We start from the raw sequence: 54,871 nt of genomic DNA, 5'->3' as shown, positions 1-54,871 counted from the left end.
CCTCGGGCCGCGTCGACATGGTGATCTCGTCGCTGACGATCACCGACGAGCGTCTTCAGAGCCAGTCCTTCACGCAGCCCTACTTCGAGGGCGCTCTCGGCATCGGCGTCAAGGAAGGCTCCGACATCACCTCCGTCGAGGGCCTGAAGGGCAAGGTTGTCGGCTCGGTCGCAACATCCTTTCCGGAAGCCTGGTTGAAGGAACGGGCCGCCGAGATCGGCTACGCCGAATACAAGAGCTACGACACGACCTCGAACATGCTGACTGACCTGCAGAACGGCCGCATCGACGCAGCGGTCAACGATGTCGTCGGCCTGCGGTACGCCTTCAGCCAGATGAAGGGGCTGGACGTCGCCGCCGAGATCGTCACCGGCGAGAAGTTCGCGATGATGATGCCTAAGGGTTCGGACAAGCTCGAGAAGGTCAACCAGATAATCTCGGATATGAAGACAGACGGAACGCTGGCCAAAATCTATGAAAAGTGGATGGGCGTACCGCCTGCGGCGGGCAGCTTCGCGGTCACGCCGATGCCGGTGCCGACCTCGGCCAACTGAGCCAAATCAAGCCTGACGGCTCGGACACGTCCATGACCTACGCCCACCTCGCTTCAGCGCGCGTCGATGTTCCCGCCAGCTATGCCTTCGGGCATCTGGCGGATGGGCGCCGGCTGGGGCGGTGGGCGCTCGGCTCCATGCATCTGGAGCCAACCGGCGAACCCGGCGTTTGGCGCGGCGTTTCGCTCTTCGACGGCTCGTCCACGGACGTCGAGATTCGCACCCATGCCGATCTCGGCCTGATTGACTTTCACCTCGGGCCGTCCGGCGCCCGCGTCCCGCGCGTGTCCATCCGGGTCTCGCCCGGAACCGACTGGGGTCTTCCCGAGGAAAGCTGCCTAGTCGCGATGACGACTTGGCGCGCCAATTGGATGGACGACGCCCGCTGGCAGCAGACACAGAAAACGCACGAACTCGAGGCGCTGCTGTTCAAGGCCCAGATCGAAGCGGACTGGAAAAGGGGATGACCCCGGCCGAATGGCGCGCACGGTTCCGCGACGGCGATGTCAGACAGACCGCTGCCCTGTGCCCCGGCTACACTCAGGCCAACATGGCCTTCATACCGGATGCCTTCGCTGATGATTTCGAAGCCTTCCTGCGTGCCAACTCGGGCGCATGCCCGCTGTTGGCGAGAGGAGAAGCCGGTATTCCCGAACTTCCGGAACTGGGTGATTTCGATCTCAGAAGCGATCTGCCGCTCTACAGGCTTTTTGCGAACGGCGCGGCCGGCGAACGGGTCCCAGATATTCTTGACCATTGGCGCAACGATCTGGTCGCCTTCGCGATCGGCTGCTCGTTGACCTTCGAGGCCGATCTGGTGAGCGCCGGCGTGGCGCTGCGATGCTACGGGCCAGGCGTCAGCTGTTCGGCCTTCGATACAAACATCGCCAATGTGTCCTCAGGCCCTTTCGGTGGCTCCCTAGTCGTCTCCATGCGTGCTATCCAAGCCGATCAGGTCGAGCAGACCTTTGCCGTGACGCGGGCCCATCCCGATTCGCATGGCGCTCCCGTTCATGCCGGCGATCCCTGCGAGATCGGTGTCGATCTCAACAAGCCGATCGACGGACTTGGACTCCGCGACATCCGCGAAGGCGAAGTCCCCGTCTTCTGGGCCTGCGGCGTCACCATGGAGCGCGCCATCACGTCGGCCCGGCTGCCCTTCGCCATCACCCATGCGCCCGGGCATATGCTGATCACCGACCGTTTTGGAGGACTGGCCCGATGAATGCCGTCGACGTCTTCTTCAACATGGACATCATGGCGCGCGCATTCCCGATCCTTCTTCGGGGTCTGGGTATGACGCTCATGCTCGGCGCGACAGCCATCGTTTTCGGCAGCCTCCTTGGTGTCGGGATCGCTTTGATGCGGCTTTTCGCAGCAAAACCGCTCCGCTTGCTGGCCATCGCCTACACGGACCTGATGCGCTCGTTGCCGGTTCTGGTGGTGCTGATCCTGATCTACTATGCGCTGCCCTTCGCCGGTATCGTGCTGTCGTCCTTCGCCGCGGCGGCGATAGCCTTGTCGATGGTCTTGGGCGCCTACACCGCCGAAGTTGTCCGCGCGGGGATTCAGGCCGTGCCGAAGGGTCAGTTCGAGGCATCGGCCGCGCTCGGCCTCGGGTTCTGGCGCACGATGCAGAAGGTGATCCTGCCTCAGGCCGTACGTATCGTCATACCGCCCCACGCGTCGAACTGCGTGTCGATTGTCAAGGATACGTCGCTGGCCTCCGTGGTCGCGATGACCGACCTGCTGAAGCAGGCTACCGACGCGCAGGCGCTGTTCGCCAATCCCACACCCCTGATCGGCGCAGCGCTGATCTACGTGGCTATACTCTGGCCGCTCGTGCGGCTGACCGGCTGGCTGGAGCACCATTTCCAGCGTGCATACAAGCGTTGAGAGATCATGCAGGACGCATACTTCCTCTATCACTCCGTAGGCCAGTATCAGGGCAAGTCGGAGGACCTCGCCCGGAAAATGAGCGAGTTTGCCCAGGTCTGGGGCGCCTTCGACGACAGCCAATGGTCCTACCTTCTGTCGCAAAGGGCGAGCTTCATCGATCGTTGGCGCGCCATCCTCAACGCGCCCGAGGGCAGCGTGACGACGTCCGAGAACGTAACGCAGGCGGTCAACATGCTGATGACGGCGCTGCCCCCCGGTATGCTTGCCGGCAAGCGCGTGCTCGTCTCGGCGGATTGTTTCCCGTCCAACCATTTCCTTCTGGCGAAATTGCAGGAAAGGCTGGGATTCCGGCTACACACCGTGCCGATGCGGCAAGGCGCGTCTTGGACCGAGGACGAGGATTTCATCGCCGCATGGGATGAAGACGTTGCGGTCGCCCTGCTCACCTGGGTCTCCTCCACCACCTCCAACCGCATCGATCTTGCCGCTCTTGTTGAGCATGGTCGGCGCATGGGCAGCCTGGTCGGCGTCGACATCACCCAGGCGGCCGGCCTCATCCCCTTCGACGTGACGAATCCGGCGGTCGACTTCACCGTCTCCACAAGCCTGAAATGGATGTGCGGCACGCCCGGCGCCGGCATCCTGCACGTGACGCCAGACCTCATCATGAAATGCCAGCCGGAACTGCGCGGCTGGTTCAGCCAGCCGGATCCGTTCAGTTGGGCTCTCGACCGCTTTTCCTATGCGCCCGACGCGCGCCGTTTCGACAACGGAACTCCGGCCTGCATGGCCGCGATCGCCTCCCTGCCCGCCATGGAATGGCATGCGCGGCAGGACCATGTGGCGATCCTTGCCCAGAACAGGCGGCACACAGCCCGCATCATAGAGGCCGCGCTGGAACACGGATTGAACCTGGTGACGCCGGTTGCGGAAAGCCGCCGCGGCGGCTCGGTCATGATGAGACTTCCCGAAGGCCTTGAAGCAGCCACCGTCGTCGCTGCACTTCGGGAACAAGGTATCGCGACCGACGGCCGCGGCCGCATCCTGCGCGCATCACCGGGCGTGGTTACATCCGATGCAGGTGTCGAAGCCCTGGTGGAGGGTATGGTCCGTCACGCCAAGCATATTGGGCGAATCTCGCTCCGCCCGCAGCCCTAGGCCTCGACGAGCTTCAGCTTACTGTCAAAGACGGCAAGCACGCGCGACAGATCGTGGCCGCGCCGGAGGATGAGGCCCGTCGCCGAGGTTACGGACCAAATGCCCTGCTTTCGGGCGAGGGAGGGGTTCTTGGTGATGCTGTAGAGCGGCGTTTCGCTGGTGCGCCGGAAGACCGAGAAGACGGCTCTTTCAGGAAGGTGGTCGATGGCGTAGTCCCGCCATTCGTTTGCTGCGACCATACGCCCATAAAGCCGGAGAATCTGGTCGAGCTCTTTGCGATGGAAGGTGACCGGCATCCCAAGCCGCTCGCGTCGCGCCTCGTTCAGAGGGATCAATATTGAGGAATCGTCCCCACCCTCCGTCCCTATCGAGCGCTCCATCCCGTGACACCCTCATTGCAAATTCATGACAAATCGGAGCGTGACGTTTTCGGTGCGCAATTGCAAGCCCGGCGCGGCCCATCCGGGCAAGACCGCAACTTTAATCACACATCGGTAACAGCTTGAAACATTCTGTATCGATTGGTGATGTTGCGACACAATGCTGCCGTTTTTTATCCGCGCTGAAGCCACGATGTCCGACGACCTTGCGTGTGTTGCCTGAGACGGTTCGGTCCGGCACCGGCTCGTAAACCCCAAGCCCCCCGCCCACGGGTCTGCGTCGGATCGAACCAACCTCGGCCTTGGCAAAAGGTCGGGTGCGACGATCCCAAAATCCTGAATGACCGGTGCCAGAAGCAAGCTGGCGCCGGTCTTTCTTTTTTTACCACCACACTACGGAGAACCAGCCTCGGCCGAAATCACCGCAGCCCCCAGTATCGGGCCGGGCAGCCCTTCCTTATTGACTTTCTGCAGTAGAACGGCGCAACCACCCTGCTTGTTGACCTCGCTGCGGGGCAGTTCGAAACGCGCCGGCTTACCGTGCCACATCCCAGCAGTCTGCACGTCGGTGACCGGATTGACGTAAGTGATGATCTGCCCCTTGTTCTCGCCACGCTCGATCGTCACGGGCTGTCTTGGCGCAAAATGTACGAGGATCAGATGCGCGTCATCCTTGCCGTTGGGCGCTCCGGCGGTTTCGATGATGACACTCTCTCCGTTGCGAACGACATTGATAGGAATAGTCAGGCCTTGTCCCGTCCTTTCAAGCTCCGACAGCGCCGCCCCAACGGCTCCGCGCTTGCCGCCCTTGACGTGTACGCGGCCGTTGATGATGGCTTGCGGTGTATAGACCTCTCTTTTGCCGAAAGCCTTCCCGTAGAGTTTCTGCCGTTCCGTGCTGTCGGGCGTGGCGAGAGTGTCTTTCCAGCCAAGATAGTCCCAGTAGTCGACATGATAGCCGAGGGCCACGACGTCCCCAGTCTTGACGAGGCCGTTGAGAACGGCATCGGCCGGAGGACAGGAATTGCAGCCTTGGCTGGTGAAGAGTTCCACCACGCCGCGCGGCTTCAGGATATCGCTCGCGAAGGAAACGCCAGCGCTTAGCAGCGCCGCACATGCCGCGAGGCATAAAAACAGTCTTTTCTTCATGGCCGTCTGTACATGACGTTCCATCCCCACCGGTTCAACCGGCCTGTTTGCTTTGCGGGAATGCTTGCCAGACAGCCGGCACAAGAGGAAGTCACGTTGAGTTGAGATTTCAAGGAGAACGGCCTCCTGTCGGACAGGAGGCCGTTCTTTCAATCACTACGTTCTCAGCCTTGCTCAGGCAGCGAGGTCGCGCAGCACATATTGCAGGATGCCGCCGTTCTTGAAGTATTCGAGCTCGTCGACCGTATCGATCCGGCAGAGGATCGGGACGTTCTTCACCGTCCCGTCGGCATAGGTCACCTTCGCCGTCATCTTTTGGCGCGGCCGGATTTCTTCGAGGCCCTCGATAGTGACCGTCTCATCGCCCTTGAGGCCAAGCGTCGCCCAGGACGTCCCTTCCTCAAAGACGAACGGGACAATGCCCATGCCGACGAGGTTCGAACGATGGATGCGCTCGAAGGACTGCGCGATCACAGCACGGACCCCGAGGAGGTTGGTGCCTTTGGCCGCCCAGTCGCGCGACGAACCGTTGCCGTACTCGACACCCGCGAAGATGACCAGCGGAACGCCTTCCTTCCGGTACTCCATCGCCGCATCGTAGATCGACATCTCTTCCTTCGAAGGGTAGTGGATCGTGAAGCCACCCTCCTTGCCGTTTTCACCCAGCATGTGGTTGCGGATGCGAATGTTGGCGAAGGTGCCGCGCATCATTACCTCGTGATTGCCTCGCCGCGTGCCGTACTGGTTGAAGTCGGCAACGCCGACGCCATGATCGGTCAGGTACTTGCCCGCAGGCGACGCAGCCTTGATCGAGCCCGCCGGCGAGATGTGGTCGGTCGTGATCTTGTCGCCGAACAGTCCGAGGATACGGGCATTCTCGATGCGGCCGATCTCGCCGGGCTTTTGGCCCATCCCGACGAAATAGGGCGGGTTCTGCACGTAGGTCGAGTTGTCGTCCCATGTGTAGGTCTGGCCTTCCGGCGCCTGCACGGCCCGCCAGTTTTCATCACCCTTGAAGACGTCGGCATATTTGCGGGAGAAAAGTTCGCGGGTGACGTTCTCGGCGATGAATTCCTCGATCTCCTGGCTGGTCGGCCAGATATCCCGGAGGAACACCGGCTTGCCATCCTGGTCCTCGCCGATGGGCTCCGTGGTCAGATCCTTGGTCACCGTCCCGGCAAGCGCATGCGCCACCACTAGCGGCGGCGAGGCGAGATAGTTCGCCTGTACGTCGGGCGACACGCGACCCTCGAAGTTGCGGTTCCCGGACAGAACGGCGGCAGCGATCAGCCCCTTGTCATTGATGGTCTTGGAAATCGGCGCGGGCAGCGGGCCCGAATTGCCGATGCAGGTGGTGCAGCCGAAACCGACGAGATTGAAGCCGATCTGGTCGAGTTCCTTCTGCAGGCCCGACTTTTCGAGATATTCGGCGACGACCTGCGATCCCGGCGCAAGCGACGTCTTGACCCACGGCTTCTGCTTCAGGCCCCGACGGTTGGCATTGCGGGCCAGCAGGCCGGCGCCGATCAGCACCGACGGGTTGGATGTGTTGGTGCATGACGTGATCGCGGCGATCGCGACGTCTCCATGGCCGATGTCGAAGTTTTCGCCTTCGACCGCATAGCGCTTGGCCACATCGACGGTCTTCTTGTACTCGCCTTCCAGCGCCTTGGCGAAGCCAGAGGCGATATCCTCCAGCGCCACGCGGCCTTCGGGACGCTTGGGTCCAGCCATCGACGGCACGACAGTGGAAAGGTCGAGGTCGAGCGTGTCCGTAAAGACCGGGTCTGCGGAATCCTTGTCGCGCCACATGCCTTGCGCCTTGGAATAGGCCTCGACGAGTGCGATGCGGTTTTCGGCCCTGCCCGACATGGTCAGGTAACGGATCGTTTCCGAATCGACCGGGAAGAAGCCGCAGGTCGCGCCGTACTCCGGCGCCATGTTGCCGATGGTAGCGCGGTCGGCCAGCGTCATGTTGGAGAGACCGGGTCCGTAGAACTCGACGAACTTGCCGACAACACCCTTTTTGCGCAGCATCTGGGTCACGGTCAGCACGAGGTCGGTCGCGGTCACGCCTTCCTTGAGCTTGCCGGTCAGCCGGAAACCGATCACCTCGGGCAATAGCATCGAAACCGGCTGGCCGAGCATCGCGGCCTCGGCCTCGATACCACCGACGCCCCAGCCAAGCACGCCGAGGCCGTTGACCATCGTCGTATGCGAATCGGTGCCGACGCAGGTGTCGGGATAGGCGATGACGTCACCATCCTCGCCCGTCGCCGTCCACACCGTCTGCGCGAGATATTCGAGGTTGACCTGATGGCAGATGCCGGTGCCGGGCGGAACGACGCGGAAATTGCGGAACGCCTGCTGGCCCCACTTCAGGAAGTTGTAGCGTTCCTGGTTGCGCTGGTATTCAAGCTCCACGTTGCGAGCAAAAGCCAGCGGCGAGCCGAATTCGTCGACGATGACCGAGTGGTCGATGACGAGATCGACCGGAACCAGAGGGTTGATCTTCTGCGGGTCACCCCCGAGCGAGGCCATCGCGTCGCGCATGGCGGCAAGATCGACCACGGCGGGAACGCCGGTGAAGTCCTGCATCAGCACGCGTGCGGGGCGATAGGCGATCTCAACGCCGGCCTTGCCCTTGTCGGTCAGCCAGCCCGCAACCGCCTGGATCGATTCCTTGGTGACGGAACGGCCGTCCTCATTGCGCAGAAGGTTCTCGAGGAGGACCTTCATCGAGTAAGGCAACTGGCTGATGCCGGTCAGCCCGTTCTTCGCGGCTTCAATAAGGTCGTAATAAACATATTCCGCGCTTCCCACATTGAGCGTGCGGCGGCAATTGAAACTGTCTAGCGATTTGGACACGTGCGATCCCATCCTGGTCTGTTCGGCCTGAGGGGAACGGACTCCGATGGCATGCAATCACGCGCAAAGGTGCGGGTACGGCCATTTCCGCTGTCCGCTCCCGGCGCCCGAGCCGTTGGGAACGGCGCAAACGCTGGTCCGGCGCAATAGAGGTTGCCTTCCCCGACCGCTGGGGTTGGTATTCCCGATATAGAGAAATTCCTGGAATAGTTCTAGAGACGGAAACACCAATTTTGTTGCGCTGCAACCGGCGTAGCGCAAGGACCGCAAACACGGGGGAACGATGCGGCTGATCGCCGAAAATCTAGGCGGGGAACGCGGCGGCCGGATGGTTTTTTCCGGCATCGACCTGTCACTATCCGACGGAGGTGCCCTTCTGGTCACCGGCTCGAACGGCTCGGGCAAATCGACGCTGCTAAAGGTGATCGCCGGCCTCCTGCCTTCCGCCTCGGGAACGCTTCGGCTGGAGGACGGTGGCGAACAGTACCCGACAGTCGGTTCGGCCGCTCACTACCTCGGCCACCTGAACGCCATCAAGACTAGCCTGTCGGTGATCGAGAATCTGAATTTCTGGCGCGATTTCAACGGCGACGACGGCCTCGATCCGCTGGCCGCGCTGGAGTCGGTCGGCCTCGGTGCGATCGGGCGCCTGCAGTTCGGATATCTTTCGACGGGACAGCGCCGGCGCGCCTCCATCGCCAGGCTGCTGATCAGTCGCCGCCCGATCTGGCTGCTCGACGAGCCGACCGCTGGACTGGATGCAGCCTCTGAAAGGCAGTTCTCGACACTCATGCAGAGCCATCTGGCACGAGGCGGGCTCATTCTGGCGGCGACCCACCTGCCGCTCGGACTTGCCGGCTCGAAAGAGCTGCGGCTCGGGGAAGCTGTGGATGCCTGACCTTCACCACTCCTCGGCAAGCCGCAGGGCCATGCAATGCTAGCTCTGTACCTCCGCGAGCTTCGGGTCTCGACCCGCGCCGGTGGAGGCGCACTGACCGGCGTCCTGTTCTTTCTTGCGGTGGTCGCCACGATGCCCTTCGCGCTTGGCCCGGACCTCAACCTGCTGGCGCGTATCGGACCCGCCGTGCTCTGGATCGGCGCTCTGCTGGCATCGCTGCTCGGGCTCGATAGGCTGTTTCAGGCCGACCGCGAAGACGGTTCGCTCGACCTACTCGTCATGGCGGGCGAACGTCACATGCTGGCGCTGACCGTGCTGGTGAAGTGCCTGGCCCACTGGACGGCATGCATGCTGCCGCTGGTTGTCGCCTCACCAATACTCGGGCTGATCCTGAACATGCAGCCTGTGGCGATAGGCGCGACGACGCTCACGCTCCTTGTCGGCACGCCGGCGATCGCCTTCATAGGTGCTACGGGCGCGGCCGTCGCGGTCGGGCTGCCGCGCGGCGGCGTGCTGGTCTCGGTGCTGGTCCTGCCGCTTGCGATCCCGGTCATGATCTTCGGCGTCTCTGCAAGCTACGCAGCGATCAACGAACCGGACCCTTTCCTCCCGCCCTTTCTGATTTTAGCCGCTTTGACCCTGTTTCTTGCGGTCATCGGGCCGGCGGCCGCCGCGCTTGCACTGCGTCACGCGTCAGATTGACGCCGACAGCTCTGCTGCCCCGGACCCGGATTTGCTATATCCAGCAGGCGGAGGAAAGTGGAACGGATGACGACGCACGGACTCTACGTGATGGCCGCTTACGGCATTTCGACGCTGGCGCTCGCGGCGCTTGTCGTATGGGTGCTGCTCGACCACCGCGCCCGTCGTCGCGATCTGGCCGAACTCGAAGCTGCCGGCATGCGCCGCCGCTCCGACAGCAGGAGCATCGGCCCGTGAGCGTGGACACGGCTCCACCGAAGCCTCGGCGGCTCCTGCTGCTCGTGCCGCTTGTTCTTTTCCTGGGACTTGCTGCGCTCTTCCTGCTGCAACTCCTGTCGGGCCGTAACGCCGCAGAAATACCGTCCGCGCTGATCGGCCAGCCGGCGCCAGAAACCAACCTGCCTCCGCTGGAGGGGCTGAATCTGCCCGGGCTCGACAGCAAGACATTCGTCGGACGGGTGACGCTGGTCAACGTCTGGGCGTCCTGGTGCGCGCCCTGTCGGGAGGAACATCCGCTGCTCCTTGCGCTGGCGAATGACGGGCGTTTTTCTATTGCCGGGCTCAACTACAAGGACTCCGTGGAGAACGCGCGTCGCTTTCTCGGCGGACTCGGCAATCCCTATTCCGCAATCGGCGTCGATAAATCAGGCCGGACCGCAATCGACTGGGGCGTCTACGGCGTGCCCGAAACCTTCCTCGTCGGGAAAGACGGGCGGATACTCTACAAACACATCGGGCCGTTGAGCGAACAGGCGGTTACCGAAAGGCTGATGCCGGAAATAGAAAAGGCGCTTGCGGCCAACTAACCGCGAGCGCCCTTTGACAACGCGAAGCTACGCGTACCGAAAACCGATCAGCCGTAGATTTTCTTGTAGGCGTGGCGCAGCATTTCGCCGCGGTCGGCGCGGAGGTCGGCAAGATCGCGCGAGGTCAGGCTGGCAATCTCATTGGCGAGGCGGTTGAATTCGCGACGCTTTTCGATGCGGTTCTGAGCATAGGTGATGAGGTTGTTGATCATGGCGAGGCTCCTTTGCCGCACCCCAGTGGCGGCTGAATTGGTTAGTCCTCCCTTGTGCGATTAAAATAGGCACTGCCCTGTGCGATGCAACATTTGATGTTGCATCGCAGCAATGCAGGCCGTGCATGGCAAGTAAATGATTGCTTAAGCCATGGATCGACGCCGCTGCTGCCGGTGTTCCACCAGACGGCGAGCGGCGAGGACGGCTACCGTCACCATGATCAGGATCACCGAGATCGCGGCGATGGAAGGGTCGATGTTGTCGCGCAAGCCCATCCACATAAGGCGGGGGAGCGTGATGGCATTGACGCTGGTGATGAAGAGCGTCACGCCGATCTCTTCCCAGGACAGCACGAAGGACAGGAGTGCGGCCGCCACGATTCCGAACTTGATGTTTGGAATGATGATCTGCGTGGCCCGCTCCCACATACTGGCGCCAAGACCGCGCGCGGCAAGGTCGATGCGCCTGTCCACTTGGCTGAGTGCAACGAGGATGAGAACGGTGGCGAAGGGTACGGTCATGACCGAGTGCGCCATGGCGACGCCGAGCCAGGTGTCGTAGCCGAACCAAGGCACGACGCCTGAAATTGACGTGAGCAGGAAGTAGATCGTGATCGCCGACACCACCGGCGGCACAACCATCGGCAACAGCACGAAGCCTACGAGCAGAGCCGTGAAGCGGGGCTGGAACATCCAGACGCCGAGGCTGAAGCAGAGTGCAAGCAATGTCGAAAACACACTGCTTACGATGCCGATGCGGATGGACAGTAGTATGCCGTCGATCCAGCGAGGATCCTCCACCAGCGCCCGATAGTGCCTGAGCGAAAGCTCTCCCGATGGCATGGCAAGCATGCGCGACGGCGTGAACGAAACCGGGATGACGGCCAGAAGCGGCATTAGCAGGAAAAGCGCGACAAGCGTGGCGCAGATCAGTGTGACGGGGCCAGGACGGTAGGTCGGCATCGCTACACCATCTGCCTTGGCCGCACGTAGCGGAACAGCAGCGCCATGAGAGCGCCGACAAACAGGACCAGCACCACGCTGATGGCCGAGCCGAGGCCCCAGTCGGGGCTCTGGAAGATGCGCAGGTAGACCAGTTCGGCCACCATCACGCTGCGACCGCCGCCAAGGATCGCTGGAGTCACGAAGAAGCCCAGAGCGAATACGAAGACAATGAGCGCCGAACCAATGATGCCGGACATGGTCATAGGCACGAAGACCGACCAGAAGGTTCGCGTCCTGCTGGCGCCCATGCCGCGCGCAGCCAGAAGCACACGGTCATCGAGATTGCGCATGGCAGACGCCAGCGGGAACACTGCGAATGGAATAAGAAAATGTGTCATACCGATGATGACACCGAGTTCATTGCGCACAAGCGCCAGCGGCTCCGAGATGAAACCGATCGACTGCAGCCATGTGTTGATCAGGCCGCGGTTGGAGAGCAGGGCAACCCAGCCGAAGGCGCGCGTGAGTACCGAAATCCAGAAGGGCACGAGGATGCAGAACTCGGCCAGCATACGCTGTGTAGGCGTCCCCCGCACCCAGACGACCGTGATGGCATAGGCCGCCACGACCGACACGATGGTAACGATCAGGCAGAGCCGCAGAGTGCGGATGAACACCGACTGCACCAGCGGGTCGGTGAGCAATGCGCCATACTGCCCGAGCCCTGGCTCGGGCAGAGTGAAGCTCCATTTGACGACACCCAGGAAGGGCCACAGATAGGCCACCGCCAGGAACAGGAGTAGCGGCGCCATCGTCAGCGCCGCGCCTCTCCAGTTCGACAGGTGTCGCATCATCTCCGCTACGGATCAGGCAGAGATGATCTTGGTGTATTCGTCGAGCGCCGCACCGTAGTTTTGGGCGTACCACGGCATGTCGAGCGCGATCTGCTTGACCATGTTCGCCGGGTCGACCGGATTGATGCGCTTCCTGTCGTCAGGGATGAGCGCGTCGGCCGCCGGGTTTGCAGGCCCCTGGCCAAGCTTGTCGAACATAACGATCTGCTTGGCTGGATCCTGCGCGCTGGCAATGAACTGCATCGCCGCGTCCTTGCCGCCGGGATTGCCCTTCAGCACCGCGAGCGCGCCGGGCGAGATCAGGCCCTGATCCCAGATGAACTTGATCTTGCCGCCGGAATCCTGCTCGATCAGCGAAGCGCGGGTCGACCAGACGATTGCCATCGAGGCCTCACCGTCGAGCAGCACGCTCTGGCTTTCGGCGCCGCCGCCCCAATAGGTGACGACATTCTCCTTGAAGGCCGCGATCTTGTCATGCGCACGCTTGAGGTCGAGCGGATAGAGCTCGGCCGGCGCGACGCCGTCGGCAAGCAGTGCTGCCTCCCAGCTCGAGACGCCCCATTTGTAGAGCGAGCGCTTGCCGGGAAATTTCGCCACGTCGAAGAAGTCAGCCATGCCGGTCGGCGCGGTATCTCCGAACTTCTCGGAATCATAGGCGATCACATAGGAGAAGAAGTAGGTCGACGCGGCATAGTCCCATCCAAAGCCTGGGCGGAATTTCGACTTGTCGACGATGCTGTAGTCGATTGGCTCCAGCATGCCCTTCTCGCCAAGCGTGATCGCCGAGAACGGATCGACGTCGACCAGATCCCATGTCGGGCTGCCGCTCTTGAACTGGGCCTCGATAGCGCCTTCCGTCGGCCCGGAGCCGTCCATCTTGACGACGATGCCGGTCGCCTCCGTGAACGGCTTACCGTAGGCCGCATCGTAGGCGGTGATGGCATCGCCGCCCCAGTTGACCAAGACCAGTTCCTTGGCCTGCGCAAAGGCATCCGAGGCTCGCAGCAGCATCGGACCGCCGGCCAGCACCAGCGCCGACAACTGCACGAATTGCCTGCGCGAAATCTCGCCGCGCGCTGCGCGATGAACGAGGGAGTCCATCGCCTGTTTTCTTGTGTCGTTCGTCATGTCAGTTCCCCTTGTTGTTTGATGTGGATCGTTTGTGCGTCTTATCGTGCGAGAAGGATGCCCCTTTCCGCCGGCCATGTCAGCCAGATCGGGTCGCTGCTGCGAAGCGTGTTCGCGGCGATGTCATTGGGTACGGAAACACTGAGCTTCGTGCCCTGTTTTGTCAAAAGATCGAGTTTCGTCGCGGAGCCGAGATAGGTGGTGCCGACCGTCGTCGCAGTGATCCCGTTTTCGCCCGGGGAGGCCTCGTTCCTGATCGTCATGTATTCCGGCCGCACCGCCAGCAGCGCGTCACCGTGGATGTCCTGTGAACCGCGCAAGGTCACCGGCCCGTCCTCGCACAGCCCCGTCATGGAGCCATTGTCCTTCCGCACGCCGGTCAGTGGCAGCATGTTGATCTCGCCGAGGAACTCTGCGACGAAACGGCTCGCAGGGCGCTCGTAGACATCCTCCGGCGTGCCGACCTGCAGAAGTTCGCCGTGATTGAAGATGGCGATGCGAGAGGCCAAGGCGAGTGCCTCGCTTTGATCGTGCGTCACGAAGACGAAGGTCGTTCCCGTCTCCTCGTGGAGGCGCTTCATCTCCGCCTGCATCTGCCCGCGCAGACTCTTGTCCAGCGCAGAGAATGGTTCGTCCAGCAGCAGCACGCCCGGCTGGAACACGAGAGCACGCGCCAGCGCCACACGCTGTTGCTGTCCGCCCGAAAGCTGCGACGGCAACTTGTTTTCGTGCCCCTTCAGTCCAACGCGCTCCACCATTTCCGCAACCCGCGCCTTGATATCGGCCGCCGGAATCTTCCGCACCTTTAGCGGGAAGGCGATGTTGGCGGCGACAGTCATATGCGGGAACAGCGCATAGCCCTGGAACACCATTCCGGCGGAGCGCAATTCGGCCGGCCGGTTTGTTATGTCTTCGCCATCGCTGAACAATTGGCCGTCGCTTGGTGGCAGGAAGCCGGCAAGGATCATCAGGAAGGTGGTCTTGCCGGAACCGGAAGGGCCAAGAAGCGCGAGGAATTCACCGCGCCCGATGTCGAGCGTCAGGTCATGCAGGGCCCGGAACGTTCCGAAGCTCTTGCCAATTCCGATCGCCTTGATTTCCGCGGCCCGTCCAGGCTGATGCATCCGGCCATCCCTGACTGTCCCGACAAAATCGTAGGCAGGGTTTTAAGACACCGCAATCGAATAGTTTTCTCCCGACCGGCAAATTTCATTCACGCTTGGCGGCTCACGCGTAAGCCTTGCCCTTCGCTTCGGCGAGTTGGGCCTTCAGCCACGCAGCGAATGCCCTGGCGATCGGATGATCGGTTTTTGTCCATTCGGCGACAAGGAAATAGGATCGCGGCGACTTGATCGCGATTTCGAAGGGACGCACGAGGCGACCCTCGTCAAGCGCCTTGCGGCTGGTGAGTTCGTCGCCCATGGCAATGCCTTGTCCTGCGATCGCCGACGAGAACACCAGGTTCATGTCCGAGAAGATAATGCCGCGCTCGGGATCGGGATTTTCAACGCCCGTCGCCGCGAACCAACGCGACCAGTCTTCATGATCGCCCAAATGCAGGAGATTGGCACGCAGCACGTCCACCGGTCGCGAAAGTCCGCCGACCCTGTTGAGCAGCGTCGGGCTGCAAAGCGGGGTGAATTCAATGTCGCACAGGAGTTCCACGGAGTGGTTCGGCCAGTTGCCGAGGCCAAAGGCTATGAACACGTCGGCCTCTCCGTTGCTGACGTCGTCGAGCCGGCGCGGCGTGAGGATACGCAGGGCCACGTCCGGGTAAATGCTCTGGAAGGTGGCTATGTGGGTGCAAAGCCAAAGCGAGGCGAAGCCCGGCGTGCAGCTGATGCTGAGCGATCCGCCCATACCCTTGCCGGCCTGCTGCTCGGCGGCATCGCCAAGCACAGTCAACGCCTTGCGCACATCGAGCGCGTAGCGGCGACCGCGCGGCGTCAGCGTGACGCCCTTGCCGACGCGCTGTAGCAGATCGAAACCGAGGTCGCGTTCCAGCAGCCGCAACTGATGGCTGACGGCACTGCGGGTCAGGTTCAACTCATCCGCCGCGCGCCAGACACTGCCGTGGCGGGCGAAACTGTCCAGCGCCCGAAGCGCCTGCGTAGATGGGATTCGCAGCACCAACCTCCTTCAGGTGAATGGAATTTGCGTATCGACGGAAAACATATCACTTTTTGATTGGCCGGTTCACTGCTTTCCTGTCCGCGAAGGAAATCGGTGATGACGCCGGCACAGGAAACCGCACTCGCTTTTGTCGAACAGGCCAGGCCGGATCTGTCCGCCTGGACCCGCACGATCTTCGATTTCGGCGAGACGGCGTGGCGCGAATACCAGTCGGCCGCATGGTACGTCGAAACGCTAAAGCGTGAAGGCTTTTTCGTCGAGGTTGGCTCCGGCGGCATGCCGACCGCTTTCTGCGCGCACTGGACAAACAAGGGTGATGGGGGTGCCGGCCCCACGATCGGCATGTATGCGGAATATGACGCCGTGCCTGGCAATTGCCAGGACGCCACGACCGTCAGGCGTCCACGACCGGGGCTGAGCGAGCATGCAGGCGGCCACACAGACCCCCACTCCGGCCTAGGTATCTCCAGCCTTGGCGCATTGCTGGCAACCAAGACGGCGATGGAGCGTCACGGTCTCTCGGGTACGCTGCGGTTCACCGGCGAGCCTGCCGAAAAAGTACGTGGGTCGAAGCCTATCCACGCGGCCAAGGGCTATTATGACGGGCTGGACGGGATGATCTCCTTCCATCCTTTCTACATGCTGCCCCTCTGCAATACCGTTCGCTGGGATACGCACTGCGGCGCGGCCTATTCGATGATCTATCGCTTTGTCTGCGACCAGCCTGAGCTCTGGATGAAGACGGCGAGCGACGGTGCGCCGATCCCGCAGTCCCATTCCGCGCCGCGCGCGCCCGGCGCAAACGACGCGCTGATGACGATGTACATGGCCTCCAAGGCGTTGCGCGATTCCATGCTGCCGCATCAGGGCGGCTGGTCGATCAGCGAGGCGATCCTGACTGCAGGTCAGGCGACCGCCGACAATTTGCCGGCAGGTCTGGCCGAGATTCAGTACATGATCCGCGTCCCGACAGTAGCCATGGCCGAACAGGTTACGGCCGTTCTGGACAGCAACGCCGAAGCCGCGGCGCGCATGACCGGCTGCCGATTCGAACGCCACTGGGTATCGAAGTCGCGACCTGGTCTTGCCAATCACGCAATGGCGCGCATCGCCTGGGACGCACTGGAAACCGTCGGCGCGCCGCGATGGAGCGATGCCGGCAAGGCGGTGGCGCGTGAAATCCAGTCGAACTGTGGTGTCGAGCCGATGGCCGAGCCTTTGCTCGACGAATGCGAGCGGCTGATTCCACCGCAGGACGCGGAGGCGATCCTGCGCCGCGATCTGCCACCATCGCAGATCAACTCCACCTCCGACGACTATACCGACATGAGCTGGCATGCCCCGACGGCGCGCATCTACGTTGCCCGTCCCGCCCTGAAGGCGCCCAAGGGATTCACCTATCCCTCGTGGGCGATGAACGCGCTTGGCGGCATTGCCGAAACCATCGACCCGATGGTGGTCTGCGCAGCAAAGAATGTCGCGCTCACCGCGCTCAGGCTGATCGAGGATGCGCCGGCCCGCGAGGCGGCCCGCGCCGAATTCATCGAACGCACCGGTGGCGGCATCGGTGGCGAACGCTGGACCGCTCCGCTCTGTGACTACGAACCGCCTATTCATTTCCGCTGGCCGGAATATGTCACCACGCCGCGTGGCCGCGACTGGTGGATTCCGACCCCTGCCAATGCCTGAACCGAGGAGATCGCCATGACCCGCCACGAGACTATTACCGCCGAGCCCTTTTCGCTCCAGCGCCGCAACCCCGCAGGCGGCACCAAGCCGCTCGCCAACTGGGGTTTCCAGAACGAAACCGATCCGCTGACGGACGTGTTGCTCGGTTCGCCGGCGTTCTTGCGCCATCTCGCGACCAGCTCGCTGTCGCGCAAACATCTGCGGGAGAATCCCTGCAACATTCAGACCGCGCAGGCGCAACACAAGGATCTGGTCGCGGCCTATGAGAGTTTCGGCGTCAACATCCATTGGCATGAGCCGACGCCCGAACTGCCCATGCAAGTCTATTCGCGCGATTCTGCTGTCATGACGCCCTATGGCGCGGTCATCACAGCAATGGCCAACTGGTGGCGGCGCGGCGAGAACTATGCCGCAATCCGCACCTACGAGAAGCTCGGCATCCCGATCTACGACATGGTGACGGCCGGCACCTTCGAGGGTGGCGACTTCAACGTCATCGAGGATGGCGTCGTGCTGATCGGCTGCGGCGGCGCGCGCACCCAGGAAGAAGGGGCGCGTCAGGTCAAGGAATGGTTCGACAAGGAAGGCTGGGAGACGCGTCTGGCCTTCATCGACGAATACTACGTCCACATCGACCTGATGGTCGTGCCGATCGCACCGAAGCTGACAGCCGTCTGTCTCGCCTGCACCGAACCCGGCATCGTCGACTGGCTGAAGGGCAAGGGCCATGAGATCATCGACGTTCCTTTCCAGGACACGATGGCGCTGGGCTGCAACTTCATGTCGCTCGGGAAGGACCGGGTGATTGCGCCGACATCATCGAAGACGCTCGTCGGCCAGCTGAAGGCGCGAGGGTTCGAAGTGGCGGAAGTCGACACCGCCGAAATCTCGAAGACCGGCGGCGGCATCCACTGCATGGCGCAGGCGCTCAAGCGCGAGGCCGCCTAATCCCCTTGATCAATTTGCTGGCCCTGCCTCGCACAGGCAGGGCAGGCTACCATTTATCAGGCGACGCGACGAAGAACCGAAGGCTGGGCAACCTCGCCCGCGGCTAGGATCGTGTTACGCATCGCATCTAGGCTTAGCCCATCGAACACTGACAACATGGCGTTGACGATTTCACCGTCCAGCATGGTCCATCGTCCGCCTTCGTACTCCTGCACCATCACCTTGCCTCCGTCGAGGCGATAACTCGGATACTGTTTCACGACCCGGGCTCCCACGTTTACGAAACGCTCACGTCTACCAACGCTGCTGCCGACAACAGTGCGCTCCACGGAAGGCCAGCGATGTAACCTTGCGGCAACAGAGTTTGTCGAAACGGATCGGATCCAAACTTGTCCACAGATTATCGACAGTTGTCGCTATGGCTTTAAGGCTCGAGAGGCTTTCAGCGACCAGCGATCGCACGCAAACGAAGCTTGGCCTGCCCGCGCGCAATGACTACAGTTCGCCGGTGGCTCGATCGAGACGCAGCGGAGGAAAATTGAAAACCAAGAAACTGATCAATGACGGCGCCCGCGCCGTCGATGAAATGCTGGTCGGCGTGCTGGCGGCCCACGGGAAGCATCTATACGCGGTTGATGGCAGTCCCCGTTCGATCATCGCCAAGGACGGACCCCGTCCCGGCAAGGTCGGTCTGGTGATCGGCGGCGGTTCGGGACACGAGCCTACTTTCCTCGGCTTTGTCGGAAAGGGCCTCGCCGATGCCTGCGCGGTCGGTAACGTGTTCGCCTCTCCGCCACCCGACCCCATCATCGAATGCGCGAAGGCCGCAAGCGGCGGCGCGGGCGTTCTGTTCATGTACGGCAATTACGCCGGCGACGTCATGAACTTCGACATGGCCGCCGAGATGCTGTCGATGGACGACATCGAGGCGCGCACGGTTCTCACAACCGACGACGTCGCTTCCGCACCCCGCGACCAAAGGCAGAAGCGGCGCGGCGTAGCCGGTAACTTCTTCATCTTCAAGGCCGCCGGAGCCGCCTGCGACCTCATGCTCTCCTTCGATGAGTGCGAGCGGATCGCCCGCAAGGCCAACGACGCCACCTACACGATGGGCGTGGCGCTTGCGCCCTGTTCCCTGCCGCAGACCCTGCGTCCGAACTTCGACATCGGGGCCGACGAGATGGAGATCGGCATGGGCATCCACGGCGAGCCGGGCGTGCAGCGCGACAAGTTGCTGCCCGCCGATCAGGTCGTCGACGACATGCTCGACCGCATACTGGCGGAGATGTCGCCGTCGCGCGGCGACAAGGTCGCACTGCTCGTCAACTCGCTCGGCTCGACGCCGCTAATGGAACTCTACATCATGAACCGGCGCGTCTCACAGCGGCTGGCCGACATCGGTGTCGACATCCACGCTACATGGGTTGGCAACTATTGCACGTCGCTCGAAATGGCCGGCGCGTCGATCACGATGCACCATCTCGACGGCGAACTGCAGACGATGCTCGACCATCCTTGCGACTGCGCCATGTTCCGGGCGGGCTGAATCATGACCATCGACGAAACGACGCTGAAGTCGATGTTCTCCGACATCGCGACCGCCATCACCGCCGACCGCGACAGGCTTTGCGCCCTCGACGGCGTGATCGGCGACGCCGACCATGGCATCGCGATGGAACTCGGCTTCAATGCCGCGCGCGACGCGGTTGCGGCGCTTGGTCCCGAAGCGGACCCGACGGCCGTCCTGAACACGGCCGCTAAAGCCTTTCTCAACGCCGTCGGCGCTTCGTCCGGTCCGCTCTATGCGACGGCCTTCATGCGGGCCGGCGCGGTAGCCAAGGGAAAGGCCGTCCTTTCCGACGCCGATTTCGTCGAAGTCTTCCGGGCGATGGCGCAGGGCATTCGCGACAGGGGTAAGGCCGAGCCCGGCGAAAAGACGATGATTGACGCCTGGGTGCCTGCCGCTGAAGCTGCGGCGGCAGCCTCCGCCGGAGGCGCAAGCGCTGCGGAGGCTATCGATGCGGCCGCCAAAGCTGCGGATAAAGGCGCCGAAGCGACGAAAGCCATGGTCGCCGCCAAGGGACGCTCGGCTCGCCTCGGCGATCGCTCGATCGGGCATGTCGACCCCGGCGCAGCATCCGCCGTCACCGTGATCACCGCCATCGCCAAAAGCCTGAGCGCAGCTCAGGCCTGATTGATGACCTTGGCGGCGATCCGCATGATGTCGAGGTAACCCTCTACATCCCACGCCGCCCGCCCGATGAAGAGGCCATCTATGCCGGGCTCTACGATGAGTTCGGCAGCGTTGTCGCGATTGACGCTGCCGCCATAGAGGACCGGGCAGCGTGACTTCAGGATCGTACCAGTAAGGTCGGCGATCGAGCGATGCCGCTGACCTGCATAGGCGGCCGTGGCCGGAATGCCGTTGACCCCGATCGCCCAGACCGGCTCGTAGGCGAACAGGATCGAGCCCGCAGCCTGACCTCCATCCGCGAATTCGAGAGCGCCTCGCACCTGCTGCTCCAGTACCGCGTCAGCCCGCCCGGCATCGCGTTCTGCAAGCGTCTCGCCAACACAGACGAGCGGCACCAATCCGTGGCGCAGCGCGGCCGCAACCTTCAGGCCAACGGTCCGGTCAGTCTCTCCGAAATTCGAGCGCCGTTCGCTGTGCCCGAGTTCGACCAGATCGAGACCGCAATCCACCAGCATCGGCGCCGAGATTTCGCCGGTCCAGGCCCCGGCGTCCTCCCAATGCATGTTCTGCGCACCGACCTTGACGCGTGTACCGCCGAGTGCCGCCTTCACCTCTCGAACGCAGGTGAAGGGAGGAACGATAAACGGCTGGATCGCAGCATCGACTCCCGGCATCGCCGACGCCAGCGCTTCCGCGAATGCGAGCGCCTCGGCGCGCGTCTTGTTCATCTTCCAGCTGGTACCGACCCAGCGCGGTGGAGACTGTGTCAATTGGTCACTGCTTTCCGGTCTCAGGCCTTCCCGGTGTCAAGCCGGTTGATCGCGTCGACATTGCCCGCCGAAGGGCCTTCGGGATCGAACTCGGACGCGATCCAGGTATCGACAATGGCCTTCGCCAGTTCGGGACCGATGACGCGCGCGCCCATCGTGATGATTTGCGCATTGTTGGATTTCGCCGCACGCTCCGCGGAATAGGTATCGTGCGTCAGCGCAGCGCGGATGCCCGGCACCTTGTTGGCTGAGATACAGACGCCGATGCCCGTGCCGCAAAAAAGGATCGCGCGGTCGTTGCGCCCATCGAGTACTGTCTCCGCCACGACCTTCGATAGATCGGCATAGTAGCCGCTCTGGCTGAGGTCGTTGACCTCGATCCCCGCCTTGCCGGCCAAATGAGCCGCGATGACATCGAGCAACGGCTTGCCAGCGCTATCCGCGCCGATGGCGATTCTCATTCTATCCTCCTCGCGGTAACGATCCGTGATCTGCTGAACCCAGCCACAGCCTCTATTATGGCGGCAACATCCTGTCCATCCATCTGAAAGGACGCTGAGCGCGGGGCAATTGCCGGTCAGGCGGTGCACCGCTATAGCAGGGATAGCATGATCTCGATCGACGACATCGAAACGGCGCGGGAGCGGATTGCGTCCTACGTCAGGCGAACGCCCATCATGGAGGCCGCCCACGTACGCGACAAGCTGCCGGTCGCAGCCAGCGTGATGATGAAGCTCGAGCTCCATCAGGTCACGGGCTCGTTCAAGGCGCGCGGCGCCATGAACCGGTTGCTGGGTACACCCAGGAACGAGATCACGGCCGGGATCGTCACGGCATCGGGCGGCAACCACGGGCTCGCGGTGGCACGGACTGCCAAGGTCGCAGGCGTGCCGGCCGTTGTCTTTGTGCCGGAAACAGTCTCGCCGGCAAAAGTCCAAAAGATGCGCAGATGGGGTGCCGATGTCCGCATCGCAGGCGCGGAATGGAGTATCTCGAACGAAGCTGCGCATAATTATGCGCACTCCACCGGTGCCTCCTATTTCCATCCCTTCGCCGATCCGCTCGTCGTTGCCGGTCAGGGCACGCTCGGCCTCGAAATCCTCGACCAGACCTGGGATTTCGACACCATTGTCGTGGCGGTCGGTGGCGGTGGTCTTATCGCGGGTCTGTCGACCGCGATCAAGGCGCGACGTCCCGAGGCGCGGATCGTCGCCGTCGAACCGGTAGGATCGCCGACCCTGAAGGCCAGCCTCGATGCTGGCGAGGTCGTGACGCTTCCCGAGGTGACCAGCAGCGTCGTTACCCTATCCTGCCGGCGCACGGATGAACGCGTCTTCGAGATCGTGCGCCGCAACGTTGACGATGTCGTCCTGGTCACCGACGAGGCGATGCTCGACGCGGCGCGATGGCTCTGGTTCGAATTCGGTTTGGCCGCCGACCTGTCCGGCGCGGCGTCAATTGCCGCGTTGCTGAGCGGCCATCCGACTTTCGTGGGTTGCCGCAGGATTTGCGCCGTCGTGTGCGGTGCTGGCGCGGAAGGTACGGTGTAGCACCGCGCAAACTTGATCTTGGCCAAGGGCAGGCGGATAGAAACTTCTTTCAACGATCATACGTCAACGAAAGGAACGGCTCGCCCAGCGTCTCCGGCAACACGTCGATACCCAGCCCATTGCCGTCAGGAATTCCCATGCGGTTTCCGATAACCGGTGGCTCGTTCGATGCGGTGCGTATCGTCACCCATTGATGGAAGGCGATCGCATGCGAGCGGCGCTCCTCCGGCGTGGAGAGCGAGAGGTGAGCCATCGCCGCCGTATCGATTTCCGCGCCGCCGGTATCCTCCACGGTGATCATGAAGCCCATTTCGGCCGCGAGGTCGCGTAGCAGTCGGGTCTTCGAAACGCCGCCGATCCTGGAAATCTTCAGGGTCACGCCGTCTGCAAGTCCCATCCGGTGGATGGCGAGCAAATCCTCCAGCGTTTCGACAGACTCATCGAGCACCATCGGCTTGTTACACGCTTTGCGCACAGACATGTTCTCCTCCAGCGTCCTGCAAGGTTGCTCGAAGACGTAGTCGATATCGCGTGTCGCATCGACGAACTGGCGCGCCTTCAGCGGCATCCAACCGGCATTCGCATCGCAGAAGATCACAGTCCCTTTTGGTACAACGCCAGCGACAGCATGAAGGCTGTCAATGTCGCCATGGACATCGCCGCCGACCTTGACCTGGATGCGTCGGTAGCCTTCATCCATGATGCGACGGGCATGCGCAGCCATGGAGTCGGGCGTCCCGTGCGTGACGACCTTGTAGAGTTCCGCCGTGTCGCCTTCGCGTCCTCCGAGCATGGTGACCAGCGGCACGCCCGCTGCTCGAGCGGCCAGATCCCAACACGCCATGTCGATCGCCGATTTGATGTAGGGATGACCCGCAAATACCGTGTCCATCAGCCGGCTAATCTGCGCCAAAGCTCGCGGATCGCGTCCAAGCAGATACGGCGCGATCTCCGCCACTCCCGCTTCCGCCCCCGCCGCGAAGGCAGCCGAATAGAACGTGCCGAGCGGAGCCATCTCGCCCCATCCCGTGACACCTTCGTCGGACGTCAGCGCAACGATGACCGCGTCAAACGCGTCGGCCGTTCGGCCCTTCGACATCCTGTAGGGACCGTCGACGAATGGCTGGAGGATGCGATAGGCTTTTACTGAACGTATGATCACCGGTCCGGCCCTTTCCAAATGGCGTTCAGGCACCCGTCGCGTTCATGGAAACAGGTTTGGCGTCAGCGATCTTTAGGTTTGGCGACGCCGAAGGACTTCCTCGTAAAATTTCCTATTTGCGCGCGGCGCGGATAGCGCTCGAGGACAGGCTGGAACGCGGTCCATGGATGAAGGTCCAGGCCGGCGGCTTCATGCGGGCAAGCCGTGGTGCGGCAAACTCGTCGACGCGCGCATAGTCGAAGGTCTTGGCGACCATGGATGACAGGAAAGAAAGGGTAGCTCCGGGCCGGTCGATGACGGCGATCGGAAAGGTCAGCGCGATCTCGCGCCAGCGCTGCCAGCGGTGGAAGTCGCGCAGATTGTCCGCACCCATCACCCAGACGAAATCGACGCCGGGATTTCTTGCGCGCACCAGCGCCAGCGTGTCGGCGGTATAGCGCAGTTTATGCGCGGCCTCGAAGGCGGTGACCTTGATGCGCGGATTGCGGGTGATCTCTTCCGAAAGGCGCAGCCGCTCGCCGAGCGGCGCAAGCTCGCTGATCGACTTCAGCGGATTTCCAGGCGTGACGATCCACCAGAGCTGGTCGAGCGCCAGCCGCCTCAAAGCGATTTCGGCGACATGCACATGGCCGGCGTGCGGTGGATTGAACGAACCGCCGAACAGCCCGACCTGCATGCCCTTCTCGACATGCGGCATGCGCAGATACCGGGATGAATTTGCGGACGACACCGACACTAGGCGATCTGGAACGGCAGCGTCACGGACGCACCTGACCCGATCCGCGCACGCGGTACTTGAAGGAGGTGAGTTGCTCGACGCCTACCGGCCCTCGCGCATGCATCTTGCCCGTGGCGATGCCAATCTCTGCGCCCATGCCGAACTCGCCGCCGTCGGCGAACTGCGTCGAGGCATTGTGCAACAGGATGGCGGAATCGATTTCGTTGAAAAAGCGCTCCACCGCAGCCGCATCTTCAGCCACGATGCCCTCGGTGTGATGCGAAGACCAAGTCTCGATTTGCTCGATCGCCTCGCCGACGCCATCTACCAGCTTCACCGAAATGATCGCGTCCAGATATTCGGTGCGCCAGTCCTCTTCGGTCGCCGGCTTTGCCTTCGCGAATACGGCGCGCACTTCTTCCGTGCCCCGGATTTCGCAGCCGGCCTTGCCGAGCGCCTCAAGCACCGGGACGAGATGCGTCGCTGCGACTGCGCGGTCAACAAGCAGCGTCTCGGCGGAGCCGCAGATGCCAGTCCGCCGCATCTTGGCATTGACGGCGATCTTCACCGCCATGTCGAGATCGGCCGAACGGTCGATGTAGAGATGGCAGATGCCCTCCAGATGCGCGAAAACCGGCACGCGCGCTTCCGCCTGCACACGCGCCACGAGGCTCTTGCCCCCGCGCGGAATGATGACGTCGAGATTGCCGCCAAGACCGGCGAGCATCTCGCCGACGGCGGCACGATCCGTCACCGGCACGAGTTGGATGGCGTCCTCGGGCAGCCCGGCCGCTTTCAGCCCTTCCACGAGGCAGGCATGGATCGCAGCGGAAGAGTTGAGCGAGTCCGAACCGCCCCGCAGGATGACCGGATTGCCTGCCTTGAGACAGAGCGCACCGGCATCCGCAGTGACGTTTGGCCGGCTCTCATAAATGACGCCGATCACGCCGAGCGGCGTGCGCACGCGCTCGATCTGCAGGCCGTTCGGACGGTCCCACGCGGCGATGACCTCGCCGACGGGATCCTTGAGCTCTGCGATCTCGCGGATGCCCTGCGCCATTGCGACTACGCGCTTTGGATCGAGCTTCAGTCGGTCCATCATGGCCGGCGATAGTTTCGCTTCCTCGCCATTAGCGACGTCGATTGCGTTGGCCTCGATGATCGCGGCTTCGTTACGCAGGATGGCCTCCGCCATGGCGGCAAGCGCTGCGTTCTTGGCAGCGGTCGAGGCAATGGCGAGCGGTCGCGCGGCTGCCCGGGCGCGGCGGCCGATATCGGCCATCAACGCGGCGGTATCGGTTCCCGACTGTTCATGCGTCTTCAGCATGGCCTATCCTTTCACCCGTGCGGCTTCGTCCTCGGACACTTCGTGCGTGCCGCTTACCACGAGATCGTCTCGATGAACCATCGCCGAGCGCGCCTGGTGGCCGAGCACGGTCTCGATCTCGTCGGTCTTCAGCCCGGCGATCCTGATCGCATCCGCCGCGTCATAGGCCACAAGGCCGCGCGCAATCTCGCGCCCTTCTGGCGACAGGACCGCAACTGTATCGCCGCGCGAAAAATGTCCGCTGACAAGTTTCACGCCAGCCGGCAGCAGCGACTTGCCCGACATGAGCGCGCGCACCGCGCCGGCATCGACCGTTAGCCGCCCGGCCGGTTCGAGCTGGCCAGCAATCCACGTCTTGTAGCCTTTCACTGGCGCCCGGCTCGGCTTGAACAGGGTAAAGCGCTCTCCCCGTTCGATGGCCGACAGCGGATTCTGCCGCGCGCCCGACGTTATGATCATCGCAGTTCCCGCCGTAGTGGCGATCTTGCCGGCGTCCAGCTTCGTACGCATGCCGCCGCGCGAAAGCTCGGAAGCCGCCGCTCCCGCCATGGCCTCGATCTCGGGCGTGATACGTTCCACCATCGGCAGGAATTTCGCATCCGGGTCGATCTGCGGCGGCGCGGTGTAGAGCCCGTCGATATCGGACAGCAGCACCAGAAGATCGCCGCCCATCATGGTTGCGACGCGAGCAGCGAGGCGATCGTTGTCGCCATAGCGGATTTCGGTCGTCGCGACCGTGTCGTTCTCGTTGATGATCGGCACCGCCCTCATCTTGAGAAGAGTGCCGATGGTCGCGCGTGCGTTGAGGTAGCGGCGGCGCTCCTCCGTATCGCCCAGCGTAAGCAGGATCTGGCCGGACTTCAGGCCGGCGCGATTGAGTTCTTCTGACCATGCGCTGGCAAGCGCGATCTGGCCGACAGCGGCAGCCGCCTGGCTTTCCTCCAACTTCAGCGCGCGGCGGCCAAGGCCAAGAATGGTTCGTCCAAGCGCGATGGCGCCTGATGAGACTACCAGAACCTCCGTACCGGCCGCGTTGAGCGCGGCAACGTCATCTACCAGCGACGCCAGCCATTCGCGTTTCAGTCCAGTCGCCCGGTCGACCAGCAGTGCGGAGCCGATCTTGACGGTGATGCGCTTGTATTTGCGGAGCGCGTTCATTGCGTGACCTGCGTCCCTTCGGCTTCCCGCGCCGCCTCGATCTCGCTCATGAGCGCGCGCAACGCAGCCTGCACGCCTTCGCCGGTAGCGGCCGACAGCAGGATCGGCGTCCTCCCGGCAGCGCGCTTCAGCGAAGCCAGCTTTTTCTTGCGCTCGTCCGCGTCGAGGGTGTCGGCCTGCGACAGCGCGACGATCTGGGGCTTGTCGGTAATACCGTGCCCATAGGCTTCGAGCTCACGGCGCACCGTCTTGTAGGCCTTGCCAGGGCTTTCCTCGCGCGCGGAGACAAGATGCAGCAACACGCGCGTCCGCTCGACGTGACCGAGGAAACGATCACCGATACCCACGCCCTCATGCGCGCCCTCGATCAGACCGGGAATGTCGGCCAGCACGAATTCGCGCGCGTCGATGCGAGCAACGCCGAGGCCGGGATGGAGCGTCGTGAAGGGATAGTCTGCGATCTTCGGCTTGGCAGCCGTGACGGTGGCGAGGAAGGTCGACTTGCCGGCGTTGGGCAGTCCGACCAGTCCCGCGTCGGCAATCAGCTTCAGCCGCAGCCAGATCGTCAATTCCTCGCCCGGCAGACCGGGGTTGGCGCGGCGCGGGGCGCGATTGGTGGAGGACTTGAAATGCTGGTTGCCGAAGCCGCCATTGCCGCCGGCGGCGAGGCGATAGCGCTGGCCGACCACGGTCAGGTCGCACATCAGCGTCTCGTTGTCTTCCTCGTAGACCTGGGTGCCGACCGGCACCTTCAGCGTCACATCCGCGCCTTTGCCGCCCGTCATGTTGCGGCCCATGCCGTGCATGCCGGTCTTTGCCTTGAAGTGCTGCTGGTAGCGATAGTCGATCAGCGTGTTCAGCCCTTCGACCGCCTCGACCCAAACGTCGCCGCCGCGGCCACCATCGCCGCCATCGGGGCCGCCAAACTCGATGAATTTCTCGCGCCGGAACGACACCGAGCCGGCGCCACCGTCGCCGGAACGGATATAGACCTTTGCCTGGTCGAGGAATTTCATGCGCCCGACACCACCGTGGTTCTCACTTTTCGCGGCCCTGCTGTAACGCAAAGGATGGGCGGGCGCGAGGGGTCGCCTCGTGCCTTTGCCATGCGGCCCAATCCATCGACCAGCCGTCCATCATGCCCAGTTCCTTAGGCTCTCCCAGGTGCGACGGTCGAGACGATAGCGCTCGATCGGCACTTGGCCGGCCGCGAGCGAGTTCATCATCCCCTGTCCGGCATACTGGAAGCCGCATTTGTGGATGACGCGCCGTGACGCCGGGTTGATGACGCGTACCGACACGTTGAGCACGTGGATGCGGGTTTCGCGAAACGCCAGATCGACAAGCGCATGCGCCGCTTCGGTGGCGAAGCCACGCTTCCAGTATGGTTCGCCGACCCAGTAGCCAAGCTCCAGCCCGCGATCCTTCACGTTGAGCCCGGCGCACCCGATGAACGTGCCCGTTCCGGCGAGCGTCAGCGCATAGCTTACGCCGGGACGCTTGTGCCCGGCCATCGCGACGAAGCTGCGCGCTTCCGCTTCCCCGTAGGGATGCGGCATGCGGGCGAGCATCTGGGCAACGTGCAGATTGTCGGCAAGCCGGACCAGCGCGGGAATGTCCCCTTCCCGCGGCGCCCGCATGATCAGCCGCTTCGTCACCAGAACCGGCCGGTCTATGAACGGACTTTCGTCCTCGCTGTCATCCTTGTCGGCAATCATCGCAGTCCCTCCAGAGCGCAAAGAAAAAGGGGAGATGGCGACCCATCTCCCCTGATCCATTTTCTGGGCTCTGCCAGACACCGGTTCCCGAGATGGGGCGCCGGTGTTTTGGTGCGGAACCGGCTACTCCGCTGCTTCCTGCGTCGGGTTTACCGACACGTAGGTGCGGCCATTGGCTTTCTTGCGGAACGCGACGGCGCCGGCCTCGAGCGCAAACAGCGTATGATCCTTGCCCATGCCGACGTTGACGCCGGGATGCCAGGTCGTACCGCGCTGACGGATAATGATGTTGCCGGGAATGACGGCTTCGCCGCCGAACTTCTTCACGCCAAGGCGCTTGGATTCCGAATCGCGACCGTTGCGCGACGAACCGCCAGCTTTCTTGTGTGCCATGGGTCTATCTCCTTAAGTCGCTATTCTTACTCTGATTCCTTGGCGGCTGCAGCATCTTTATCGATCTGCGCGCGCGGTGGCTTGCCTGCAAGAAGTTCCTTGGCCTGCGCCACCCACTCCTCGCGCTCGATGCGGCCGCCGAGCGACAGCTCCTCGTCGAGCTTGGCGATCTCTGCCTTCTTCAGCTTGGAGATGGACGTCAGCGTGGCGTAGCCGGCTTCCGTAAGCTTTTCCTTGAGGACCGGGCCGACGCCGCTGATCAGCGAGATGTCGTCCACGATCTCGGCCTTCGCAGCCTTTGCCTTGGCGGGCTTCGCCTTAGGCGCGACGTCGGCGAGTGCTGCCGGCGCTGTCTCGGCGACCTTCTCCTTCTTGGCCGCCGCCTTCTTCGCAGGCTTGGCTCCGCCGAGCAGGATCTCGTCGATGCGCACCGTCGTCTCGTACTGGCGGTGGCCGCGGCGGCGCTTCGAATTCTGGCGACGACGCTTCTTGAATGCGATGACAGTGGCGGCGCGGCCCTGGGCCACGACTTCCGCCGTTACCGAAGCGCCGTCCACGAAGGGATCGCCGATGGTCACGGCATCACCCTCGCCGTGGGCGAGCACATAGCCGATTTCCACGATGTCGCCGACTTCGCCGGCGATCTTCTCGATCTTCAACACGTCATTGGCGACAACGCGATACTGCTTGCCGCCCGTTTTGATGACTGCGAACATTTTTTGCCTTTCACTGTTCGGTCGGCCTTTTTGGATGCTCGGAAGCGATCCGGCCGTCTTTTTGTCAGTCTGCGGGTTCATAAAACATCATCGGCGCGGGGAGGCCCCACGCCGGATGCGCGCTGTCCCTAGACGAAGCAGGCAGCCGAGTCAAGGCAAAGCGGGCATTTCCGGCCTGGCGACAACAAAGCACGCTCCAACGTAAAATGGCCTTGTAACCGGGAAGACGCGCCGTTATCTAGTGCCGCGCGCCGAATGGCCGACCACGCTGCGGAGAAGTGGCTGAGTGGTTGAAAGCACCGCACTCGAAATGCGGCATACTCGCAAGGGTATCGGGGGTTCGAATCCCTCCTTCTCCGCCAATCCTTCTAAACAAACATGTTAAAATATTGATACTTTTTCTTACTTAGCTTTTCGTCCCCATTTTCATTCCCACCTTCAAAGCTCCGCAGAGGCGCGCTTCAGGTTAACCATGGCGTGGGACCGAGAGCGGCCGTCAGCTTTGCGCCCCCATTTCCATCACGACCGACAGACTTGGCGTTACCTGAATGCAGACATTACACCGCGTTGAAAATGGCCGCTGCGCATATCGAAATCGGTCGAGTGATTAAGCACCGGATCTCGAATCCGCCCGGCCTTCAACCAAGGTGCTAGCCGGGTCGACGTTCGCTTAGCCGCGCAGCGCGCGCCTTCATTTTGGCGGGCAGAATGCGGCGTGCAGAGCTTCAACGACCTTCAGCACCTCAGGCCGCGTGACCCGATAGAAAATGGTGGTGCCCTCGCGACGCGCCTCGACCAAACCGTCGGCACGCAACCGCATGAGTTGCTGCGACATCGGTACTTGCTCGATGTCGAGTTCGTGGCGCAACTGGGCGACCGACTTTTCGTCGCTACCTAGAGCGCAGAGGACTAGCAGCCGCTTCTGATGTGCGAGGCTTCGGAGTAGCTCGGCTGCCATACCAGAGGCTGGGATCATTTCTTTTACATTCATTTTCTTGAATTTACAATCTTTGAATGTTAATTGCAAGGGAGATGAGCGACGGGCGGCACGTATTGAGCGAGATCAAGGCCGCGACGCCGAAAGAGCTTTTACTTGGAACTCTAGCGGAGGAAAACAGCATGTCGGACATCATCGTTCTGGGTGCCGGCCTCGGTGGTACCATCATGGCCTACGAGATGAAGCAGCGACTTAGCCGCGAAGACAGGCTGACGGTCGTCAATCTTGGGACGAGCTATTCCTTCGTCCCGTCGAACCCCTGGGTAGCGGTAGGCTGGAGGAAGCGCGAGGACATCACAGTCGACCTGTCCGCAGTGCTGGAAAGACGCGGCATCGCGCTTCGGCCTGAAGGTGCCCGGCGGGTGCTGCCCAAAGAGAACCGCATTGAGCTCAATGACGGTTCATTCCTGAACTACGACTATCTCATCATCGCCACCGGACCGGATCTCGCCTTCGACGAGGTGCCCGGGCTAGGACCTGATGGCTTCACTCAGTCCATCTGCCATATCGAGCACGCCCTGTTGGCGCAGGCCGATTTCGACGCTTTGCTGAAGAAGCCCGGTCCGATCGTGGTCGGAGCCGTGCAGGGTGCCTCGTGCTATGGCCCCGCCTATGAGTTCGCTTTCATCCTCGACACCGCGCTGCGGCGCTCGAAGAAGCGTGACCGGGTGCCGATCACCTTCGTGACGCCCGAACCCTATATCGGCCATCTCGGCCTGGACGGGGTCGGCGACACCAAGGGGCTTCTCGAGAGCGCCATGCGTGAGCGCCACATCAAGTGGATCACAAATGCCCGCGTGACGAAGGTGGAGCAGGGCAGGATGTTTGCCGAGGAGGTCGCGGAAGACGGCTCTGTCAAGGCCAGCCATGAGTTGCCATTCGCCTATTCGATGATGTTGCCGGCGTTCCGTGGCGTACCCTCCGTGGCCGGGATCGAAGGGCTCACGAACCCTAGGGGGTTCATCGTCATCGACAAGTATCAGCGCAATCCGGCCTTTCAGAACATATTTGCGATCGGCGTGTGCGTGGCCATTCCCCCGGTCGGCAAGACGCCACTTCCGGTCGGCGTGCCTAAAACCGGCTTCATGATCGAATCGATGGTCACGGCCACGGCAAACAACATCGCTTCCCTACTCAAGGGCGAGCAGCCCGAGGCCGTGGCAAGCTGGAATGCCGTTTGCCTGGCGGATTTTGGCGATGAGGGCATCGCTTTCGTGGCCCAGCCTCAAATCCCGCCTCGTAACGTCAACTGGTCATCGCAAGGCAAATGGGTGCACGCCGCAAAGGTCGGCTTCGAGAAGTACTTCCTGCACAAGGTGCGCCAGGGCAAGGCGGAGACCTTCTACGAGAGCCTCGCCCTTGATGTGCTGGGCATCAAGAAACTCAAGGACATCCATATCGAGCCGGCCGAGTAGCCGGCTTGCCCACAACAAGGAGAAGTACAATGACGATCGATCGCGCGGTACTGATGTTTGCCGGTTCCATGGTCCTGATCTCGCTGGCGCTCGCACACTATGTGTCGCCTTACTGGCTGCTGCTCACTGCTTTCGTTGGCCTGAACCTGATACAGTCCTCCATCACCGGGTTTTGCCCCGCCGCCATCGTATTCAGGAAGCTCGGTTGCCAGACTGGCGTGGCGTTCAAGTAGAGGCGTCAGGCGGCTGGCCACTGCGATGGCCGGGCCGGCGCTCGCTTTGCCGGCCTGACCGTAATCTGGAGAACCCGTACATGCCGAAGCCAAGCTTGTTGATCTGCGCTGCCCTGCTCGCGGCAGTGCCTCTGCCGGCCACTGCGGCTGAGTTCGTCGTGACGCCCACGGTCGTTGCGGAAATGAAGGCCGTGTTCGGTCAGGTCGAGAGCCGAACCGTAGTTCCGGCCAGAGCGCGCATCGGCGGCACGATCCGCAGCATCCGGGTCAGCGAAGGCAGCGAAGTGAATGAAGGCGACGTTATCGCCACCGTCGTCGACGACAAGATTGCACTGGAAAGGCAGGCTGCCGACGCACAGTTGAAAGCGCTGCAGTCGCAGTTGCAAAATGCCCAGAAGGACTATGACCGGATCCAGAAGCTGCTGACACAGGGTATCGCCACCCAGAGCAGTCTCGACGCGCTGAGAACCCAACTCGACGTGATAACCAACCATGTCGTGGCCGCACAGGCCAGCAAGGCGGTGGTCGAGCAACGCGCGCGCGAGGGCGAAACCCTTGCGCCTGCCACCGGCCGCGTGCTCACGGTTCCCATGACGCCCGGTTCGGTGATCATGGCCGGCGAGGAAGTCGCCCGCATCGCGACAGGCCCCTACTATCTTCGGCTCTCACTCCCCGAGCGACACGCCTCGGAAATAAAGGAAGGCGATACGGTTCTTGTCGGCGAGCGCAGTCTTACAAGGTCGTTGTCGAGCGCGCCGTCGCAAGCCAGGCAGGGCACGATCGCCAAGGTCTACCCGGAGATCGACAATGGTCGCGTCATTGCCGATGTCGAGGTCGCGGACGTTGGCGACTACTTCGTCAACGAGCGCACGCTGGTGTCCATTCCCGTCGGCAAGCGTTCAGTGCTTCTCGTGCCGCCGCAGGCGGTCAAGACCCTGCACGGGGTCGACTATGTGCGCATCTCCGGCGCGCAGGGCGAAATTGATGTCGCGGTCATCCTCGGCGAGGCTATCGAGATCGGCGACGGCCCGCGCATCGAAATACTCAGCGGGCTCCGCGACGGCGACAAGGTCGTATTGCCATGAACCTCGGCATCGCCGGCAATCTGACACGCGCTTTTATCGGCTCGCCGCTGACGCCACTTTTTCTGCTGGCGTCGCTGGCGCTTGGCATGGTCGCCCTTTTGACGCTGCCGCGCGAGGAAGAGCCGCAGATCTCGGTGCCGATGGTCGACATCCACGTCGACGCCAACGGCCTGAAGGCGGAGGACGCCGTCAAGCTGGTGACGGAACCGCTGGAAACCATCATCAAGAGCATCGACGGCGTTGAACATGTCTATTCCCAGACGCAGGATGACGGCACGGTCGTCACCGCGCGCTTCGAGGTCGGAACAAGCGCCGACGCGGCGATCCTGCGGGTCCACGACAAGGTGCGCGCCAACCTGGACCGTATTCCTGTCGGCATTCCTGAACCGCTGATCGTCGGCCGCGGCATCGACGACGTGGCGATCGTCGTGTTGACGCTTTCGCCGACGCCGGAGGCGGCGGCGCGCTGGAGCGCGAACGACCTGACCAGGCTGACACGCGAACTCCAGGTTGAGCTGTCGAAACTGCCGGATATCGGGCTGACCTACATCGTCGGCGAGCAACCGGAGGAGATCAGGGTCGAGCCCGACCCCGAGCTTTTGTCGCTCTATGGCATCACGCTGCAGCAGCTGTCCGCCAAGGTCTCGGGCGCCAACAGTTCGTTCCGGATCGGCACGGTTCGCGAGGATGGCGAGCAGCGCACCGTACTCGCCGGGCAGACGCTCCAGGCCATGCCTGAGATCGGCAACCTGCTGCTGACCGCACGCGACGGACGCCCTGTTTATGTTCGCGATGTCGCCCGGATCGTGCTGGCTACGGAGCCAAACGAAAACCGCGTCACCGATGTGAGGAAGACCGATGCCGGGTTGACACGGGTTCCGGCGGTCTCGCTGGCGATCGCCAAGCGGCCCGGCACGAACGCTGTCGTCATCTCCGAGGAAATCCTGCATCGCGTCGAGCAGGTCCGGGGCCAGATTTTCCCGCAAGACGTCGAGATGACGGTCACGCGCAACTACGGCGAGACCGCCAACGAAAAGGCCAACGAACTTCTTTTCCATCTCGGGCTGGCGACGATATCGATCGTCTTCCTGGTTGCGATAGCCATCGGCTGGCGCGAGGCGCTCGTCGTCGCGGTGGTCATTCCGACGACGATCCTGCTCACGCTCTTCGCCTCGCGCGTCATGGGCTACACGCTGAACCGCGTCAGCCTGTTCGCGCTGATCTTCTCGATCGGCATCCTGGTAGACGACGCCATCGTGGTGATCGAGAACATTGCCCGCCACTGGGCCATGCGGGACGGACGCTCGCGCACGAACGCGGCGATCGACGCCGTCGCCGAGGTCGGGAATCCCACGATCGTGGCGACGCTGACGGTTATCGCAGCACTGCTGCCGATGCTTTTCGTGTCCGGAATGATGGGTCCGTACATGAGCCCGATCCCGGCCAATGCTTCGGCGGCAATGCTGTTTTCCTTCTTCGTTGCTGTGATGCTGACCCCCTGGCTGATGATGAAATTCGGCAAGGCTGATAGCGCCGCGCACGGGCATGATCACGCCGACGGAGGCCGCCTTGGCAGGGCCTATGTTGCCGTCGCCCGCCCGATACTCCAGTCGAGGAAAAGAGCATGGATTTTCCTCGCCGTGGTGGGCGTGGCGACCCTCGCGTCGCTCTCGCTGTTCTACACCAAGCATGTGACCGTCAAGCTGCTGCCGTTCGACAACAAGGCCGAGTTGCAGGTTGTCGTCGACCTTCCGGAGGGTTCATCGGTCGAGGCGACCGACCGCGCCCTGCAGGCAATCGTCGACCGTCTCCATGAGGTTCCCGAAATCGTCTTGTTCCAGACTTACGCGGGCACTGCCTCGCCCTTCAATTTCAACGGCCTCGTGCGTCACTACTACCTGCGCAATGCACCACAGCTTGGCGACGTCCAGCTCAATCTCCTGCCCAAGAGCGAGCGCGACCGCGCCAGCCATGCAATCGCGCTCGACATCCGCGAGCGCCTGAGCGGGATGGACCTTCCCCTTGGAACCTCGGTGAAGGTCGTCGAACCGCCGCCCGGCCCGCCGGTCATGGGTACGCTGCTCGCCGAGATATACGGCCCCGATCCGGAAACCCGGCGCGCCGTGGCGGACAAGGTACGCAAGTCCTTCGAGAGCGTCCCCTTCATTGTCGACGTGGACGATTCGTATGGGGCGCCGGCTCAGCGCGCGCGCGTCGCCATCGATCAGGACAATCTCGAATACTATCGTGTCGAACAATCCGACGTGTATGACACGCTGCGCGCCCTCTACGGCGGCGTGAAGGTCGGCTATTCGCACCGTGGTGGCGGTCGCCAGCCAATCTCGATCGTCGTCGCCCTGCCGAAGGGCGCAAAAGCGGTAAACGAGCGCGCATTGACCACGCCCGTCCCGGCGAACGCATTGCCGGGCGGGCGCGATGTCGTCGAACTCGGCGACGTGGTCGGCGTCTCGCGCGAAACCGCATCCTTTCCAATCTTCCGCCACAACGGTCGTGCAGCGGAAATGATCACGGGCGAGTTGGCAGGCGCCTACGAGGCGCCGGTCTACGGCATGATCGCCGTCGCGGCCGCCATCGACGGCGCTGACTGGGGCGATGTGCCAAAACCGGAAATCGCGCTGCATGGCCAGCCTGACGACGAGACGCACCCGACCCTGCTCTGGGATGGCGAGTGGGAAGTCACATGGGTGACTTTCCGCGACATGGGCGCCGCCTTCATGGTGGCTATCCTCGGGATATACATCCTGGTCGTTGCCCAGTTCCACTCCTTCAAGCTGCCGTTGGTCATCCTGACGCCCATCCCCCTGACCTTCATCGGCATCATGGTCGGCCACTGGCTGTTCAGCGCACCGTTTACCGCCACGTCCATGATCGGCTTCATCGCGCTCGCCGGCATCATCGTGCGCAATTCGATCCTGCTTGTGGATTTCATCAGGCACGCGCGGCGGCCGGACCAGCCACTAGTCGAAATACTTCTCGAGGCCGGCGCTATTCGCTTCAAGCCGATCATGCTTACTGCGATCGCGGCCATGATCGGCGCTGCGGTCATTCTGACCGACCCAATTTTCCAAGGCTTGGCGATTTCGCTACTTTTCGGTCTGATTTCGTCCACCGCACTCACCGTGCTTGTCATTCCCGCAATCTACGTGGTCTTACGAGACTGATTTGCTGAGGCCACAACTCAGTTCAGACGTGCAGCGAGAACACCGGCAGGCCAGAAGAAGCCGCCCTACCAGACCGCGACCGCACGCCACGGATCTTCAGAGAACGTACTCCGGTTCAAGACGACATGGGCGATCCGCGCCGCGACGATGCCGGCGACCAGACCCGGCATCGACCATCGGGCGACACCGTCACCGGCCTTGTGTGCTGCGATCGTCATCACGACAATGAAGGCGAGTATGCCGGCACGCTCGTCGGCCGCTCCGAGGCAGCACCGCGCGAACGCCTGGCATCGAGCGATGACGGCTTCTCGCAGACCACGATCGACGGCGAGACGTGGCGCGTCTACACAGTTCTCAATGCCGACCGCGGCGTTCAGGTGATGGTCGGCGACAACCTTCAGGTTCTCCGATCGCTCGTAAGCGACGTCATGACCGGCACGCTGCTGCCGATGACGCTCGTCCTCCCCATCGCCGGTCTCCTGATCTGGCTGTCGGTTCAGCGCGCCATTCGCCCGCTCGATCGCATGGCAGGACTTCTCCGCCAGCGACAAGCCGACGATCTGCGTCCGGTCGATCTGCCCGATGCGCCCGGTGAATTGCGGCCGCTCTCGATGCTATCAATGGCCTGTTCGGCCGCGTCGTCGGTACTCGGGAGCGGGAGAAGAGTTTCACGGCCTTCGCCGCCCACGAGTTGAAGACCCCGCTCACCGGCTTGAAGACACAGGCGCAGATCGCGCTGGCGTCGGATGATCCCGGGATCCGTCGCCACGCGCTCGAACAGGTCGCGGGTGGGGTCGACCGCTCGTTGCGGCTGGTCCGGCAACTGCTCGATCTGGCGGCGGCCGACGCGAATGAGGAGCGGGGGACCAATTTATCCGCCGATCGCGCGGCGATCATCCGCGATAGCTTGCAGTCCGTGGAGAGCCTTGTTGCGCGCCGTGCCGTCGTGATAGACGTGCAGGGCGCCCATGAAGGGATCGTCGCCTGCGACCGGGCACTCGCGACGACGGCACTTCGCAACATCGTCGAGAACGGCGTGCTGCACTCGCCGGCTGCCGGAACGGTGAGGATCGTCATGTCGTCATCCGGTCAGGAAATGCGCTTCGAGGTCATCGACGCGGAACCCGAAGCGAATCTCTCATAGCCGGAAAGAACCTCCAGGCCACAAGCGTCGCGGCCCGCCGAAGACATCTCACCACCTGGCGAAAGTGCGCCCAGCCAACGCGCCGGCAATTACAAGGATTGCAATCGCCAGCGGATACCACGTCGCGACGAACAGCGGCGAATCGTCAAAGCAATGCGCCGCATAGAATGTCGCCGCCAGGCCGCCCGAGACGAGGCCGGCGACCGCTCCGGCGAGCTCAGGACGGGTAGCAGCCCCGTGGCGCAGAGCGACCAGAAACGCGGCGAGCGGCCCGATGCCGATGAGCGGGATGAACGTCATGCAGAGCATCGCGTTACTGCCGATCCAGCGCTGACGAAGTTCATCGACGGGAACGACCATCATTTCCAAGCCGGCAGCGACGAGCAGCAACGCAGGCGCCAGGAGCAACATGGGCAGGACGGACGGCACCGACGCGCCCGGCCGGGCGAGCGACTTCAGCGCGAGAAAGGCGGTGCCGAGAAGCGTCAGCGTGACCACAAACTTGAAGAGAAAGCGCGGCGTCTCGGCTGCCGCAGCGATGTCGGGACGCGGGCCGATCGCGATGAAGAACACGGCGGCGGCGACAACAAAAGCTGCGCCCGCGGCGAGCGACCAGGCGCGCGCCATCGGCAGAGCGGGGCGAGCTGCGTCGGCTGAAAGTGTCCTGATGAGTTGTTCCGTGTCCATCAGCCCCGCCCAAACTTCTTCGCAATGACGGCAAGGCCGCGATGCAGGGCGACGCGCACCGCTCCTTCCGTCATGCCGAGCGCCTCGGCCGTCTCGCCGATGGAGCGGCCATCGACCGAGATCGAGGAAACCACGGCGCGCTGGCCGGGCGCCAGACTGTCGAGCACGCGGCCGATGTCGCGTTCGCTTGCAGCCTCCTCCGGCTCCGGCGCGGGTGGATCGAAGGCGTCGTCGAGGACAACCTCCATGCGCCTGCCTACTTTCCGAAACGCATCGATCATCTTGAAGCGCGCGATGGCGTAAAGCCACGGGCCGACCGGCAGGTCGCTCTGCCAGGTGTGGCGTTTCAGATGGATTGCCAGAAGCGTTTCCTGCACGACATCCTCGGGATCGATACTGCCCTGCGCCAAGCGCTTGCGCGCAAAGCCGCGGACAAGTGACGCAGCCCGGCGAAGAAACTCGGCATAGGCCTTTTCGTCACCCTGGAGTGCGGTCCTGAGCAGCCGCGCCAGTTCGGCTTCCTCGCCGCCATCCACGAGACATTCTCCTGTTCGCCGCGCAGGGCGGCCTTGTTACACCTGAGCCTTCGCGAGTGAAAGTCAATCACGAAACGGTGAGGCCGTAACGACGCGCTTTCCCAAAGCGAAGTCGATGGTGTCCGCCCGAAAGACGGACACCAGAAACCCTCCAGGAGGACTGTTACATGAACCGCAACACCATCGCTCTGGCGCTAGCCGGATCCCTTTCGGCCGCCCTGTCGACAGCCGCGTTCGCGGCGCCAATGACCGCGGAACAGATGAGCGGCAAGGAGAAATGCTACGGCATCGCGCTCGCCGGGGAAAACGACTGCGCCGCCGGCGCCGGCACAACCTGCGCCGGCACGTCGACCATGGACTATCAGGGCAATGCGTGGAAAGCCGTGCCTGCCGGTACCTGCACCACGATGGATGTGAACGGCCACATGGGCTCGCTCGAACCCAAGGCAATGTAAGCTTCCAGTCGGGGAGGCCAGCGCCACCGGCCTCCCCTTCCATCGACAAACCAACAGGTCTGCCATGACCCCTAAGATGACGAGCCAAACCGATCGCCTGCCACCACGAGCGGGGTTGGGCCTGAAACCCGAACACTACGCCGACATTCTCGACAGCCGTCCCGACGTCGGCTTTTTCGAGGTGCATGCGGAAAACTACATGGGCGACGGCGGCGCGCCGCATCGATATCTGGAAGCCATCACGGAGCGCTATCCGCTTTCATTGCATGGCGTAGGGCTTTCGATCGGCGCCGCCGGCCCCTTGGACAAGGCACATCTGGCGCGCCTGAAAAAGCTGATCGAGCGCTATCGTCCGCACAGCTTTTCCGAGCATCTCGCCTGGTCGACGCACGACGAGGGTTTCCTGAACGACTTGCTCCCGCTGCCCTATACGGACGAAACGCTGGAGCGCGTCGCCGCGCATGTCGACGAAGCGCAAGAGGTGCTCGGTTGCCGCATGCTGCTCGAAAATCCGTCGACCTACATCCTGTTCCAGGAAAGCACGATCGACGAGATCGACTTTCTCGCAGCAGTCGCCACACGCACCGGGTGCGGCCTGCTGCTCGACGTCAACAACGTCATGGTCTCGGCGGTGAACCACAAGCTCGATCCACTCGCCTACATCGATCGTTTCCCGGTCGACCTTGTCGGTGAAATCCATCTTGGCGGCTACGACGAAACTGTCGACGGCGTCGGCGACCGGCTGCTGATCGACGCGCATGGGAGCGCGGTGAAGAGCGACGTATTTCTCCTCTACGAACATACGCTTTCACGTTCAGGACCGGTTGCCACACTGGTCGAGTGGGACAATGACGTGCCTGATTTTGCAAATCTGTTTGCGGAAGGGCAGCGGGTCGATGCTGCGCTTACCGCCGAAACCGCACGGCGCAACCTGAGGCATCGGGCCGCCTGATGTTCGAGGCAACGCAGGCGGCCTTCGCCAGAGCCCTTCTCGACCCGCGCGCCGCGCTACCCGACGGCGTGACAACTGCGCGCGGCGCAGGCGATCCCGCCAGGTTCGCGGTCTATCGCAACAACGTCTTCGTCAGCCTGACGGGGGGTCTAGCTAAGCGCTTTCCCATTGTCCGGCGATTGGTGGACGAGGAATTTTTCGCAGGCATGGCGAGGGTCTATGCGGGTCTGAACAAGCCTAGTTCGCCGCTGATGTTTCGTTACGGTGATGGCTTTGCCGATTTCATCGCAGGCTTCGGGCCGGCGGATGGACTGCCCTACCTTGCTGACGTCGCGCGCATCGAGGCGGCCTGGACGGTTGCCTACCACGCCAGCGATGACAGCCCGCTTGGTATCGATGAGTTGGCGGCGCTTGCACCTGAACTGCTCAGCGACGCAAAGCTTGCGATACATCCCGCGGCAACAATCATTCGTTCGCGCTTTCCGGCCGGTTCGATCTGGGAGGCGCATCAGGGCAATGTCGTTGCCCCAATGCGTTCGACCAACGCCGAGACGGTTTTGGTCGTGCGCCCGAGACAGGAAGTCTGCGTACGCATCCTGCCTGAACACGATGCGACCTTCGCAGAGGCTCTGTTCTCCGGGGAGACGCTGGGCCGCGCCGCCGGGCGGGCCTATCAACCGGATTTTGATTTCGGCGCCGCGCTTGTCGGGCTTGTCTCCCTCGGCGCGTTCGCTGGCATTGCCCAAGAGGAGGAGGCAACGTGAAAGCGGACATTGTTCCCACGGCACAGGAAGCTCAACCGTCGTTGCTGGGGCGCGCCGAGTGCCTTATCGCGTCGATTCCGCATTGGCTGCCGCTGATGACGCTACGCGTCGCGCTGGCGGTGCCGTTCTACAAATCGGGCCTGACCAAGTGGGACGGCTTTTTGCAGCTTTCGGGCGGAGCTGAATTCCTGTTCACCTCGGAATTCCGGCTTCATATCCTCGGCCAGCAATATCCCTACCCGTTCCCGCTGGCAGCGGCCTATGGCGCAGGGATTGCCGAAATCCTGCTGCCAATCCTTCTGCTACTTGGGCTATTCACTCGTTTCGCAGCAATCGGCATCCTCGCCATGACGGCGGTGATCCAGATTACAGTGCCCGAAGGATGGGCGAATTTCCATTTGCCCTGGGCCGCTATGGCCCTCGCGCTGGCAAGCTTCGGCGGCGGCAAGTTCTCGCTCGACTTTCGACTGAGAAGAACCAAGTGCATGGATAGGTGATGGCTGCGCTCCCCCAGTGATGGGACTGATGGAACTTGCCGCCTGCCGGAGAGCTCGTCTGTCGAGCCCGACAACGCCAAGGATCGGCGTTGAAATCATGGTAGCCATCCCGCAACTGCGGCGATGACGAACACGACGGCCCCAGCGGCTACGGCGAACTCGATGGCACGGGTCATCGTGGAACCACCAGACTAGGTTCGCGATTATTCCCCGCGGCTATGTCTACCCGAGCCCCTTCATGACCCCAACGACCATTTCGATTCTCGCTGGAATCCTCGCCGGCGTCTGCCTTGGCTTGCTGTTCGGCTTGTTGCTGCCAGGTCTTGCCGTTGGCGCGACCGCAGGTGTCCTCGCTGCAGGTGTGATCGACGACGTCGCTGATCGGAGGGCCAGCCCATAGCCCATTCCCCTCGTCCGCGGAGGAGTGCTTATACCTTCTGAAGGAAGGCGTGCGTCTCTACAGAGCCGGCGGTTTCGTGTTTCTGGATCATCTGTCACCGCCTACGCCGCAACCGGAAGCGACTTCACGTAGCACTTCAAGATCCTCGACGAGGATCAACGTGCTGCGCCCGTTCTTGCGAGGGGTGAGCTTCTTCTCGGAGAAGAGCTTTTAGCTGTAGGTCCGCGAGATGCCGGTCATTTCGACCTCCTCCGGAATCGAGACTGCGAGCTTGGGCTTCTTGCCCCCAAGCCTGGCGGTGAGATATAGCCGGCAGTCTAGCGTCAAGTTCCATCAAAGGCGGGTCGCCAGATGATTTTCTTGCAGAACCGTCTGCTTCGCACGAACAAGGCAGAACCGGCTGCAAGCCGTTGCCTTAGTGATCTGAGCCAAGCAGTTCGTTAATGCAATCGGCTTTGGACCGCCTGCCGTTTCGATGGAACCTCTGGGCCTCGGCGCGGCTACTCCCGCTGGTCGCCAAGCGCGGCTCCTTGGGAAAGCTCCTTGAACTCGCCACGCCGGACGACAGCCAGACGGCGGACTATTCCGGAATGTCCCATCAGGAAATCCTCGGCGCGGTGAAGGCCGTAACGCGCCGTCCCTGGCGAATGCGCGGCCGCCGGTGTCTGCGCGAGGGGCTGCTCGGATACCGCTTTCTCGCCATGGCAGGATACCGACCTATTCTGCATTTCGGGGTCATACCATCGACGATGGCAACGGATCGGCCACGCGCGCATTGCTGGATCAGTCTGGACGGCGAAGTCGTGCTCAATCCCGCGACCGAGCCGATGCTCGAACTCTTCAGCTACGAAGGATCGGTCCCGGCAAAAATGCCGGGGATGCCCGATTTCGGGTGATTCAGCGTTGGATGCTACGACAGGCCCGTGGCTTTGCAAATTGTCACTGAAGTCAGCGCGGGGGCAGGAGCGAGGTCGATCGAGATCGCGAGCGGGTTTTCTGCCGATGGCGCGCTTGAAACCGCAGAGCATGTTCTACAGCAGCATCTCGGGCTGCAGCTGCCGCAGTTTTCTCTGGCATGGGCCGAGGGGAAGAACATCTCCGCCATTTCACATTTCACCACAAACACCAAACCGTGTCGCATCCCCGCCGAAACGTCGGGCCGAAATGCATTGCGGAGCATATTGATATGTGCTTATTATGCGACTGTTCAACAAGCAGAGTTCGACCGCTGGCATGGGCTGCGATCCAAGATATGAGGTGTTGTTCGAGCCGATTAGGATAGGTCCTGTCACCGCTCCGAACCGCTTCTATCAGGTGCCGCACGCGAGCGGCATGACGAACGCGCTGCCGCGAGTCCGCGCTGCCTTCCGGGAAGCCAAAGCCGAGGGTGGTTGGGGGGTCATCTGCACCGGCGCCTGTTCTGTAGATCCCAGTTCCGACGATACGCCGCTGCCCTTCGCGACGATGTGGGACGGCAACGACATTCGCGCCCACGCGCTGATGACTGAAGCAGTCCATCGACACGGTTCACTTGCCGGCGTGGAATTGTGGCACGGCGGTGCGTCTGTGATGAACAGGACAAGCCGTTTGCCGCCGCTGTCGCCGTCGGGCATTCCGTGGATGGCGACCCATGTCGGCTTCATGGGCAATTTGCGTCCGAAAACGATGGACAAGGCCGACATCCGCGCCGCGCTTGAATGGCAAGCCGAAGGCGCACGCAAGGCGCGCACGGCAGGTTTTGACGTCGTCTATGTCTATGCCGGCATGGGCTATCTCGGCTACGAGTTTTTGCTGCCGGAATACAATCAGCGCACCGACGAATATGGCGGCTCGATTGAGAACCGCGTTCGCTTCGTGCGCGAACTGATCGACGTAACAAAGGATGCCGTCGGCAAGGATTGCGGTGTTGCGTTGCGCGTCAGCCTTGAGGAACTACGCGGCCGGCCGGGACGCAACCAACCGTCCGAGGCGCACGAGTTGGTCGAGCTTCTGGCAGACCTGCCCGATCTCTTCGACGTCAAGATGGATTCCAGCCCGACCGATTGTTCAGCGTCCCGCTTCACCGGTGAGGGCAGCCATGAACCGATCATCGATTTCGTCAAGACCCTGACGAAGAAACCTGTCGTCGGCGTCGGTCGCTTCACTTCGCCGGACACGATGGTCTCGCAGATCAGGCGTGGCGTTCTCGATTTCATTGGCGGCGCCCGGCCTTCGATCGCAGACCCCTTTTTGCCGGCAAAGATTCGCGAGGGACGTGAGGCGGAAATCCGTGAATGCATCGGATGTAACATCTGCATCTCCAGTTGGCACGACGGCGTGCCTGTTCGCTGCACACAGAACCCGACCGCAGGGGAGGAATGGCGTCGCGGCTGGCATCCCGAACGGGTGCAGCGCACATCGCATCCCGAACGGGTGTTGATCGTGGGTGGCGGGCCAGCCGGACTAGAATGCGCGCTGACGCTCGGCCGCGGTGGCCATGAGGTGACGCTGGCCGACAGTAGCTCTTCATTCGGTGGCCGGCTGACCTTCGAGAAGACGCTGCCTGGGCTGGCGGCATGGAATCGGGTCGTCGACTATCGCCTTGGCCGGCTGGACGAAATGTCGAACGTGTCGCTCTATCTGGGAAGTGCCCTCGGCGTAGACGAGATTATCGAACTGGCCCCTCAGCGCGTGGTGGTGGCAACCGGCGCGCGCTGGACCAACATGCTCTATAAGTCGATGGAAATTCCTGTCGGCACGCTCGATGATCCACAGGTCTTTACGCCGGACGATATTGCATCGGGCCGGCTGCCGGATGGTCCGACGATCGTCTTTGACTTTGACAATTATTACATGGGCGGCGTGCTGAGCGAGTATCTCGCGCGCTCGGGGAATTCCGTCAGCTACGTGACGCCGGCCGGCCAGGCATCCGCCTGGACGATCATGACCAACGAACTGCCGCTCGTGCATCGCGCCCTGGCTGAAAGGCGGGTTCCGGTCACGACGCTGCATCTGCTGAAGTCGTTCGACGGTGAGACGGCGACCTTGGCCCATGTTTTCACCGGCGAGGAAATGCGTGTCGCATGCCGTTCTGTCGTGATCGTCGGCCTGCGCAAGCCGAGAAACGAACTCTATGACAGCCTGTCAGCGCGTGCGGATGAACTTGCGGCATCCGGTATCCTGAGCGTCGATCGGATCGGCGATGCGTTGGCCCCCGGCGCGATCGCACACGCTGTGCACAGCGGCCACAAGCTTGCGCGGGAACTTGGCCTGGTCCTGCCGTCGCGGCCGTATCGCCGCGATATGCCAATCGTCGATCTCGAGGATTTTGATCTGCGCGCGGCGGCGGAGTAGGAGGCGGCATGGATCGCAGCACGGCACGTCGCAGGCCCGGCCGCGCTCCGCGCGAAGTCGGTGGCATCCAGCAGCGGCCATGGAAGCAGCTGGTCCGTTCCTATTCGCCCATTGAACCGCTTTCCGCCGATCGAGTGCATGCGATCCACGAGACCGCGCTGACGATCCTCGAGGAAATCGGCATGCGCGTTCTGCAGCCGAAGGCGCGGCAGCTCTACAAATCCGCAGGCGCCGATGTCGACGAAAGCGAGATGCGCGTGCGTTTCGACCGGGCGATGGTCATGGAGCGCATCGCGACTGCGCCGGCCTCGTTCGAGTTGCGCGCGCGAAATCCGCAGAAGAACGTCAAGGTGGGCGGCCCGAATTGCATCCTGTCTTCGGTCGGTGGACCGGCCTACGTCATGGATAACGATCGCGGGCGGCGTCCCGGCACCTATGCCGAGATGTGCGACTATCTCAGGCTGATTCAGTCCTTCAACGTACTGCATCAGGAGGGTGGCGGGCCGTTCGAGCCGCTCGACCTGCACCAGAATACGCGGCATCTCGATCTCTACTATGCGGAGATCACGCTGCTCGACAAAAACTGGCAACCGCAGACACTCGGCACCGGCCGCGCGATCGACGCGCTGGAGATGGTGGCGATCTCACTCGGCACCACGCGCGAAAACCTTGCCCGCGAAATGCCTGTCTTCACCGGCATCATCAACACCAACTCGCCGCTGCAGCTTGACGAGCCGATGGCCGAGGGCCTGATCGCGATGGCGCAGCATGGTCAGGTCAATGTCATCACGCCGTTCACGCTTGCCGGCGCCATGAGCCCGGTGACGCTGGCGGGCGCCCTGGCGCAGCAGCATGCCGAGGCGATGGCCGGCATCGTGCTCACGCAGATCGTGCGCCCGGCTGTCCCTGTCATGTATGGCGGCTTCACCTCCAACGTCGACATGCGCACCGGTGCTCCGGCCTTCGGCACGCCGGAATACACTCAGGCAGCCCAGATCACCGGCCAGCTTAGCCGGCTTATCGGTGTGCCGTTCCGCTCGTCGAACGTCACCGCTGCTAATGCCGTCGATGCCCAGGCTGCCTATGAGAGCGCCATGTCCCTTTGGGGCTGCATGATGGGCGGCGCCCATCTCGTGATGCATGCTGCCGGCTGGCTCGGCGGCGGGCTGACCGCCTCCTTCGAAAAGCTGGTCATCGATTGCGAGATGCTTCAGATGATGACGGCCTACTTCGAACCGCCGGTGGTCGACACCGACACGCTGGCGCTCGATGCCGTTCGCGAAGTCGGGCCCGCCGGGCACTTCTTCGGGACGGCGCACACCATGCAGCGCTACGAGCGCGCGTTCTATTCTCCCATCGTGTCCAACTGGGACAATTACGACACCTGGATGGAACGCGGGCAGATCACAGCGCGTGAACGCGCCAACACGATCTGGAAGCGGATGCTGTCCGACTACGAGCAGCCGCCGATCGATCCGGGGATCGACGATGCGCTGAAGGACTATGTGGAGCGCCGCAAGCGCGAAGGCGGCTCGCCGCTGAACTGAGCGCTTCATCATTGTCAGGTAAAATCGGGAAACGTTGAATGGCTGTATTCGAGGGATTATCCGCTGCGCTTCACTATGAGCAGACTGGCAGTGGACCCGATGTCGTGTGGGTCGCAGGCGGCGGCTCGACCGGACAGGACTGGCAAAAGTTCCAGACGCCGCATTTCGACCGGAACTTTAGAAGCACCGTCTTCGACAATCGCGGAATCGGGAGTACGACCTGCAACACGCCGCAGCCGTGGACGATGGCGGATTTCGCATCGGATCTCGCGGAACTGATAGAGGGCGTATGCGGAGGTCCCGTTGCCTTGATCGGTTCGTCACTCGGCTCGGCAATCGTGCAGGAGCTCGCCATCAGCCGACCTGACCTTGTCCGCTGCGCCATCGTCATGGGAACGGGTGCATGGAGCACGGGCTGGGGCTGGGACTATCAGGAAGCGGAGATCGAATTCCGCAAGCGCGGCGGCGTCCTCGATGGAATGATGGGCGTGACGCATTATGCGAGCATGCTTTATCCGGCCCGTGCGCTGGGCGATCGCGAGCTATGGCCCAAGCTCCGAGAACTCCTACTCGAATGGATGGAAAGCGGCGAAAACGAAGCGTCGCTCGTCCCCCAATGGGACGCCTCGCTGCGTTACGACCAGCGCGACAGGCTTCCGTCCGTTCGGTGTCCCGTGCATGTGGTAGCGTTCGACGAGGATGTGCAGGCGCCGCCGCAGGATGGCGAGGAACTCGCCGGCATGATCCCGAATGCCGGGTTCCATCTCCTGAAGGGCATGGGGCACGGCTCGTGGTATGGCCATGCACACGACGAGATCAATGCCTATCTTGAAGCCATCCTGCGACGCTATCTCTGATGGGGAGTGTTGGCCATGCCGGGCATCGCAGATTCCGATCCGGGCATCCGCGACGACTTCGTCGATCCGCGCAGGCCTCCCGCCGGTGAGTTCGGCTTCGGACTATCCGGACCGTTCAGCCTCGCGTTGACCGGCGACTGTATCCCGTCGCATCCGATCACGCCGTTCCCGGAAGGTGTTGCGGGTTTCGCCGAAGTCATGGACCTGCTTGGCAGTGCGGACGTCGCCTGCGGCAATCTCGAAACCAGCATCTTCGACATCGCCTCGTTCAAAGGCCATCCTTATTGCTGGGACGATGACGTGCCGCTTCTCGCCTCGCCCGCCACCGCGCGGGACCTCGCCGCGCTCGGCTTCGACATGTTGGCGAGAGCCAACAACCACGCGCTCGACTGGGGGCTGGAAGGAATGCGCGAGACATCGCGGCTGCTCGACGCTGCGGGAATTGCTCATGCCGGTGTGGGCGAAAATCTCGGGCTGGCGCGGCGGGCGACCTATGTGGAAATCCCGCAAGGCCGGATCGCCATGCTCTCCGTGGCGACGACTTTTCGCCCGACGACCGAGGCGCTCGATCCACACAACGCGACTCCGGGAAGGCCGGGGCTGAGCGCGATACGATTGCGCCAGATCGACGTCGTCACGCCGGATGAGTTGGTCCTTCTTCGGCAACTTGCGGCCAAGTCAGATGCCGGAAACACCGATGTCTTGAAGCTCTTTGGACGATCATTTGAAGCCGGACCTTCGCGTGGCTTTCGCCACGAGCCGGATGCCGGCGACATGGCTGCGTTCGTGAAGGAGGTACGCCACGCCAAGCAGAACGCCGATTTCGTCATCCTGATGGTGCATGCACATGAGTTCGCGCGCGATGGCTATCCGGAGCCGCCCTCTGCGGTACTCAAGAAAATCGCCCACGCTGCTATCGAGGCCGGCGCAGGAACTGTCTCGGTCAGCGGCCTGCATCACCTCGGCCCGGTTGATCTCTATCAGGGGCGGCCGATCTTCTATGGCCTCGGCAATTTCATCTGGGGCGACATCCAGGAATTCCTGCCGTCCGAAACCTGGAAGCAGAACGCAGACCTGTTGAAGGCGGCCTTCGCTTCGCCCGATCGCGCCACAGCCGCTGACCTCAACGCAGCGGTCAACGCCGGATATTTTGCACACCAGGAAATCTTCGAGACCATCCTGCCGATCATCAGGTTTGATGGCTCCTTCGTCGAAGCTGTGCTGCATCCGGTCGATCTCGGCTATGGCGATGCGCTGACGCGAAGCGGCATCCCGCGCCTGGCCGGACCGGAACAGGCCGCACGCATCCTGCGCCGTATCCGCGACGTGTCGGAAGAATTCGGATGCACGCACAGGATCGATATCGAGGACGACGTCGGCCTGCTGCGCGCGGAACCGTAGTCGTCAGCGTAGCGGGCCGACCTGTGCCTCGATAATCTCAAAGCCCGCCGCCTCGGCGGCTTCGGGCGTCAACACGGTTTCGTCCAGGCACCATTCCAGCCAGAGGCCGTCGACGAGCGCGATGAAGTTGCGCGCCAGCGTCGGCGCGTCGACGCTCCTGCCACGAGCCCCTGCTACCGCCGCGATATCTTCCGCGAGTTCTCCGCGATAGGCGTTGTAGAGCTCTCGGTGCGCGGCCTTGAGATGTGGATTTGTGGCGATCTCGGCCCACAGCGAAAGCCAGAGCAACAGGTTCTCGCCACTGAAATAGCGCGGTGCAAAGTTGGACTTGATCAGTTCGGCCAGCGCCACCTCTGGCGGCCAGCCGATATTTTCGGCGCGCCTTCGCTTGGCCGCCTCGATGTGCGCGTTGACGTCCTTGTACATCGACGCGCGATAGACCTCGACCAGCAGGCCGTCGAGGCTGTCGAAATAGTGGTTGATGAGGCCGCGCGATATACCGGCTTCCCGGCAGATGGCATCGACGGTGAAACCGCCGATCCCCCCGCGAGAAAGGCAGCGCGTCGCCGCCTCAATCATCATGGCGCGCCGCTGCTGGGGCGGCTCGCGGCTGAAGCGCGGGGCTTTCTTGCCGCCGCGCTTCTTCTCGATATTGGAAAGCGTGTCAGTCACCGGCTTCGGCTACAGCATGACATGCTTCGTGTCCACGCCTCACGCCTTCTTCTTGAACAGCACCGGATTGGGATGTCCGTCCGGGTAGATGAGCGGTTCGAACGCGTTCCTGTGGATCAGCGTGAGTGGCTGGTGACATATGAAAATGAAGCCGCCCGATTCCTCCATCAGCGTCTCCATCCGCCTGGAAAGCTCGACCCGCTTGGCCTCGTCGGTCTCCGTGACAATCTGCTGATAGCTGGCTTCGTATTCCGGGCTGTCGAAGCCCGACCAGTTGTAGACGCCGATCTGGTCGGGCCGGAACCAGACCAGGTTTTCGGAGGGATCGACGCCGCCGGCGAAATCCATCAGCACCAGATCGATATTCTTGTAGCCGTCGCCCTGTGTCTTGTCGCCGACGCCCCAATAGGCCGCCTCGTCCAAAGGCTGGATTTCGACCTTGATGCCGGCCTGCTCGAGGCTTGCCTGCATGATCTGCGCGATCGCGGTGCGCTGGGAATCGTTCATGACGGTCAGGGTCAGCGTCACGTCGCTTGCTCCGGCTTCGGCAATGAGTGCTGCAGCCTTTTCGTAGTCACCGCCCGGGATCAGGTTGGCGGGGCGCGCGAACGGCGTTCCCGGCTGCACCACGCCAGTGGAGCGCGGTACGAGGTCGTTATAAACGCCGGTCAGGATCTGGCTCACATCGATGCCGTGCTGCACAGCCTGCCGTACCCGGATATCCTGCAGCCTCGGGCTCAACATGTTGATGCTCAGCCATTGATACCGGGTCGATTGTGCCTCGACGAGCGTGGTGTCCGGCGGCGGGGAAGCCTTAACGGCGGCAGCCTCGGAAACCGCGATCTTAGTGTAGTCGAACGCGTCCGCTTCGTACGCAAGCTGCGCTGCCTGGTCGTCCGCCACGACGTATATTTCCACCTTGGCGAAGTCGGGCTTCGGACCCGGCCAGTCTGGGTTCGCGGTCAGCGTGACCTTCTGTTTCTGCTCCCAGCTGGTGAAGAGATAGGGGCCGCAGGTCGCGGGAACCTCGGTGGTGTATTTGCCGCCGGCCTTCTCCGTTGCTGCCTTTGAAATGATATGACCGCCGTAATAGGGCAGCGCCACGACGTAGATTGGCTGGAACGGGTTCTTGAGGTGAATGAGGCCGTTGCGTTCGTCGATCACCTCGACATGGTCGAGCTGTTCGAACTGATAGGCCCATGGCGATGCATTGTCGGGGTTCGCGACCCGTTCGTAGGAGAATTTCACGTCCTCGGCGGTGACCGGACCGAAGCCGTTCGTCCACTTCAACCCATCTATCAGTTTAAAGGCGATGGTCCTCGGCTCCTTCTGTTCGATCGTCTCGGCGCCCCAGGGCGACCAAGGCGAACCTTCCCGAAGGTCTCCAAGGCGATTGAGCGACACATAGATGCCGCGCATGATGACATCCTCGATCGCGCCAATCATGAAGGCCGGGTCGAGCACCTGAAGATCGCCTTCCATGCGGATGCGCAGCGTGTCGCCGTCTGCCGACCATGCGAAGCCGGGCTTCAGCGCAGCAGCCGCGCCGAGCGCGCCAGCCGCTTTGAGGAATTTACGTCGATCTGTATTCCACCTGATCATGTTTCTTTCCCCTTGAGTTTGCGAAGGCGCCGGTCAGCACCTCCGGTTCTTGCCCGCGGTTCTCCAGCGGGAAATGACATCGCACCGTCCGGTTACCCACCAGCGTGCGATAGGCAGGCGTGACGGTGCGGCAAAGTTCGCGGGCGAATGGGCATCGCGTGTGAAATTCGCAGCCCAGCGGTCGGCGGAAGACGCTCGGGATTTCACCCTTGATGGCGAGGCTTTCGCGCCGCCTGCGCGGATCTGGAACCGGTTCAGACTTGATCAGCGAAGCCGTGTAGGGATGCAGCGGCGCGTCGAACACGTCCTGTGTCGGACCTGTCTCGACCAGACGCCCGAGATACATGATCGCGAGACGATCGCTGACATGCCTGACCATTGCCAGATTGTGGGTGACGATCATCGAGGCGAAGCCCAGTTCCCGCTTGAGCTCGCCGACCAGGTTAAGGATGTCGCCCTGTACCGAGACGTCGAGGCCGGCCGTCGGTTCGTCGGCGATGAGGAGGCTGGGTTTTAGCGCCAGCGCGCGGGCGACGCCGATGCGCCGGGCCTGACCTCCCGAGAGTTCGTGCGGATAGCGATCGACAAAGGATGTGGGCAATCCGACTTGAGCGAGCAGCGCCTTTGCCGTCGCCTTGCGGTCGGACATCGTCATGCCCCGGATCACAAACGGTTCCGTGAGCAGCGACCCCACCCTCTGGCGTGGGCTGAGCGAGGCAACCGGATCCTGAAACATCATGGCGGACTTGCGCCGCACGACCCGGAAGTCGGATTCCGTCTTTACCGTCCGGCCCTCGAAGCGGATTTCGCCTTCGCTCGCCCGGTTCAGCCCGAGCATGGTGCGTGCCAGCGTCGTCTTGCCGGAGCCGGACTCGCCAACGAGGCCGAGCGTCTCGCCGGGCATTAGGGCGACGCTGACCTTGTCGAGAATGTTGAATTCGGGTGGTGGCGACAGGCCGAGCAGGCGATCGGACAGCCTGCGCCGCGCAAAGGTGACCGACAGGTCTTCGGTTGCAATGATGGGGCTCATGCGCCTGCTCCATGGCAACGCACGGTATGGCCGGCCGACAGGTGTACGGTCGGTGGTGGATGAGCCAGACATGGCTCGAAGCAGATCGCGCAGCGGGCAGCATAAACACAACCGGTCGGCAACTGGGTCAGGTTGGGCAGCGACCCAGGAATGGTCGGCAGACTGTCCAGCCGTTCGTGGAACCGCGCCGGGTCGCACGACAGAAGCGCGCGCGTGTAGGGATGGCGCGCATCGTGGAAGATAACATCAACATCGCCGCTTTCCACCACCTCTCCGGCATACATCACATAGACCCGGTCGCAGAGTTCTGCGATGACGCCGAGGTGATGCGAGACTACGATGATTACCCCGTTGTATTCTCGCCTCAACTCCCGCAGAAGGTGGATGATCTGCGCCTCCATGGTGACGTCGAGCGCGGTCGTCGGCTCGTCGGCAATGAGAAGCCCCGGATCGGTCAACAGGGCGGCCGCGATCGCCACGCGCTGGCGCATGCCTCCGGACAGCTCGTGTGGGTAGCTCGCCATGCGCCGCTCGGCGTCGGAGATGCCGACCCTCGCCAGCATCTCGGCAATCCGCTTCTTCTTCTCGGCGCGGCCGATGTGCTTGCGGTGATGCTGGAAGTCGACGAGCTGGTCGCCGATCGTCAGTACTGGATTGAAGGCAGTCATGGGGTCCTGGCCCACGAGCGCTATCTCGTCGCCGCGCAGAGCCCGCCGATGGCGTTCGTCCAGCCCCGTTAGGTCGAGCGCGCCGTAGCGGATCGAACCGTCGACCGACGCATTGGCGGGAAGCAGGTTCGCCAGCGCGGTCACCAGCGTGGACTTGCCGCAGCCGCTCTCGCCGACGATGCCGATGACCTCGCCCGGCCTCGCTTCTATGTCGACATGGCGCAATGCGTGGACCGGACCTTGCGGCGTCCGGTAGCGGACGCTGAGATTTTCAACCGAGAGCGACGCCGTCATGCCGGCCGCCCCACTTTCATGCGTGGGTCGAGATAATCGCGAAGCCCTTCGCCGAGGAAGGTGAAGCCGAGCGTCGCGAGCACCAGCGGCAGTCCGCCAAAGATGACCATGTAGGGCGCGGAGCGGATGGAGGTGTAGCCGTCATAGAGGATCGATCCCCAGGAGGGGGTCGGCGGCCTGACCCCAAGGCCGAGGAAGCTCAGGCCCGCCTCGACCATGATCACCACCGGAATATCCATGGAAAGCAGGATGATCAGCGGGCCGATCACATTGGGCAGCAGATGGATGAACAGGATCCTCGGCGGGCTGGCATCGAGCAGCCGCTCGGCAACGATGTAGTCACTGTTCTTCAGCGCAAGCGTCTGCGCCCGGATCAGCCGCGCATAGCTGGGAAACGATGTCATGGCGATCACCAGGATCAGCGTTCCGGTGCCTGCGCCCATAACCGTGATGATGGCCAGCGCAAACATGATCATCGGCAGTGAATTCAGGCTGTCGAATGTCAGGACCAGGATGCCGTCCAGCCACCGCGGTCCGTATCCCGCGATCAGGCCGAGGAGCAGGCCGATCAAGCCGGCGATCGCGACGGAGACGATGGCAATCATCAAGGCCGTGCGCGCGCCAAAGATCACGCGCGACAGAAGGTCACGACCGAGGTGATCCGTACCGAACCAGTGTGCGGCGGAAGGAGGCTGAAGCTTGTTCAGCACATCAATCTTGGTCGGCGAGTAAGGGGCGATCCATGGCGCAAAGGCTGCCGTGATGAAGAATCCCGCGACCAGCAGAACGGCGATCGCGATCACGGGATCGCTCATCATCGCCCGCAAGCGCGGGAAACGTAGTCGGTCCGGGTTCGAGGCGCCGAGTTCAGCCACGGAAGACATCGCGAACCCTCGGATCGAGCCGTGCGATCAGGAGATCGGCGGCGATCGTTATCGACACATAGATTGCCGTCATCATCAGGACCGTACCCATGACGACCGGATAGTTGCGGGTGTTGACCGCGTCGGTGATCAGCTTGCCTATACCCGGCCGCGAGAAAACGGCCTCCACGAAAACGGCGCTGGACAGGATGCCGCCGAGCCCGACCG

60 protein-coding genes and 1 tRNA gene (2 of these 61 cut by a window edge) are annotated in these 54,871 nt (G+C 62.6%); 32 read left to right on the top strand and 29 right to left on the bottom strand.

The window, feature by feature from the left end; all coding sequences use genetic code 11:
* The 5 genes in view from ABMA32_RS15370 to ABMA32_RS15350 are tightly spaced (at most 32 nt apart) and all read left to right on the top strand, a layout consistent with a single transcriptional unit that may run on beyond the window.
* Positions 1-554: the 3' portion of an ABC transporter substrate-binding protein gene (locus tag ABMA32_RS15370; protein ID WP_349014621.1), read on the top strand. The gene continues 238 nt to the left of window position 1, outside the view; only the last 554 of its 792 coding nucleotides appear in the window; its start codon lies off the left edge, out of view; its stop codon occupies positions 552-554.
* Positions 555-586: 32 nt separating this feature from the next.
* Positions 587-1,021, top strand: coding sequence for a hypothetical protein (locus ABMA32_RS15365; RefSeq protein WP_349014620.1), 435 nt, complete (start codon positions 587-589; stop codon positions 1,019-1,021).
* The gene (locus ABMA32_RS15360) at positions 1,018-1,779 is read left to right on the top strand and encodes a D-glutamate cyclase family protein (protein ID WP_349014619.1); all 762 of its coding nucleotides are present in this window, start codon (positions 1,018-1,020) and stop codon (positions 1,777-1,779) included. Before ABMA32_RS15365 ends, ABMA32_RS15360 begins: the two co-directional genes overlap by 4 nt.
* Positions 1,776-2,450, top strand: coding sequence for an amino acid ABC transporter permease (locus ABMA32_RS15355; RefSeq protein ID WP_349014618.1), 675 nt, complete (start codon positions 1,776-1,778; stop codon positions 2,448-2,450). Before ABMA32_RS15360 ends, ABMA32_RS15355 begins: the two co-directional genes overlap by 4 nt.
* 6 nt (positions 2,451-2,456) lie before the next feature.
* On the top strand, positions 2,457-3,611 hold the full coding sequence (locus ABMA32_RS15350; RefSeq protein ID WP_349014617.1) for an aminotransferase class V-fold PLP-dependent enzyme: 1,155 nt from the start codon (positions 2,457-2,459) through the stop codon (positions 3,609-3,611).
* Here ABMA32_RS15350 and ABMA32_RS15345 read toward each other — a convergent pair.
* The 3 genes from ABMA32_RS15345 to acnA all read right to left on the bottom strand — a co-directional run bounded on the left by ABMA32_RS15345 (position 3,608) and on the right by acnA (position 8,020).
* The gene (locus ABMA32_RS15345) at positions 3,608-3,991 is read right to left on the bottom strand and encodes a DUF2794 domain-containing protein (protein ID WP_349014616.1); all 384 of its coding nucleotides are present in this window, start codon (positions 3,989-3,991) and stop codon (positions 3,608-3,610) included. The genes ABMA32_RS15350 and ABMA32_RS15345 overlap by 4 nt on opposite strands.
* A 393-nt stretch (positions 3,992-4,384) precedes the next feature.
* Complete coding sequence (locus ABMA32_RS15340; RefSeq protein ID WP_349014615.1) at positions 4,385-5,140, bottom strand: DUF1223 domain-containing protein; 756 nt, start codon at positions 5,138-5,140, stop codon at positions 4,385-4,387.
* A 174-nt stretch (positions 5,141-5,314) separates the two neighbouring features.
* On the bottom strand, positions 5,315-8,020 hold the full coding sequence (gene acnA / locus ABMA32_RS15335; protein ID WP_349014614.1) for an aconitate hydratase AcnA: 2,706 nt from the start codon (positions 8,018-8,020) through the stop codon (positions 5,315-5,317).
* A 271-nt stretch (positions 8,021-8,291) separates the two neighbouring features.
* Here acnA and ccmA point away from each other — a divergent pair, with 271 nt between their 5' ends.
* From ccmA to ABMA32_RS15315, 4 genes are all read left to right on the top strand, one after another.
* Positions 8,292-8,906 carry a heme ABC exporter ATP-binding protein CcmA gene (ccmA, locus tag ABMA32_RS15330; protein ID WP_349014613.1) on the top strand — a complete coding sequence of 205 codons (615 nt, stop codon included), beginning with the start codon at positions 8,292-8,294 and terminating at the stop codon, positions 8,904-8,906.
* A gap of 36 nt (positions 8,907-8,942) precedes the next feature.
* The gene (ccmB, locus tag ABMA32_RS15325) at positions 8,943-9,608 is read left to right on the top strand and encodes a heme exporter protein CcmB (RefSeq protein ID WP_349014612.1); all 666 of its coding nucleotides are present in this window, start codon (positions 8,943-8,945) and stop codon (positions 9,606-9,608) included.
* Positions 9,609-9,674: 66 nt separating this feature from the next.
* On the top strand, positions 9,675-9,845 hold the full coding sequence (gene ccmD / locus ABMA32_RS15320) for a heme exporter protein CcmD (RefSeq protein ID WP_349014611.1): 171 nt from the start codon (positions 9,675-9,677) through the stop codon (positions 9,843-9,845).
* On the top strand, positions 9,842-10,414 hold the full coding sequence (locus ABMA32_RS15315) for a DsbE family thiol:disulfide interchange protein (RefSeq protein WP_349014610.1): 573 nt from the start codon (positions 9,842-9,844) through the stop codon (positions 10,412-10,414). The genes ccmD and ABMA32_RS15315 overlap by 4 nt, the downstream gene beginning before the upstream one ends.
* 47 nt (positions 10,415-10,461) lie before the next feature.
* Here the strand turns inward: ABMA32_RS15315 and ABMA32_RS15310 are convergent, their stop codons facing one another.
* The 6 genes from ABMA32_RS15310 to ABMA32_RS15285 form a co-directional block, all read right to left on the bottom strand.
* Positions 10,462-10,626 (bottom strand): hypothetical protein, encoded by a 165-nt coding sequence (locus ABMA32_RS15310; protein ID WP_292769177.1) that lies wholly within the window; start codon positions 10,624-10,626, stop codon positions 10,462-10,464.
* A 144-nt stretch (positions 10,627-10,770) separates the two neighbouring features.
* Entirely contained in the window at positions 10,771-11,589 is an 819-nt protein-coding gene (locus tag ABMA32_RS15305; protein WP_349014609.1) for an ABC transporter permease, read from the bottom strand.
* A 2-nt stretch (positions 11,590-11,591) separates the two neighbouring features.
* Positions 11,592-12,425, bottom strand: a complete 834-nt coding sequence (locus ABMA32_RS15300; RefSeq protein ID WP_349014608.1) for an ABC transporter permease — start codon at positions 12,423-12,425, stop codon at positions 11,592-11,594.
* A gap of 12 nt (positions 12,426-12,437) precedes the next feature.
* Positions 12,438-13,553, bottom strand: a complete 1,116-nt coding sequence (locus ABMA32_RS15295) for an ABC transporter substrate-binding protein (RefSeq protein WP_349014606.1) — start codon at positions 13,551-13,553, stop codon at positions 12,438-12,440.
* Between the two features lie 41 nt (positions 13,554-13,594).
* Complete coding sequence (locus tag ABMA32_RS15290; protein ID WP_349014605.1) at positions 13,595-14,677, bottom strand: ABC transporter ATP-binding protein; 1,083 nt, start codon at positions 14,675-14,677, stop codon at positions 13,595-13,597.
* A 103-nt stretch (positions 14,678-14,780) separates the two neighbouring features.
* Positions 14,781-15,680 (bottom strand): LysR substrate-binding domain-containing protein, encoded by a 900-nt coding sequence (locus ABMA32_RS15285; protein ID WP_349014757.1) that lies wholly within the window; start codon positions 15,678-15,680, stop codon positions 14,781-14,783.
* Positions 15,681-15,782: 102 nt separating this feature from the next.
* Between ABMA32_RS15285 and ABMA32_RS15280 the strand changes: the two genes are divergently transcribed.
* Together ABMA32_RS15280 and ABMA32_RS15275 are read left to right on the top strand one after the other, a co-directional pair.
* Positions 15,783-17,375 (top strand): zinc-binding metallopeptidase family protein, encoded by a 1,593-nt coding sequence (locus ABMA32_RS15280; protein ID WP_349014604.1) that lies wholly within the window; start codon positions 15,783-15,785, stop codon positions 17,373-17,375.
* Positions 17,376-17,390: 15 nt separating this feature from the next.
* The gene (locus ABMA32_RS15275; RefSeq protein WP_349014603.1) at positions 17,391-18,323 is read left to right on the top strand and encodes a dimethylarginine dimethylaminohydrolase family protein; all 933 of its coding nucleotides are present in this window, start codon (positions 17,391-17,393) and stop codon (positions 18,321-18,323) included.
* A gap of 56 nt (positions 18,324-18,379) precedes the next feature.
* Here ABMA32_RS15275 and ABMA32_RS15270 read toward each other — a convergent pair whose 3' ends face one another.
* The gene (locus ABMA32_RS15270; RefSeq protein ID WP_349014602.1) at positions 18,380-18,583 is read right to left on the bottom strand and encodes a hypothetical protein; all 204 of its coding nucleotides are present in this window, start codon (positions 18,581-18,583) and stop codon (positions 18,380-18,382) included.
* 278 nt (positions 18,584-18,861) lie between these two features.
* Between ABMA32_RS15270 and ABMA32_RS15265 the strand changes: the two genes are divergently transcribed.
* Positions 18,862-19,869: a dihydroxyacetone kinase subunit DhaK gene (locus tag ABMA32_RS15265; RefSeq protein ID WP_349014601.1), complete on the top strand. Its 1,008-nt coding sequence runs from the start codon at positions 18,862-18,864 to the stop codon at positions 19,867-19,869.
* Between the two features lie 3 nt (positions 19,870-19,872).
* Entirely contained in the window at positions 19,873-20,517 is a 645-nt protein-coding gene (gene dhaL, locus ABMA32_RS15260; RefSeq protein ID WP_349014600.1) for a dihydroxyacetone kinase subunit DhaL, read from the top strand.
* Here dhaL and ABMA32_RS15255 read toward each other — a convergent pair.
* Together ABMA32_RS15255 and derI are read right to left on the bottom strand one after the other, a co-directional pair.
* Entirely contained in the window at positions 20,508-21,287 is a 780-nt protein-coding gene (locus ABMA32_RS15255; RefSeq protein WP_349014599.1) for a triose-phosphate isomerase, read from the bottom strand. The genes dhaL and ABMA32_RS15255 overlap by 10 nt on opposite strands.
* Before the next feature lie 20 nt (positions 21,288-21,307).
* The gene (gene derI, locus ABMA32_RS15250) at positions 21,308-21,748 is read right to left on the bottom strand and encodes a D-erythrulose-4-phosphate isomerase (protein WP_349014598.1); all 441 of its coding nucleotides are present in this window, start codon (positions 21,746-21,748) and stop codon (positions 21,308-21,310) included.
* Positions 21,749-21,895: 147 nt separating this feature from the next.
* On the opposite strand from derI, the gene ABMA32_RS15245 reads away from it, so the two are divergent.
* Positions 21,896-22,837 (top strand): threonine ammonia-lyase, encoded by a 942-nt coding sequence (locus ABMA32_RS15245; RefSeq protein WP_349014597.1) that lies wholly within the window; start codon positions 21,896-21,898, stop codon positions 22,835-22,837.
* A 49-nt stretch (positions 22,838-22,886) separates the two neighbouring features.
* On the opposite strand, the gene ABMA32_RS15240 is transcribed toward ABMA32_RS15245, so the two are convergent.
* From ABMA32_RS15240 to ABMA32_RS15205, 8 genes are all read right to left on the bottom strand, one after another.
* Entirely contained in the window at positions 22,887-23,999 is a 1,113-nt protein-coding gene (locus ABMA32_RS15240) for a mandelate racemase/muconate lactonizing enzyme family protein (RefSeq protein ID WP_349014595.1), read from the bottom strand.
* A 112-nt stretch (positions 24,000-24,111) separates the two neighbouring features.
* Positions 24,112-24,696: a nicotinate-nucleotide adenylyltransferase gene (locus ABMA32_RS15235; RefSeq protein ID WP_349014594.1), complete on the bottom strand. Its 585-nt coding sequence runs from the start codon at positions 24,694-24,696 to the stop codon at positions 24,112-24,114.
* A 61-nt stretch (positions 24,697-24,757) separates the two neighbouring features.
* Positions 24,758-26,044, bottom strand: coding sequence for a glutamate-5-semialdehyde dehydrogenase (locus ABMA32_RS15230; protein ID WP_349014593.1), 1,287 nt, complete (start codon positions 26,042-26,044; stop codon positions 24,758-24,760).
* A 3-nt stretch (positions 26,045-26,047) separates the two neighbouring features.
* A complete protein-coding gene (gene proB, locus ABMA32_RS15225; protein WP_349014592.1) occupies positions 26,048-27,202 on the bottom strand; it encodes a glutamate 5-kinase in 1,155 nt (384 codons plus the stop codon).
* A complete protein-coding gene (obgE, locus tag ABMA32_RS15220) occupies positions 27,199-28,218 on the bottom strand; it encodes a GTPase ObgE (protein WP_349014591.1) in 1,020 nt (339 codons plus the stop codon). The genes proB and obgE overlap by 4 nt, the downstream gene beginning before the upstream one ends.
* Before the next feature lie 120 nt (positions 28,219-28,338).
* The gene (locus ABMA32_RS15215) at positions 28,339-28,920 is read right to left on the bottom strand and encodes a GNAT family N-acetyltransferase (protein WP_349014589.1); all 582 of its coding nucleotides are present in this window, start codon (positions 28,918-28,920) and stop codon (positions 28,339-28,341) included.
* Positions 28,921-29,043: 123 nt separating this feature from the next.
* Entirely contained in the window at positions 29,044-29,313 is a 270-nt protein-coding gene (gene rpmA / locus ABMA32_RS15210) for a 50S ribosomal protein L27 (protein ID WP_292769260.1), read from the bottom strand.
* A 26-nt stretch (positions 29,314-29,339) separates the two neighbouring features.
* Positions 29,340-30,029, bottom strand: coding sequence for a 50S ribosomal protein L21 (locus ABMA32_RS15205; protein WP_349014586.1), 690 nt, complete (start codon positions 30,027-30,029; stop codon positions 29,340-29,342).
* Between the two features lie 272 nt (positions 30,030-30,301).
* On the opposite strand from ABMA32_RS15205, the gene ABMA32_RS15200 reads away from it, so the two are divergent.
* Positions 30,302-30,391: transfer RNA gene (locus ABMA32_RS15200), tRNA-Ser, on the top strand.
* 329 nt (positions 30,392-30,720) lie between these two features.
* Here the strand turns inward: ABMA32_RS15200 and ABMA32_RS15195 are convergent.
* The gene (locus ABMA32_RS15195; RefSeq protein WP_349014585.1) at positions 30,721-31,005 is read right to left on the bottom strand and encodes an ArsR/SmtB family transcription factor; all 285 of its coding nucleotides are present in this window, start codon (positions 31,003-31,005) and stop codon (positions 30,721-30,723) included.
* Positions 31,006-31,148: 143 nt separating this feature from the next.
* Here ABMA32_RS15195 and ABMA32_RS15190 point away from each other — a divergent pair, with 143 nt between their 5' ends.
* The 6 genes from ABMA32_RS15190 (at position 31,149) to ABMA32_RS15165 (ending at position 38,085) form a co-directional block, all read left to right on the top strand.
* A complete protein-coding gene (locus ABMA32_RS15190) occupies positions 31,149-32,441 on the top strand; it encodes an NAD(P)/FAD-dependent oxidoreductase (RefSeq protein ID WP_349014583.1) in 1,293 nt (430 codons plus the stop codon).
* A 29-nt stretch (positions 32,442-32,470) separates the two neighbouring features.
* Entirely contained in the window at positions 32,471-32,674 is a 204-nt protein-coding gene (locus ABMA32_RS15185) for a YgaP family membrane protein (protein ID WP_349014580.1), read from the top strand.
* Between the two features lie 80 nt (positions 32,675-32,754).
* Positions 32,755-33,759 (top strand): efflux RND transporter periplasmic adaptor subunit, encoded by a 1,005-nt coding sequence (locus tag ABMA32_RS15180; protein WP_349014579.1) that lies wholly within the window; start codon positions 32,755-32,757, stop codon positions 33,757-33,759.
* Positions 33,756-36,941 (top strand): efflux RND transporter permease subunit, encoded by a 3,186-nt coding sequence (locus tag ABMA32_RS15175; protein ID WP_349014578.1) that lies wholly within the window; start codon positions 33,756-33,758, stop codon positions 36,939-36,941. Before ABMA32_RS15180 ends, ABMA32_RS15175 begins: the two co-directional genes overlap by 4 nt.
* Before the next feature lie 125 nt (positions 36,942-37,066).
* The gene (locus tag ABMA32_RS15170) at positions 37,067-37,636 is read left to right on the top strand and encodes a sensor histidine kinase family protein (RefSeq protein ID WP_349014577.1); all 570 of its coding nucleotides are present in this window, start codon (positions 37,067-37,069) and stop codon (positions 37,634-37,636) included.
* Positions 37,633-38,085 carry a histidine kinase dimerization/phospho-acceptor domain-containing protein gene (locus tag ABMA32_RS15165; RefSeq protein ID WP_349014576.1) on the top strand — a complete coding sequence of 151 codons (453 nt, stop codon included), beginning with the start codon at positions 37,633-37,635 and terminating at the stop codon, positions 38,083-38,085. The genes ABMA32_RS15170 and ABMA32_RS15165 overlap by 4 nt, the downstream gene beginning before the upstream one ends.
* Before the next feature lie 48 nt (positions 38,086-38,133).
* Here the strand turns inward: ABMA32_RS15165 and ABMA32_RS15160 are convergent, their stop codons facing one another.
* Positions 38,134-38,772: an NrsF family protein gene (locus ABMA32_RS15160; RefSeq protein ID WP_349014575.1), complete on the bottom strand. Its 639-nt coding sequence runs from the start codon at positions 38,770-38,772 to the stop codon at positions 38,134-38,136.
* Entirely contained in the window at positions 38,772-39,308 is a 537-nt protein-coding gene (locus ABMA32_RS15155) for a sigma-70 family RNA polymerase sigma factor (RefSeq protein WP_349014574.1), read from the bottom strand. The genes ABMA32_RS15160 and ABMA32_RS15155 overlap by 1 nt, the downstream gene beginning before the upstream one ends.
* 167 nt (positions 39,309-39,475) lie before the next feature.
* Between ABMA32_RS15155 and ABMA32_RS15150 the strand changes: the two genes are divergently transcribed.
* The 11 genes from ABMA32_RS15150 to ABMA32_RS15100 all read left to right on the top strand — a co-directional run bounded on the left by ABMA32_RS15150 (position 39,476) and on the right by ABMA32_RS15100 (position 49,514).
* Positions 39,476-39,763 (top strand): BufA1 family periplasmic bufferin-type metallophore, encoded by a 288-nt coding sequence (locus ABMA32_RS15150; RefSeq protein ID WP_349014573.1) that lies wholly within the window; start codon positions 39,476-39,478, stop codon positions 39,761-39,763.
* Positions 39,764-39,839: 76 nt separating this feature from the next.
* The gene (bufB, locus tag ABMA32_RS15145; RefSeq protein ID WP_349014572.1) at positions 39,840-40,715 is read left to right on the top strand and encodes an MNIO family bufferin maturase; all 876 of its coding nucleotides are present in this window, start codon (positions 39,840-39,842) and stop codon (positions 40,713-40,715) included.
* A complete protein-coding gene (locus tag ABMA32_RS15140; RefSeq protein ID WP_349014571.1) occupies positions 40,715-41,479 on the top strand; it encodes an HvfC/BufC N-terminal domain-containing protein in 765 nt (254 codons plus the stop codon). The genes bufB and ABMA32_RS15140 overlap by 1 nt, the downstream gene beginning before the upstream one ends.
* Positions 41,476-41,976 carry a DoxX family protein gene (locus tag ABMA32_RS15135; protein ID WP_349014570.1) on the top strand — a complete coding sequence of 167 codons (501 nt, stop codon included), beginning with the start codon at positions 41,476-41,478 and terminating at the stop codon, positions 41,974-41,976. The genes ABMA32_RS15140 and ABMA32_RS15135 overlap by 4 nt, the downstream gene beginning before the upstream one ends.
* Positions 41,977-42,214: 238 nt before the next feature.
* Positions 42,215-42,376, top strand: a complete 162-nt coding sequence (locus ABMA32_RS15130) for a hypothetical protein (RefSeq protein WP_349014569.1) — start codon at positions 42,215-42,217, stop codon at positions 42,374-42,376.
* A gap of 443 nt (positions 42,377-42,819) precedes the next feature.
* Entirely contained in the window at positions 42,820-43,272 is a 453-nt protein-coding gene (locus ABMA32_RS15125) for a lasso peptide biosynthesis B2 protein (protein ID WP_349014568.1), read from the top strand.
* A 27-nt stretch (positions 43,273-43,299) separates the two neighbouring features.
* A complete protein-coding gene (locus ABMA32_RS15120; protein ID WP_349014764.1) occupies positions 43,300-43,632 on the top strand; it encodes a hypothetical protein in 333 nt (110 codons plus the stop codon).
* A 1-nt stretch (position 43,633) separates the two neighbouring features.
* Positions 43,634-45,709: an oxidoreductase gene (locus ABMA32_RS15115; RefSeq protein WP_349014756.1), complete on the top strand. Its 2,076-nt coding sequence runs from the start codon at positions 43,634-43,636 to the stop codon at positions 45,707-45,709.
* A gap of 8 nt (positions 45,710-45,717) precedes the next feature.
* A complete protein-coding gene (locus ABMA32_RS15110) occupies positions 45,718-47,256 on the top strand; it encodes a trimethylamine methyltransferase family protein (RefSeq protein ID WP_349014567.1) in 1,539 nt (512 codons plus the stop codon).
* A 38-nt stretch (positions 47,257-47,294) separates the two neighbouring features.
* Positions 47,295-48,113, top strand: a complete 819-nt coding sequence (locus tag ABMA32_RS15105) for an alpha/beta fold hydrolase (RefSeq protein WP_349014566.1) — start codon at positions 47,295-47,297, stop codon at positions 48,111-48,113.
* Between the two features lie 15 nt (positions 48,114-48,128).
* Complete coding sequence (locus tag ABMA32_RS15100; RefSeq protein ID WP_349014565.1) at positions 48,129-49,514, top strand: CapA family protein; 1,386 nt, start codon at positions 48,129-48,131, stop codon at positions 49,512-49,514.
* Positions 49,515-49,517: 3 nt separating this feature from the next.
* On the opposite strand, the gene ABMA32_RS15095 is transcribed toward ABMA32_RS15100, so the two are convergent.
* The 6 genes in view from ABMA32_RS15095 to ABMA32_RS15070 are tightly spaced (at most 39 nt apart) and all read right to left on the bottom strand, a layout consistent with a single transcriptional unit that may run on beyond the window.
* On the bottom strand, positions 49,518-50,186 hold the full coding sequence (locus tag ABMA32_RS15095) for a TetR/AcrR family transcriptional regulator (protein WP_349014564.1): 669 nt from the start codon (positions 50,184-50,186) through the stop codon (positions 49,518-49,520).
* A 39-nt stretch (positions 50,187-50,225) separates the two neighbouring features.
* Positions 50,226-51,788, bottom strand: a complete 1,563-nt coding sequence (locus ABMA32_RS15090) for an ABC transporter substrate-binding protein (protein ID WP_349014563.1) — start codon at positions 51,786-51,788, stop codon at positions 50,226-50,228.
* Positions 51,760-52,818 (bottom strand): oligopeptide/dipeptide ABC transporter ATP-binding protein, encoded by a 1,059-nt coding sequence (locus tag ABMA32_RS15085; protein ID WP_349014562.1) that lies wholly within the window; start codon positions 52,816-52,818, stop codon positions 51,760-51,762. Before ABMA32_RS15085 ends, ABMA32_RS15090 begins: the two co-directional genes overlap by 29 nt.
* On the bottom strand, positions 52,815-53,780 hold the full coding sequence (locus tag ABMA32_RS15080; protein ID WP_349014561.1) for an ABC transporter ATP-binding protein: 966 nt from the start codon (positions 53,778-53,780) through the stop codon (positions 52,815-52,817). Before ABMA32_RS15080 ends, ABMA32_RS15085 begins: the two co-directional genes overlap by 4 nt.
* The gene (locus ABMA32_RS15075; protein WP_349014560.1) at positions 53,777-54,664 is read right to left on the bottom strand and encodes an ABC transporter permease; all 888 of its coding nucleotides are present in this window, start codon (positions 54,662-54,664) and stop codon (positions 53,777-53,779) included. The genes ABMA32_RS15080 and ABMA32_RS15075 overlap by 4 nt, the downstream gene beginning before the upstream one ends.
* On the bottom strand, positions 54,648-54,871 hold the final stretch of the coding sequence (locus tag ABMA32_RS15070) for an ABC transporter permease (RefSeq protein ID WP_349014559.1). The gene runs 727 nt beyond the window's last position; only the last 224 of its 951 coding nucleotides appear in the window; its start codon lies off the right edge, out of view — the gene reads right to left on this strand; its stop codon occupies positions 54,648-54,650. The genes ABMA32_RS15075 and ABMA32_RS15070 overlap by 17 nt, the downstream gene beginning before the upstream one ends.

It is taken from the genome of Mesorhizobium quangtriensis, from assembly GCF_040081925.1.
In the GTDB taxonomy this organism is placed as follows: Bacteria; Pseudomonadota; Alphaproteobacteria; order Rhizobiales; family Rhizobiaceae; genus Mesorhizobium_K; species Mesorhizobium_K quangtriensis.
This window is presented reverse-complemented; position numbering and strand designations above follow the sequence as displayed.

Excerpts from the sequence above, each read along its gene's own strand:
- ABMA32_RS15345 (WP_349014616.1), bottom strand. The coding sequence starts at position 3,991 with ATGGAGCGCTCGATAGGGACGGAGGGTGGGGACGATTCCTCAATATTG.
- ABMA32_RS15195 (WP_349014585.1), bottom strand. The coding sequence starts at position 31,005 with ATGATCCCAGCCTCTGGTATGGCAGCCGAGCTACTCCGAAGCCTCGCA.
- ABMA32_RS15110 (WP_349014567.1), top strand. The coding sequence starts at position 45,718 with ATGGATCGCAGCACGGCACGTCGCAGGCCCGGCCGCGCTCCGCGCGAA.
- ABMA32_RS15295 (WP_349014606.1), bottom strand. The coding sequence starts at position 13,553 with ATGACGAACGACACAAGAAAACAGGCGATGGACTCCCTCGTTCATCGC.
- ABMA32_RS15215 (WP_349014589.1), bottom strand. The coding sequence starts at position 28,920 with ATGATTGCCGACAAGGATGACAGCGAGGACGAAAGTCCGTTCATAGAC.
- ABMA32_RS15080 (WP_349014561.1), bottom strand. The coding sequence starts at position 53,780 with ATGACGGCGTCGCTCTCGGTTGAAAATCTCAGCGTCCGCTACCGGACG.
- ABMA32_RS15205 (WP_349014586.1), bottom strand. The coding sequence starts at position 30,029 with ATGTTCGCAGTCATCAAAACGGGCGGCAAGCAGTATCGCGTTGTCGCC.
- bufB (WP_349014572.1), top strand. The coding sequence starts at position 39,840 with ATGACGAGCCAAACCGATCGCCTGCCACCACGAGCGGGGTTGGGCCTG.
- ABMA32_RS15305 (WP_349014609.1), bottom strand. The coding sequence starts at position 11,589 with ATGCCGACCTACCGTCCTGGCCCCGTCACACTGATCTGCGCCACGCTT.
- ABMA32_RS15140 (WP_349014571.1), top strand. The coding sequence starts at position 40,715 with ATGTTCGAGGCAACGCAGGCGGCCTTCGCCAGAGCCCTTCTCGACCCG.
- ABMA32_RS15175 (WP_349014578.1), top strand. The coding sequence starts at position 33,756 with ATGAACCTCGGCATCGCCGGCAATCTGACACGCGCTTTTATCGGCTCG.
- ABMA32_RS15190 (WP_349014583.1), top strand. The coding sequence starts at position 31,149 with ATGTCGGACATCATCGTTCTGGGTGCCGGCCTCGGTGGTACCATCATG.
- ABMA32_RS15180 (WP_349014579.1), top strand. The coding sequence starts at position 32,755 with ATGCCGAAGCCAAGCTTGTTGATCTGCGCTGCCCTGCTCGCGGCAGTG.
- ABMA32_RS15125 (WP_349014568.1), top strand. The coding sequence starts at position 42,820 with ATGCAATCGGCTTTGGACCGCCTGCCGTTTCGATGGAACCTCTGGGCC.
- ABMA32_RS15185 (WP_349014580.1), top strand. The coding sequence starts at position 32,471 with ATGACGATCGATCGCGCGGTACTGATGTTTGCCGGTTCCATGGTCCTG.
- ABMA32_RS15355 (WP_349014618.1), top strand. The coding sequence starts at position 1,776 with ATGAATGCCGTCGACGTCTTCTTCAACATGGACATCATGGCGCGCGCA.
- ABMA32_RS15275 (WP_349014603.1), top strand. The coding sequence starts at position 17,391 with ATGACCCGCCACGAGACTATTACCGCCGAGCCCTTTTCGCTCCAGCGC.
- dhaL (WP_349014600.1), top strand. The coding sequence starts at position 19,873 with ATGACCATCGACGAAACGACGCTGAAGTCGATGTTCTCCGACATCGCG.
- ABMA32_RS15130 (WP_349014569.1), top strand. The coding sequence starts at position 42,215 with ATGACCCCAACGACCATTTCGATTCTCGCTGGAATCCTCGCCGGCGTC.
- ABMA32_RS15300 (WP_349014608.1), bottom strand. The coding sequence starts at position 12,425 with ATGATGCGACACCTGTCGAACTGGAGAGGCGCGGCGCTGACGATGGCG.
- ABMA32_RS15310 (WP_292769177.1), bottom strand. The coding sequence starts at position 10,626 with ATGATCAACAACCTCATCACCTATGCTCAGAACCGCATCGAAAAGCGT.
- ccmD (WP_349014611.1), top strand. The coding sequence starts at position 9,675 with ATGACGACGCACGGACTCTACGTGATGGCCGCTTACGGCATTTCGACG.
- ABMA32_RS15150 (WP_349014573.1), top strand. The coding sequence starts at position 39,476 with ATGAACCGCAACACCATCGCTCTGGCGCTAGCCGGATCCCTTTCGGCC.
- acnA (WP_349014614.1), bottom strand. The coding sequence starts at position 8,020 with ATGGGATCGCACGTGTCCAAATCGCTAGACAGTTTCAATTGCCGCCGC.
- ABMA32_RS15245 (WP_349014597.1), top strand. The coding sequence starts at position 21,896 with ATGATCTCGATCGACGACATCGAAACGGCGCGGGAGCGGATTGCGTCC.
- rpmA (WP_292769260.1), bottom strand. The coding sequence starts at position 29,313 with ATGGCACACAAGAAAGCTGGCGGTTCGTCGCGCAACGGTCGCGATTCG.
- ABMA32_RS15360 (WP_349014619.1), top strand. The coding sequence starts at position 1,018 with ATGACCCCGGCCGAATGGCGCGCACGGTTCCGCGACGGCGATGTCAGA.
- ABMA32_RS15280 (WP_349014604.1), top strand. The coding sequence starts at position 15,783 with ATGACGCCGGCACAGGAAACCGCACTCGCTTTTGTCGAACAGGCCAGG.
- ABMA32_RS15365 (WP_349014620.1), top strand. The coding sequence starts at position 587 with ATGACCTACGCCCACCTCGCTTCAGCGCGCGTCGATGTTCCCGCCAGC.
- ABMA32_RS15090 (WP_349014563.1), bottom strand. The coding sequence starts at position 51,788 with ATGATCAGGTGGAATACAGATCGACGTAAATTCCTCAAAGCGGCTGGC.
- ABMA32_RS15075 (WP_349014560.1), bottom strand. The coding sequence starts at position 54,664 with ATGTCTTCCGTGGCTGAACTCGGCGCCTCGAACCCGGACCGACTACGT.
- ABMA32_RS15170 (WP_349014577.1), top strand. The coding sequence starts at position 37,067 with ATGGGCGATCCGCGCCGCGACGATGCCGGCGACCAGACCCGGCATCGA.
- ABMA32_RS15290 (WP_349014605.1), bottom strand. The coding sequence starts at position 14,677 with ATGCATCAGCCTGGACGGGCCGCGGAAATCAAGGCGATCGGAATTGGC.
- ABMA32_RS15100 (WP_349014565.1), top strand. The coding sequence starts at position 48,129 with ATGCCGGGCATCGCAGATTCCGATCCGGGCATCCGCGACGACTTCGTC.
- ABMA32_RS15160 (WP_349014575.1), bottom strand. The coding sequence starts at position 38,772 with ATGGACACGGAACAACTCATCAGGACACTTTCAGCCGACGCAGCTCGC.
- ABMA32_RS15350 (WP_349014617.1), top strand. The coding sequence starts at position 2,457 with ATGCAGGACGCATACTTCCTCTATCACTCCGTAGGCCAGTATCAGGGC.
- derI (WP_349014598.1), bottom strand. The coding sequence starts at position 21,748 with ATGAGAATCGCCATCGGCGCGGATAGCGCTGGCAAGCCGTTGCTCGAT.
- ABMA32_RS15235 (WP_349014594.1), bottom strand. The coding sequence starts at position 24,696 with ATGCCGCATGTCGAGAAGGGCATGCAGGTCGGGCTGTTCGGCGGTTCG.
- obgE (WP_349014591.1), bottom strand. The coding sequence starts at position 28,218 with ATGAAATTCCTCGACCAGGCAAAGGTCTATATCCGTTCCGGCGACGGT.
- ABMA32_RS15105 (WP_349014566.1), top strand. The coding sequence starts at position 47,295 with ATGGCTGTATTCGAGGGATTATCCGCTGCGCTTCACTATGAGCAGACT.
- ccmB (WP_349014612.1), top strand. The coding sequence starts at position 8,943 with ATGCTAGCTCTGTACCTCCGCGAGCTTCGGGTCTCGACCCGCGCCGGT.
- ABMA32_RS15085 (WP_349014562.1), bottom strand. The coding sequence starts at position 52,818 with ATGAGCCCCATCATTGCAACCGAAGACCTGTCGGTCACCTTTGCGCGG.
- ABMA32_RS15340 (WP_349014615.1), bottom strand. The coding sequence starts at position 5,140 with ATGAAGAAAAGACTGTTTTTATGCCTCGCGGCATGTGCGGCGCTGCTA.
- proB (WP_349014592.1), bottom strand. The coding sequence starts at position 27,202 with ATGAACGCGCTCCGCAAATACAAGCGCATCACCGTCAAGATCGGCTCC.
- ccmA (WP_349014613.1), top strand. The coding sequence starts at position 8,292 with ATGCGGCTGATCGCCGAAAATCTAGGCGGGGAACGCGGCGGCCGGATG.
- ABMA32_RS15230 (WP_349014593.1), bottom strand. The coding sequence starts at position 26,044 with ATGCTGAAGACGCATGAACAGTCGGGAACCGATACCGCCGCGTTGATG.